We start from the raw sequence: 57,671 nt of genomic DNA, 5'->3' as shown, positions 1-57,671 counted from the left end.
TCAACTTTGTTAGAACAAAAGAACTAAACAGGCTCTAAAGCTTGGCGTTGAGATAAGCACAGCGATGCTTGAGGACTTGAGAGACATTCGATTCATTCCATTGTGCGCCAGAGATTTTTAATCGGCGATCTATCTGTTTGATAGTAGACTCGACGGCACCAGAACCAATAGAACAAATACCCTCGGTTTGATAATAATCATAATTGACAATTCGATGGCGATGAGTTTCCAAATACTGACAGAAATTTTGAGCTTTTTTAGATTGAAGTGGAGATATGAGAGCGAGAGTTTCATCAACTTTTCCTAGCCAAAGAAAAGTTTCCGCAGCTTTGAGTCGCTTGAGAGAACCACCTACTTTATGTAGATTTTCAACAAGATGAAACCAATCTAAAATCTCCCGTCTTTCCCCTGGACAATTAAATTGTCGAATTATCTTCCAAATTCCCGGATGTCCATCACCTAAACAGGTTAATGGATCTGCCAAATGTTGTTGATTTACCCAATCGATTAAAGATTCATTTTCACCCAATCTAGCTACTTTTATTCCTTGGTTAATGCAAATAGCTTTATAGTCTTTCCAGAGGCATGATTCTCCTTTTTGTTCAGTCCTAAGCCTTACCTTTCCACCGTCCACGCTAATTTCTTCTATTTCTTTTTCGTCTCCTATTTCGGGAAACTCATAACGCTGAACGATTCTTTGTTGTGTACTAGCAGAAATCGACATCCCAGTATATTTATAAATATCTTGTGCTGCATTTTCATAGGATACATTTGCACTTGCTCTCAAGCAACATTGCTCTAAATAAGGACTTATTTTTTGATTGTTTTCTAGTTTTAACTTTCGTGCTTGTTTTTCACTGACTGGCAATTCTCCAAGAATGCTTTTTATTATTCTTACTCTTCCCGATGAAGTTCCTGTTGCTTCTTTGAGAAAAAAACCCCTAATTCTGGCGTAATATATTCTAAAGTCTGCGCTCTAATTGTTTTTTCAATTCCTGCTAAACTCTCTAATTCTTCAGTTTTTGCTTCTTGATATAGAATTCCTGCTATGGCTTTGAGATGCTCCTGGAGTTTTTTCTGATTAGCTGGTTCCATGATTGAGTGGGGGATTGATTTCTTCCTTTATTTTCGCTGATTTTTACCCCTACCTGCTAGTTCATCTGTTCTAACAAACTTGAGATGCTCCCGATGATTGTCATCTCGCTTTACGTAAGTGATGACTGTCATGCTGAGGTACGAAGCATCTCGAAGATTCTTCACTTCGTTCAGAATGACAAAGTAATTATTGCCATTATGACAAAGTATTTACAGTTCTTAACCTAATCTGCATCCTTGTCAAGAATTGCCGTAACCTGATAATGAGAGTAAATGCAATCATTTGTAAATTGATTAAGGCAGGTTACAATTCATGGCTTATTCCTGGTTTAAAGCATTTCACATTATTGGGTTTGTTGTTTGGTTTGCTGGCTTATTCTACCTAGTGCGTCTTTTTATCTACCACGTTGAAGCGAACCAAGAACCAGAACCCGCAAAGACGATACTGAAAAACCAGTATCAAATTATGGAAAAGCGTCTCTACCACATTATCACCGTCCCAGGAATGATAGTAACGGTAGCAATGGCTATTGGTATCCTATCCACCAACCCAGATTTATTAAAAGAAACTTGGTTACATTTCAAATTAGGGTTTGTGGGTATTTTACTTGTCTATCATCACTACTGTGGTAGGTTAATGAAACAATTAGCCGCAGATGAATGTAAGTGGAGTGGACAACAATTGCGGGCTTTAAATGAAGCACCTACACTATTACTAGTTGTGATTGTCATGTTGGCTATATTCAAGAATAACCTACCCACAGATATCACTGCTTGGCTGATTTTTGGTTTAGTGATTTTCATGGCTGTGAGTATTCAAATGTACGCCAAAATCCGCAGACGTAATAAAGAGAAGATGATAGCAGAAATGAATCAGGTCAATCAAGTTCCCCAAACACAAAGTTAGTAGGAAATAGGGGCAATAGGAGACTTTATTTTGTCAGATGGGTAGAGCAACAGCAAAACCCATCAAATGCTTCTCTTTAAATAAGCTCTCATGGTCTATGTTTTGGGTCATGTTGTTCATGTATGAATCAGGATTTACAGGATACTTATTAGTTAGGAATAAGTGTAACTACTTACTACTTAGTAAATCTTTCTCTTGCCTTTTCATGAATTTTTCAGCCAGCGCTAACTACCATCTTGGGGAATAATTTCTGTTAGCACTCGCCCTTTAGAATTGCCACCTTTAACAACAATATTTTCTGTTTGCAGATTCCCAATGGCTGTTTCACCCGTGAAATTTAATTGGGGGTCAACTTGACGATAAACTATATTTCCCTGGGCTTCTAGTAGTTTTCTGTCTAAATACCAAGTAAGTTTATTTGATTTTAAAGACTGACGACGTTGCCCTACTGCATTGACATTGCCTGTTAAATAAACTGTTTTTTGTGAGATTTTCATCTCCCCTTGATTTCCAGTGACAGTTACATTTTCAGTCTTGTGAAAAACACGCACAGGGGAATTTGTTTTCACAATCTCTTGGTTAATGTTCCAGGTCATAGAGTTACTAGTTATCTGCATAGATGGGTCTAGTAACTCTAATTGGGCTTTTGGTTGAATAGTAGCAACTTTTGTTTTTAAATTAATTTCTGCTGCATTTCCCTGACCACGATCAGTTATTTTATTATCTTTATAACGGTCAATTTGAATAGGGCGATCACCAATTAATTTCTCTTCTTTGACTTGCCAAATTAAATGCTCTGTTCGCATTTGCAATTGTGGATCATTAGAAGTTGCAACTACTTTCCCAGAAAATTCTACCCGTTGTTCACGAGTTTTTACTCTTGCTTCCTGGGCTGTAGCTTTTAATTGTTTATGATTACCATTTAACTGATTACGAACAATCAATAAATCTTCTTGGGGTCGCCATTCTAATTCATTACCTTGCAAGACTACACCATTGACAGGATCTGTAGCTAGAATTTTACCTCTGAGCAACAGTTGTTTACCATCTTGCTGAATGTCGGCTTTTTCTGCTTTAATTGTGTAAACTACTTTGCCATCTTGGTAAAGTTCGCCATCAGGATTTTCAGCCTCACCAATTTCCTTTTCTTTGGTATATTTTGCTCTAATAGCTTTAACTTTCCAGATAGGTCTGCCTACTTCATCAAATTGTTCTAATGCTACACCAAAGAAAGTCAACTTACTATCTCTATCTTGGTTAGATGCATCTCCTGTATCTGGTTTAGTAGGAGATGGAGTCCCACAGGAAAATAAACCAATGACCAAAAATAAGGTCAAAGGCAGGTAAGACCAATTTTGTGGCAATTTAAAATTTTCCCATAATTTTTCCCATGACCATGAATAGAAGTGGGGGGAGTTGGTTTTACTTCCCCCCTGAAGTTTTGAATTTCTGCTTCCATTCGTCCTGCCTTTTTGATGTTGCATTATTCAGGAATTTCTAGATGTCCTTCACTATCTCGATGCTCATCCAAAAAACCCATACTAGATAAAGGTCGATATGGATAGCTTTGACGGGGTGTTTTTTGGATATCTTCTTTGATGGCTTCTAAATCAATATAGCGATCGCTCACATTAATTAAGCTATCACTAGTCATCGACCGCAAACTCACCACCTCTACCCGGACACCCCGATAGCTGACCGAATTTACAGCATAAGCCAAATCGCCGTCACCGCTAACTAAAACTGCGGTATCATAGGAATCAACAAGCGCCATCATATCAACAGCTATTTCTACGTCCAGGTTAGCTTTTTTTGAGCCATCTGGCAGTTGTACCAAATCCTTAGCAATGACTCGGTAACCATTGCGACGCATCCAGAGCAGAAACCCCTGTTGTTTCTCATTTGTCCGGTCTACACCAGTATAGAAAAAAGCCCGTAACAGCCTTGATCCACCAGTTAACCGACATAAAAGCTTAGTGTAATCAATTTCAATTCCTAATTGTAAAGCCGCATAAAATAAATTTGAGCCATCTATAAATATGGCGACACGACCACGATTTTCTAAAACTTGTTCTGGTGTAAATATTGAGTCGTTTTCCAAATTATTCAACATTGTTCTCATACCTCAGTTTTTATCCCTGTTATTTTTGATAGAAATCACTAATACCATTTTGGATTTTGGTGAAGCAGCGCGATCTTGGGAGTTTCCCCCATGTAGCTTGCTTGGCTGTAGGGGTGCTGCTGTGACACTTCGTGGAGATACGCTAACACCGTTAGGCGTGCCACCCGAAGGGATTGGGAATCGCTTTGTGCATCTAGGTTATGTACATCCCATCTGTCGCCATTTTTTTCTTTCTTGGTATAACTTTTACATACTTCTTAGATTGGCTGATGATAATTTTCCGGGGCTAAATTAAGTTAAGCCCCTATTCAGTCTTTAAAGTCAATCAAAAATTGCAAGTACTAATCGTTTTTTAGTGGTTCTATACGTTTAAAAATTGGTTGGGGTGTACCCAACTGTTGTTTATCTGAAAGTAGACCCCATTGAGCATGGGTAGAAAAAGGAGCAGCAATTGAACTTTCTGGTTGATCGTTAAAGTTTATGCCCCATCCTAGTTGCTGGTAAATATCACTGCTGATATTAGGAATAATTGGAGATAGGAGATAAGCTGCTAGTCTCACAGATTCGAGAACCGTGTACAGCACTGCTTCCACTTCTTCCTGTTTTCCTTGCTTATATAATGACCAAGGAGCTTGTTCATCAATAAACTTGTTGCTGGCTTGTACCAGTGAAAGAACAGCTAGACAAGCTTCACTGAAAGCTGGTGTCTCATAGGCTTGTTTCACCTGCTCCCCTAGACGTAAACCAATCGCTTTTAAAGGATTCTCAGCCGGAATAACTTCTGGAGCAATTGAAGGTACTTTACCAGCGCAGTATTTTTTCACCATGTTCAAGGTGCGATTTAACAAATTACCTAAATCATTTGCCAAATCTGCATTCAGAACATTAATGAACCTAATTTCATTAAAATCTCCATCCTTGCCAAATTCGATTTCCTTAAGGAAGTAATAACGAACGGCATCACTACCATAACTTTGGACTAATGCGATAGGATCAAGGGTATTGCCCAGAGTTTTCCCCATTTTTTGACCATCTTTAGTCAAAAATCCATGGCCAAATACTCGCTCTGGTAAGGGTAAATTAGCTGACATCAGCATTGCTGGCCAGTAAACTGCATGAAAGCGCAATATATCTTTACCTATCAGGTGGAGATTAATTGGCCACCATGTTTTTAAAGCATTGGCTAAAGTTGGTTCTGCATCGGGTTCTAACAATGCGGTGACATAACCAAGTAGCGCGTCAAACCAGACATAAAGAGTATGTTTAGAATCCACGGGTACGGGAAAACCCCAATCTAAGTTCACCCGCGAAATCGAAAAGTCTTGCAAACCTTGACTAACAAAGCTAAGAACTTCATTCCGCCGACTTGCTGGCTGGATAAAATCTGGTCTAGACTGATAAAATTCCTCCAGCTTGGTTTGATACTTGGATAAACGGAAAAAGTAGTTCTGCTCGTCTCGCCACTCTACTGCCTTGGTAGTATGTATGGGGCAACGTTTGCCATCTAGCAGTTCTCGTTCTTCTTTAAATTCTTCACAGGATACGCAGTACCAACCTTTTTGTTGTCCTTGGTAAATATCGCCATTTTCCCAAACTCGCTGAAAGAATTCTTTGACAATTGCTTGATGATTCGCAGCAGTAGTGCGACTAAAGCGATCATATTGAATATTCAGAACCTGCCACAAGTTGAGGAAACTGGGTACTATTTGATCACAAAATTCCTGTGGTGCTTTTCCTAAAGTTTCAGCTGAACGCTGAATTTTTTGCCCATGTTCATCTGTACCCGTAATTAGCAGTACTTGATGTCCCAACAAGCGTTGAAACCTGGCTACTACATCCGCAGCTATTGTTGTATAAGCACTGCCAATATGAGGAACATCGTTTACATAGTATAAAGGTGTTGTCAGTACAAAGGTATTTTTTGTTTTATTCACTAGATTCATGTAAATTAAAAAAACAAATTATTAACAAGAAAAAATTCATGAGTTCCAGGAGTGGCACTTCTGCATTCTGAATTACTTCTTCATACAGTTTTCTTAGTTAATCCCGCAAAACCAAGCAATTATATAACATTGCCACTATTTTTGCCAGCAGCAATTTAATATTAGCAAATTTCTCGACTCCAGAATTTTTTTGTAGTATCTAGAAAATCGGCTAATTTATCGCAAATTTGAGGATAGTAGTTGCTAATAATCATGGTGAAAGCTGTTGGTTCCATTAATTGTTACAAATAGATGTTATAGAAAATACACTAACCTCAATTCAAAAAATATAGCTACCTCTGTTATTTAGACATTTCTAACTTATAGTGCAGCGTGGCGTTAGCCATAGACAGACTAGGCTATGGTAAAGAAATGTAAAAATTACATCAAGAAAAACTAATATTTTTTCAGAAAAAAGATATTAATTAGCTATAAGTCTAACTAGAGGATTAGATATTTTTCATGACTTTTTAGCATTATTTTCAATGCTTATGCTTCACGATTACAGTGTATTTTGGCAGGAATTTTCTCATTTGGTATGGCGGGCTAATTTAGCGTAATTTGGCTGTTTTTCTAGTAGGGATCTTTCCCTAAAAAAGGTAATTATTGGTAATTTTTTCATCAGGATATTAAGTGTATTATACCCTTCAGGTTTTAAGGATGAATGGCTAAAGCTACGGTCAGCTATTTCCAATTACCAATTATCTATCTTGAGTGAATTTGTGAAGGGTCGATGAAGTGCTTTCACTTATTTCTATATAATTCATTGAAACTTTACTTAATTCTGTAATCAGGGTTTCAGAGTTGGCTATTTTTTGTCTAGAAAAGTTGATTTTTGTGATTTGAGGTGGCTATGCTGGAGGCAAAAGGCAGAAATTATTGAATGAAAGGATTTTGGATTGTATTTGTTCATGTCCAATCTAAACTTTTTTTCCTCCTCATCTCCCCATCTCCCCATCAGCGCAAGTGAAAGTGTAGAGTTAAACAAGGTCAATAAATAAAGATATACACCTTGGTAAAATGGCAGACGTTGAACTTAAACCTTGTTTCCTGACTCCCAAACGCATACAACCAGAATACCCGCTGTTTGTCTATTTACCAGGAATGGATGGAAGTGGTCAACTGTTGCGATCGCAAACTGCCGGTTTAGAAATTGGCTTTGATGTCCGTTGTTTGGCGATCCCCAGACAAGACCTCACCACGTGGGAGGTGCTAACGAAGAACGTTTTAGACTTGATTCACGCGGAATTGGAAAAAAGCTGCCACCGTCCAGTTTACTTATGTGGGGAGTCTTTTGGCGGTTGTTTGGCCATGAAAGTCGCTATCCAATCACCACATTTATTTAAACGCATTATTTTAATTAATCCAGCTTCAGCGTTTCAACTGCGTCCTTGGCTGAACTCATTATCGCAACTAACTGACTTCGTTCCATCATGGTTTTATGATGTTGGTGCATTGGGATTATTACCATTTCTAGCATCGTTATCCCGTATGTCTAGTAGCGATCGCCATGAACTACTCAGAACTATGCGTTCTCTCCCCGCAGAAACGGTAAATTGGCGTTTGTCGTTATTGCGGGAGTTTCAAGTGGAAGAGGAAAGATTGCAAAAACTGAAGCAACAGGTTTTACTTATTGCTGGAGGGAGCGATCGCTTGTTACCTTCTGTGAGTGAGGTAGAACGGTTAGATAATATTTTATCCAATCCCAAGAAAGTGATGCTCCCTGATAGTGGACACGCCTGTTTGTTAGAGGAAAATGTCAATCTGTATGAAATTCTTAAAGATAATGAATTTGTAGAAACTGTAAAACACAGTCATGTTACTAAAATTTAAGATATTGAGTCGGCTCAACGCTAGTTGGTTAAGGGATAAAGGGGAAGATAAAATCCCTAACTTTTCCCCAAACCAACTAAAAAGTTTTATTCTGATTCTGGCAAATTAGAGTTAATTAGCTGTTGAAACTCTTCCAAAGAATTAACGCTAATTGTTGATACAAGGAGTTGCTCTGACAAAGATATATCATCAACTTGATTAATTTTTTCAACTAGATTTTCCGGAATATTACCAAACCGGACTTGCAAAAGTTTGATAATATCTTGTTTTCGAGTTCTTTCTATTGCTCGTCTTTCAATATTAGTTAATAAGGGCATTTTTCGTTCCTCCTGATAATTAGCTAATCTTTCTTCAAAACTTGATTGTAGTTCTTCAGATAAAGCCATCATTAAATCAATGACTTTATACAAATCAGCAATTTCTTTACGGTTATAGCCTCTTTCATAAAGTAACCGGGCTAAATTCCATTTCCACTGCTCTCTGGCTGATAAATTGCTCGTAGTGGCTTTGGTCTTTAAATGTGCCATTACTACTATAGCAAAAACATTATTATTTTGCTCCAGGTCTTCCCACTGATAATCTAGGAGTTTCACAATAGAAAAGTTAAAAAGCAGTTGACCAAATAATTACTAATTCGTAATTCGTAATTCGTAATTAAAGAGGGTACAAGCCCCCACTAAATCCAAGATTTAGTGGTCTACGATCAGTGGTAGGTTCAAGCCTCCACTGATTGCAATTACGAATTACGAATTATCAATTACGAATTATTTTGACTTTGTACTTCTACATGAATTAAGATCCAAAGTTCTTGATTATCTAATAACCACACTTGGAATAATTTATCAGCGTGGCGATTTTCTGTTTCCGCAGATGCGGTAATCTGTTCTAATTCTTTATCTAGAGAAATGGGTTTTTTCGTCCAATCAATTTGTTGATGAAGTTCTGGATAAAAGAAAGTTATAAATGACTCAAAATAGTCTCCTATTGCTTCTTTTCATGTTTCATCATAGTTGGCTGTGATTTCGGTCATGGTGCAAAAAAGTTGTAAATATTTTATACCCAGGTAATACTAAAGATATTCCTGCATTACTGTGAATCTTACCTGGATATCTATAAGGTTGATCATCAGGAATAGCACCACCGATGCGAATATGTATTCCTGGTAGCCATAAGTATAATCCAGGAATCAATAAGTCCATACTGTAAGCAATTTCTCTCATCGCTTCATTTTCACCAAGAGAATTATTGCTGGAAAAGCTCAACTTGGCGTTTGTGATGTTCAACATTATGTTTTCAATCTCCAATAGAGATTTTGCCAATAGTGAGGATCGGTTAGTTTCAATCCCTAATAGAGATTATCTTAACAGGAGTCCCCACACCCTGGAAATTTTGAGCAATACTGGTACAAGTAAGGAAAGTTTACAGAACATTACAAAAATGACGATTCAACCTACAAATACAGCTTTATTAGATTGGACAGGTGATACTTTAGCGATCGCTTTATTTGAAGATGCAGTAGAGTTAACAGGTGATTTGGCGACTCTAGATGAGAAATGCGGCGGAATTTTAAAAGAACTCATTGCTGAAGAAGAATTTACTGGTAAACTCAATAGCACCATTGTGATGCGGGCTGGTGCTGGTCATCCAGTGCGGAAGGTGATTTTAGTCGGTTTAGGTAAACCAGAGGCGCTGAAACTAGAAACTTTACGCCGTGTTGCAGCTACAGTGGCGCGAACTGCTAAAAAGCAAAAAACCAAAACTCTGGGGATGAGTTTACCTGTGTGGAATAATGATGCAGCTGCTACGGCTCAAGCAATTGCTGAAGGTACGCAACTAGCACTTTACCAAGATACGCGCTTTAAATCAGAGCCGGAAGATAAAACTCCCCAAATCGAAACTATTGATTTACTGGGATTAGGGGGACAAGAAGCAGCTATTACCCGTGCAGATCAAATTGTTTCTGGGGTAATTTTGGCTAGACAGTTAGTAGCAGCCCCAGCTAATGCGGTGACACCAATTACTATGGCAGAAACTGCGATCGCGATCGCTAAAGATTACGGTTTAGAAATCCAAATCCTGGAAAAAGAAGAATGTGAAAAACTAGGTATGGGTGCATTTTTAGGAGTCGCCCAAGCTTCTGATTTACCACCAAAATTTATTCACCTCACCTACAAACCAGCGGGAACACCAAAACGCAAATTAGCAATTATCGGTAAAGGTGTAACCTTTGATTCTGGCGGACTTAACATTAAAGGTGCAGGTAGCGGCATCGAAACCATGAAAATGGATATGGGTGGTGCAGCAGCTACTCTTGGTGCAGCTAAAGCCATTGGTCAGTTAAAACCAGATGTGGAAGTTCACTTTATTTCTGCCGTTACGGAAAACATGATTAGCGGTCGCGCTATGCGCCCAGGAGACATCTTAACTGCTTCTAACGGCAAAACAATCGAAGTCAACAACACCGATGCAGAAGGGCGTTTAACCCTCGCTGATGCCTTGGTTTATGCTGATAAATTGGGAGTAGATGCGATCGTTGATTTAGCCACTCTCACCGGTGCTTGTGTAGTTGCGTTGGGTGACGATATCGCCGGTTTATTTACACCTGATGACGCTGTAGCTTCCCAACTGCAAACAGCCTCTGAAGCTGGCGGTGAAAAAATTTGGCGGATGCCAATGGAAGACAAATATTTTGACGGGTTGAAATCTGGTATTGCCGATATGAAAAACACAGGCCCCCGTTATGGTGGTTCTATTACTGCGGCTTTATTTCTCAAACAGTTTGTTAAGGATACCCCTTGGGCGCATTTAGATATTGCTGGGCCAGTGTGGGCAGATAAGGAAAATGGCTACAACGGTGCAGGTGCAACCGGTTTTGGTGTGAGAACTTTGGTTAGTTGGGTGTTGAGTTAGTTTAATTTCACCAAAACAGGGCGGGGTTTCCCCGTCCCTACGGTTTGTCCTTGGGAACTAGATAAAAGTGCGATCGCATGACTGTTCGCATCGCTCACTTATATTTATTTATGAAAATCGCCCTTTTGATATCATAGATTTACCAATAATTGAACAGCTACGGTTATTAGCTACCGCACAGTTATAAGTATTGTGAGAAAAGTTTTTAGATTTTTCAGAAATATCCGATTTGGTCACTTGGTTAGAAGCACAAACTCCAAGAATTTGATAGGCTTTTGGAAGTAACCATTTTTTATTACTATTTAGATAAATCGACGAGTTTTCCAGGGTACAGCCTACCAAAAATTAATGTTTGCTCTGTAACTCCTGTGGAGACGTTATACCTAATCTTTTTAAAACCAGAAATAATGTCTATCTTCATGAAAAAAATGTGGTGAAGAAATAAGCGTTTGTAATAATTGATGCCATACAGTAGTCAGATTACTGAATAGTTGTGCAAAATCCCCTAATTTAATTAACTGCTTTATGCCTATTAATAAAACGAGTTTTCATAGATGGATGTTTATATACTTCGCTTAGTTGCAGAAAAATATAGTTCCCTATGCCTTTTTTGGGAATTTTGAATTTTTAAGTATTGCAATCTGATAAAATTTGTAAGGTTTCTTTGAGCTAGGAGCAATGGGATCGACTGGTGTAAGGATCGCAATTGACGCTATGGGAGGGGATCACGCACCCAACGAAATCGTCGCTGGCGCACTGCGGGCGCGGGAAGAATTGGGTGTGAAAATCTTGTTGGTAGGTGATCCCCAACAAATTGAAGCTGCTATGCCGCCAAAAACAAATATGGTGGATTTAGAGATTGTTTCTGCTGAGGAAGCGATCGCTATGGATGAGGAACCTTTAAATGCAGTTAGACGCAAACGCAAGGCTTCCATCAATGTAGCAATGGATTTAGTCAAAAAACAGCAAGCAGATGCTGTATTCTCTGCCGGTCACTCTGGGGCAGCAATGGCATCAGCTTTGCTCCGCTTAGGAAGACTGCCAGGAATTGACCGTCCAGCTATTGGCACAGTATTTCCGACAATCAAAGCAGGTAAGCCAGTATTGATACTTGATGTCGGCGCTAATGTAGACTGTCGTCCTAAATTTTTAGAGCAGTTTGCGGTGATGGGGTCGATTTATAGTCAGTATGTTTTGGGGACAGAAGAACCCAAAATAGGTTTATTGAATATCGGCGAAGAAGACACCAAGGGCAATGAAGTCGTTCTCCGCGCCCACCAAATGTTAAAGGAAAATACCCAAATTAATTTTACTGGTAATGCTGAAGGGCGTGATATTTTATCCGGTGAGTTTGATGTAATTGTCTGCGATGGCTTTGTCGGTAATGTAGTATTAAAATTTGCCGAAGCAGTGGGAGGAGTAATTCTACAAATTCTGCGCGAAGAATTACCCCAAGGACTACACGGTCAAATTGGGACGGCAATTTTAAAACCCAACCTCAAGCGTGTTAAACAGCGCATGGATCACGCTGAACATGGTGGTGCTTTACTTTTAGGCGTAGACGGAATTTGTTTTATCGGTCACGGTAGTTCTCAAGCGCCTTCAATTTTTAGTGCTATTCGCATGGCTAAAGAAGCTGTAGATAATCAGGTACTGCAAAGACTTCAGTCCCAATATCAAATCCTACAGAGTGAAAGCGATTAGCTGAAGAGTTATTTGTCATTAGTCATTTGTCATTTATGCTGGTAAAAACTACAACTGATTTATGACAACTGACAATTGACAAAAATACTGATAGCTGGGGAGATTAGGAGTGCCAATGTTTAACGGTATAGCAATTACAGGCAGTGGCTCGGCAGTACCAGCAACTACCTTAGATAATAAATTACTAACTCAACTGGTAGAAACATCAGATGAGTGGATTACTACAAGAACAGGAATTAGTCAACGGCGGTTAGCTTTGCCACCAGAGTCATTAAGTGTACTTGCTACCACTGCTGGTAGGCAGGCTATTGCAGCCGCAGGGATTAAAGCAGAGGATATTGATTTAATTTTACTGGCAACCTCTACCCCTGATGATTTATTTGGTAGTGCTTGCCGAATTCAAGCTGAATTAGGTGCAATTAAAGCAGTTGCTTTTGATTTAACAGCAGCTTGTTCCGGCTTTGTATTTGGACTAGTCACAGCAGCCCAATATATCAGAACAGGTGTCTATCAGAATGTACTCCTGATTGGGGGCGATATCCTCTCTCGTTGGGTAGATTGGCAAGACCGACGCACTTGTATATTGTTCGGTGATGGTGCAGGGGCAGTAGTGTTGCAAGCTAATAAGAGCGATCGCTTATTAGGATTTTCTTTGAAAAGTGATGGCACTCAAAATCATTACCTCAACCTTGCTTATGAAGGTTCTACTCAAGAATTGAGTCCAGGTATCAATGTCACCAAAGGAACTTACCAACCCATCAGCATGAACGGCAAAGAAGTTTACCGCTTTGCAGTCCAAAAAGTGCCAGAAGTTATAGACAAAGCCTTATTTGCAGCTAATCTCACCGTTGATCATATAGATTGGCTCGTATTACATCAAGCAAATCAGCGGATTATTAATGCCGTAGCTGAACGTTTAAATATTCCAGCACATAAATTAATAAGTAACGTCGCCAACTATGGCAACACCTCAGCAGCTTCTATTCCCCTAGCATTAGATGAAGCAGTGCGAGAAGGAAAAATTAAACCCAATGATATCATTGCTACCTCAGGCTTTGGAGCAGGTCTAAGCTGGGGTGCTGCAATTTTTCAATGGGGAAGATAGGGATTAGGAAGAGGCAGGGGGCAGGTCAGTACAGAGTGATGAGTAACGAGTAATGAGTAGGAACGAGAATCAACCACTCGGTACTCGGTACTCAGCAATTACCAATTACCAATTACCAATTACCGTTTATCAATGACTAAAACTGCATGGGTGTTTCCCGGACAAGGTTCGCAAACCTTGGGTATGGGAATGGATCTACTAGAAATACCATCTGCTCAAGAAAAATTTGCCCAAGCTGAGGAAATTTTGGGCTGGTCTGTTATAGATATTTGTAAAAATGACGAAGCAAAACTATCACGCACACTTTATACCCAACCTATTCTTTACGTAATAGAAAGTATTCTCGCTGATTTATTAAGAGAAAAGGGACAAAAACCGGATGTTGTTGCTGGTCATAGTTTGGGAGAATACATAGCTCTTTATGTTGCTTGTGTTTTTGATTGGTCTACTGGTTTGCACTTAGTGAAACGTCGAGCAGAAATTATGGATAGTTCCGCCGGTGGCATGATGGCAGCACTAATGAACTTTGACCGAGAACAATTAGAAAAAGTCATTAACGATACACCAGATGTAGTTTTAGCAAATGATAACAGTCCGGCTCAAGTCGTCATTTCTGGGACTCCAGATGGTGTCCAAGCTGTTATGTCGCAAGTCAAAGCCAAACGTGCCATTCCCTTAAAAGTTTCAGGTGCATTTCATTCACATTTAATGAAAGCTGCTTCCACAGAATTCCAAGAAATTCTCGACTCAGTAATTTTTCAGTCAGCCGTTGTCCCAATTTTGTCTAATGTCGAACCGGTTCCCGCTGTGGATGCTGATATAATAAAACAGCGCCTCTCCCAACAAATGACAGGTTCAGTCAGGTGGCGAGAAATTTCTCTGCAATTACCAGAAAATGGGATTGAGCGAGTTGTAGAAATTGGTCCTGGTAATGTTTTAACAGGTTTAATTAAACGCACTACGGCTGGCTTAGTTTTAGAAAATGTTCGTAATGCTGGGGAGTTGCCTGAATAGGTAATGGGAGCAAATTAATTCAAAATTAAAGAAGTCATTTTATAGATAACTTTGGCAATGTAAACAGGTTATGTTGCTTTTTTTTGCTGTTTAAAGATTTACTTTATGAATTGTTTTTTAATTTATCTCCAGTGATTTGTTAAGGGTTTCGGTAAGATAACGCCAAAAAGATCAACCTGACACTTACTTCCTTAAAATTTCTCAAAAAATGGCGTAATAACCCTTCAAATAAAACTAATAACATTCATGAATACTGTTGATCAAAAAATTTGGATGACGCAAGCAGACTATGCAAAAAAGCTGCGTCCTTTACTTCCAGCAGAGGCATTTTTACCTGATACAAATAAAGTCTGGATTTTGTTAATTAATTTAGCAATTTTGATGCTGGGTTGGGGGATTGCAAATCACCTTGATGACTGGAATTGGTATTTGCTCTGGCTCTATTTGCCACTAGCATTAGTGATGGGTAATAGTGTCATTGTTCTCCTTTTTAGCACTCACGATTTGCTACACAGCCGCACGATTAAAAATCCCTGGTTGAGACGCGTGATTAGTCTATTGGGATTAACAATGTTATGGATGCCTCCTACTTTATGGAAGGCAGTACACAATCGAGAGCATCACAATAAGACCAATTCTTTGCAAGATCCAGATCGCAATTATTTAGACAACCAACCCAAAACTTGGGGTAAATGGATTCAGAATGCTTTTGTACCATCGGCTGAGGTGAATCCTATCTTATTGGTAATAGGAATGGGTCATGCTTGGGGAGTTCACGCGTTTCGTAACTTGACTTCAGTGTTGTTGTTTAACAATGGTAAAGCCCAATATCCTGTGGTGGCTTTTACGGTTAGCGGGAAAGAACGACGGGCAATCGCTCTAGAATTATTAATTATTGTGGGAATCCATGCGAGCATCTTAACTTACCTGGAATTCCATCCCATCAAACTTCTTTTGGGCTACTTTTTACCCATTTGGATAGGCTATGCAGGTCTGATATTTTATATCTATACGAATCATCTGTTGTGTCAAATGACAAGTATCAATGATGTGCTGATCAATAGTCTCTCTATTAGAGTTCCCAAACTATTTGATCTATTACATTTCAACTTTTCTTATCATACTGAACATCACATTTTTCCCGGCATAAATTCCGATTATGCGCCAATGGTGCAAGCATTATTGCAAACACATTACCCTGAGCGTTTCAATTTGTTGAATGCTGGCAAAGCGTGGCAATTGATGCTACAAACACCCCGACATTACAAAGATGATAATACTTTTACAGACTGGTCTGGAAACAAGTCCGTAGATTGTCTAATCTCAGGTACAAATTCTCTAAGCGATGATAGTTTTGCTAAATAATGCCGTTGACTGATGAAAAGCGATCGCGATCGCTTATCCTAGACCTTAGTCTCATTTGAATTATCCTCCGTGACCAGAGAACGCGAACCTTTTATCAGTCTGGCACTTTACTACGCTTTTAAGTGGTCAGTAGTAAGTCCCTTGCTGCATACTTACTTTCAGATCAAGATTTATGGCGTGGAAAACGTCCCCCAAACTGGGCCGTTGCTAGTAGCCAGCAATCATGCTAGTTACTTTGACCCACCAATTGTTTCTAATTGTGTACGTCGTCCCGTAGCGTACATGGCTAAGGAAGAATTGTTCAAAGTGCCAGTTTTAGCACAAGCAATTAAATTGTACGGTGCTTATCCCGTTAGTCGAGGTAGTGCTGACCGTGCTGCTATTCGTGCTGCTCTAGAATGTCTTGATAATGGCTGGGCTGTAGGTGTTTTTTTAGAAGGCACTCGCACTCCAGATGGTCGCATTACTGACCCTAAACGAGGTGCAGCACTACTAGCAGGAAAAGCAAAAGTACCTTTTTTACCCGTGAGTTTATGGGGTACTGACAAGATTTTACAACCAGGTTCATCCCTTCCCCGTTCAGTTCCCATTACTGTCAGAATTGGTAAACTAATTGATGCTCCTAGTTCTACTACTAAACAAGAATTAGAAGCGATGACACAAAAATGTGCGACTGTAATTAATGAAATGCACGATTTAGGGCGATAATAGCAATTTTAGATTTTGGATCATGAATTGTAATAGTGCAGACAATATTTATCCACTAAGGAATATGCTTTAAGGATGTAGCGAACAATTCTGCAATTGTATATATTTGAACTTCAGCACTATAGTTAGAAGAGTTGAGAAAACAATTGCCACAGATAAAGCTTGCAAAATCTGATTCTGTGAGTGTTTGACAATCTCAAATATCAAATCCAAAATCTAAAATTGATATGAGTGGCTTTGAAGCCAAGAATTTATGGCAGAGACTAAATAATTTAGTCTTAGTTCGCTTTTTACTTTTAGTTGCTTCTGGTTGGGCTATTGTCCAACTTTTGGATTATTTTCAAGCAGTGATTGTGGTTTTTTCATTCGCTGCAATTTTGGCTTTTTTACTCAACTATCCTGTATACTTTCTCCGGCGTTTTTTACCTCATGCTGTAGCTGTTATTGTAGTTTTTTTACTCGGCATTATGATACTGGGGGTACTAATTATTACTGTAGGTTTAACAGTTTTATCCCAAGGACAACAATTAATTGATAGTATTTCAAATTTTTTAACTTCCTTAGTTCCTTTGATAGAAAGAATAGAAGAATTTCTACAAACTCGTAATTTACAAATAGATTTAAGTGTAATTGAAACTCAACTTCGTAATCAAGCTGTATCAACACTGGTTACAACTCTAGCTATTTTACAAGGTATACTAACTAATTTTATTACTTTTATCTTTATTGCTGTTATCGCTTTTTTCATGTTACTTGATGGACAAAAACTATGGAATTTTATCATTAAAATAGTTCCACCAAATCGCCGTCAAAGATTTACCGATATCATCAGACGCAGTTTTTTAGGTTTTTTTCGCGGTCAGTTATTATTAACTTTGTTTTTGACAAGTTCAACCTTTATAGTTTTCTTATGTTTTAACGTCCCCTTTGCTTTACTGCTATCTTTAATAGTAGGCATTTTAGATATGATTCCAGGCATAGGTGCAACATTAGGAGTGGCGACAATTACCTTAATTGTTTTAGCGCAAAATCCTTGGTTAGCGTTAAAAGTATTGATAGCTTGTGTGATTCTCCAGCAAATTCAAGATAACTTAATTGCTCCAAGAGTTATGCAAGGAACAATGAATTTAAACCCTGTAGTAGTGTTTTTCTCTTTATTAGTTGGTGCTAGGGTGGCAGGTTTGCTTGGTATTTTTATTTCTATTCCTATTGCGGGAATAATTGTAGCTTTATTGGAAATTGAAGAAATGCAATCAGAAAATTAGCTACTGGCAATTAATGAGAATTTCTCATAATTTATTTATGACTTCTGTCCTTCGGAGCAAAATTATTTTGCTCGGTTTGATAAATCATGTAAAATCAAGATTATAAGTACAAAGTCGGGAATTATGTCGGATTTAAGAGCAGAATTAAAACAAAACCTCGATGAAGCAGAATGGGATTGGCTAATTCCCCATGTACAAAGGGATGCAGTGATTGTGGTGACAGATGGGTTAGACTTATTAGATGTAGCAGTTGCGATCGCAGGCGATAACATTCCCTCAGTGCAACAGTGGATTGATCAGCAATTGATTGCCAAACCCTCTGTAGATCAGGTAGGAGAGTGGAATGGCAATCGTAGCAAGCGATTTCATGCCCTGATCATTGAACCTTACGTCCTAGTACAAGAAATGGCTACTGCTTAAAAATTCCTAATTTATCAATTAATTTCTGTATCTTGTTGGTTGAGGGTTGGTGTGATAGCTGAGTTATTACCACGTACCATTTGACTGACTTGGCCAATTAAATCCCCTAATTTACCTTCATCTAACAAGGTATTAATCAATGATAGACCACTAGTTGATAGTAGCAACTTGTTAATATCTTGACTACCGCTAGTACCATTTGCACCAGGGAATGAGTAAATACGAGTATCTCCTAACACGCCTGGTTGTGGTGCTAACGCGGAGACGATTTCTGGTAGTTTATCCGCTAATTCTGGCCAGATAGTAGTCAGCATCTTAGCACTCAGGTTAGCGTTACTTATAGTGTTTTCAGCCGCAATTTTGGCTTGAATACCCTCCGCTTCAGCTAAGGCTTTATCACGGTTAGCATCTGCGAGAGTGCGAATTGCTTCCGCTTCCAATTCTGCTGCTTCTTGAGCAATCTCAGCTTGACGACGACGACGGAAAGCGTCAATTTCTACAACGTTGCGATCGCTAATACTACGTTCTTGAGCTTCCCGTTCTGCGGCTATAAGAGACAAGCGTTTGGTACGTTCAGCTTTTTCGACTTCACTGGCTGTTTTAACAGATTCCTCTGCTTTAGCTTGTTCTGCTTGTGCAACAAAGCTTTCACGTTTTTTGTTAGCGATCGCAATTGCTAGATCTTCTTGAGCTATTCTTGCTAATCTCTCTGACTCAACTATCTGTACTTGTGCTTGTAACTTACCAGATTCTACACTTTGTTGACGGATAATCTCTGCTAGTTCCGCTTCTTGTTGTTGCAATGCTTGCGCTACTTTGAGTTGTTTATTCCGTTCTTCTAAAGTAATATCAGCTTCAATTTGGCTTTGTTGTAGAGATAATTTTTTGCGGATTTCTTCTTCCTCAACTGACTTTGCCTGTAAAATTTTACTACGTTGTACAGTTGCAGCTTCTCTATCTTTAGACTCTTGAATTTCCCTTTCTCGCTGTGCTTTCAGTGCTTCTACTTGCAGCTTTTGAGATAGTTTAGCACTTTCTTGTTCTTGGGCAATTTGCAATGATCTTTTTTGAGCATCCAATTCTTTTTGCTCAATTGTCACCTGTGCTGATAACTCAACTTCGCGCTTTTGTTGAACTGAACGTTGAATAATTTCTGTTCGCAAACGCACACCCTGAGCATCAAAGAAATTATCAGGATCATAAGTGACACTTTCTAATATTTCCGAAATGGCAATGTTATTTAGAGTTAATCCGACTTTCTTCAAATCTGTCCCCACTAAATTTAATACTTCCTGAGCAAACCCCAATTTATCAGAATCAATTTCTGCCAAATCCTTGGTTTTAGCTGCGGCTCTAATTGCATCATCTGCTCTTTTTTCTAAAGCATTTTTGATGTCTTCAGGATTAATTTTAGTACCATTTTGAGATAATCTCGCAGCCGCTGTTAAAACATCATCTTCGGAGGCATTAATACATACATAAAAAGTAACTCTGATATCTGCTCGCAGATAGTCTTTGGTACGCACAGCCATTTTTCCAGTCCGTTCTACATCAATAGAAATTTCCCGCAAAGGTACTCTTGTTAATTGATGAAACCCTGGTAAAACAATACAACCACCATAGAGAATAACTGCTTTCTTTTTAGTAAATAATCCCCCAGTTCTGACAAAGGCTTCGTTGTTGGGTGTGACTACATAAACTCTCGTATAAGCAAATAAACTCAATAACAGGAGTAAAACTAAAGTAACAATGACACCAGGAAATACTAACCCTCCATTAATTTGTGCTAAACTCGGTTGAGTTGTCAGGGGGAAGGTAGAATTAATTAAGGTTGTATTTTGTTGCTTTGATTGCAACTGAACTGATGGCATTTCTGGTACATCAACAGTTGGTAAAGCCTGGATAAATGTTAACCAAAAAAGCATATATTTTTCCTTTGACTAAAGTTAATTTTTACAGCTTGAGCTATCTAACCAACGTTCTTCATCTACAGTATCTTTGGCAATAACTAGATAAATTTGCTGTTTAAGTTCAATTACTATTACTTTTTCTCCCCTTTGCGGTGCAATAGTTGCCCAATCTGGAATAACAGCATTAATTGTCAAAAAATTTCCTTTTGCATCCAGTACGTCTACCTGTCCAATTTTACCTAAGTTTTCTGTAGGAATATAAACAGAAGAAACAGTTCCAATACAACCAATTAAGCGATCGCTACTGGCATCTTCGCTAAATTCTGCAAAAATTTGACTAATTGGTTCAGCTATTAACCTTCCTAAAAATAAACTAATAATTAGGGAAATTAACAAAATTATTATGCTGATAAAAGGAATTTGTTGATTTTGTAAAATGCCACCAAGCCCAACATTTAACATCCATCCAAGCAAACCCCACAAACTTAAATCTGTTGCCAACAATAACAATAATGGAGCTTTACCAATACCTGCCCATCCTAGAAAGTCTCCAAAGCTCACATCACTGTCTGTTTCCACATCTAAATCTGCATCAGCATCTAATTCTGATTCTCCCCCTCCTAGAAAAATCATGAACAGAAAAAGCAGTATTCCTGTAATCAGGAAAATCCAATAGGGTAAGTTAGCTGGACTAAACAGCATATTGTTTCCTGCAAGATATGTGGCAGGTATTTTTATATTGTTGTTTGAATACATCCTATGCTCTTTTGTAGCTAGATGTCAATATTAAATATTCGATTTTTGGGAATTAATTTAGATCATTAACAACGCATTTTTATTAGTATTAAGAATATTAACGAATTAGATAATTTAAATTTTAATACATTTTAGATGGGGTTTAATACTGCTTCTTTGCTTTCCCGTCGCAACAAAATATTATTGGGTTTCACATCTCTGTGTAAAAGTTTTCGTTCATGAACACATTCTAAAGCAGAAGTGTTGAATCTCGCAACACAACTTTACAATCTTTGTGTTTAACCCAGGCCAAATTGTCTGTTTATTGAGAATAGAGTCATTAACTTCTCAAATTTGGTATCACCAATACCAATGCACAACTTGGGCAATATACTCAAAATCTTAACATTCAACACTTCTGATTCTAAAGCTTGTCCGATTTGGTCAATGTAGCGCAAAGCCTCGGTTTCTGACAAGTAACCATTTTCAGCAGTGTAGCTTTCAACATAGGCTGCTAAATCATCGCCGTCAATATGTTCCATGACAATAGCCCAAAGTCCATCTTCGGGAAAATTGTCGTAAACTTGAACTATATGGGGATGATAGCATTTTGATAAATCTAAGGCTTCTTTTCTAAACTTCTTTTGTCTTTCCGCAAAATCTGGTTTTTCTCGTTGTTCGCGGTTGAGGGTTTTGATAACAACTAATCTATTTTCTTCTGTATCTTCTGCAAGATAGGTTTCACCAAAGCCACCGCCACCGATAACTTTTTTAATGATATACTGTCCGTTCTGTAGTGGGGTGTTGGGTGTCCAGGCTTGTATATTGTCTGAATCAGGATTTACAGGATTAAAGGATGAACAGGATTTAAGATATATAGGACTCCTATTTGTATGTATTTAGATATCCTCAATTTGTCTCTGCGCCTCTGCGTGAGAAAAAAATCCTATTCTCTCTTCACAAATTCCAAATACCCTTTACTCAATTCCCCCACAGCCAAATCATAAAACTGCTTACCATGTTCTGGAGTTGCTAAAGCCGGATTTGAACCCATGCGGCCGTCTGGGTAACTTTCTCGAAAATTAGCTGCACCATAAATTCTGTGTCCACTTGCAACTTCTGACGACAGGGGTGCTTGTTTGATTGCTTCTGGATAGACGTACTGGGTAACAGCTACTTCACTGGGGGTAGCATGAGAACCTTCTTGATCACCATATAATTCTTTGGCAAGTTTATATACAGAACCGCACATAAACCAATTAGCAATTTGACATTGAACTTTTTGAGAATTAGGAATTTGTAAATCTTCTAAATGTGCATAAGTTTCGGAAAAAGCAGCTTTCAGAGTCGCAATATTTCCACCATGTCCATTAATAAAATAAAACTTGGTAAAACCTGCTTTTGCTAAACAAGTTATATAATCTCGTACTACCAAAATTAAAGTGCTAGGACGGAGGCTAATTGTACCGGGAAAAGCTGTATGATGTAATGCCATACCGACGTTGATTGTTGGTGCAACCATCCCTTGAGTTTCTTCTGCGACACCGTGGGATATTGCTTCTGCACAAATGGCATCAGTCCCAATTAAACCCGTTGGGCCATGTTGTTCTGTGGAACCAATGGGGACAATAATTCCCTGAGATTTTTGTAGATAAGTTTCTACTTCTGGCCAGGTGCTTAAATGTAATTGCATTTTTTATAAATCTCAAAATCTAGTTTAGGCTGGTAATTGGTAATTGGTTCCCAAGTCTCAGATCCTCGATGTCTTAAAGAAGTCCGCTATCTTACTGTCACCTGTTTCCTGTCCCCTCTTCCCTAAGGTTCATAGGTTAACGAAATATGGAACCCCTCTCCAAACATCTCCCCGTAAACGAGGAGAGGCTTAAAACTTAGTTTTTTAGCCAGGAAAAAGTACGGTTTATAACCGTTTTGAGTATAATACAACTACACTTTAGCAACGAAATGATTTTGCCACAGATAATATCTCATTTGTGACTGTATATTTAAGTATTATATGGTGTGTTTGCTATTTTAAAAGTGGGCAGGAGGAGAATCGAACTCCTATACCTTTCGGTGCCGCATTTTGAGTGCGGTGCGTCTACCAATTCCGCCACCCGCCCTTGGGTGTCACTTTTTTAAGTATAGCCTATTTTTTTATTTTGGCAACAGGTATTTAGATTTATTTAGGGATTGGGGAAGAATTATTAATTATGAATGACCAAAGTTGAATCAATATCTTGCAAATTAGCACAACCACTGAGTGCCATTGCGGTAGTTAACTCATCTTTGAGTAGGGAGATGATTTCAGCTACTCCTGTTTGTCCAGATACCGCTAATCCCCATAATATGGGACGACCGATGAGGACGGCTTTTGCGCCTAGTGCTAAGGCTTTGAGGATATCTGTACCGCGACGAATACCGCCATCTACCAAGACTTCTGCTCTACCGTCTACTGCTGCTACTATTTCTGGTAGGGCATTTAAGGAAGCGATCGCACCATCTAATTGTCTACCACCATGATTAGAAACCACAATCCCTTGAGCGCCATATTCTACAGATCGCACAGCATCATCACCCCGCAAAATCCCTTTCAATACCAACGGTAACGGACTCAGAGATTGCAACCATTCCAAATCTTTCCAAGTCAGTGCGGGGTTAATTTGTTGGGCAAAATAGGTCAATAATCCAGACTCTCCCTGTGCATGGGGAATATCTAAACCTGAGATATTGGTTAAATTAGCGGGATGTAAATCAGGGGGTAAAGTAAATTCATTGCGTCGATCTCGTTCCCGTTTTCCCAACACAGGAGCATCTACTGTTAAACACAGTGCTTGATAACCTGCTGCATAAGCTCTTTCTACCAAAGCACGAGTTAAACCCCTGTCCTTGTGAATATAAAGCTGAAACCATTGCAACCCATTAGCAACTTTTGCTACTTCTTCCAAACTCTTAGTAGCCAGCGTACTCAAAACCATGCCTACACCTGCTGAAGCCGCAGCTGAGGCTGTGGCAATTTCCCCTTCTAGATGAGCCAGACATTGAAAAGCCATTGGTGCAATGAGCAGGGGTAACTGCAAAGATTGTCCTAAAACTTTAGTTGTCAGGTTTATTTCACTGACATCAACTAGCATTTTCGGACGGAGTTTAACTCGTGTAAAAGCAGCACGATTATCTTTTAAAGTAACTTCATCCCACGCACCACTACTGTAATAATCAAAAGTCATCTGTGTAAGATGTTCTTTTGCTAAATTTTCATATTCAAATAAATTAATGGGTGAATTCATTTGCTGAGACTTTGCACTTTTTGTTAATTAATTTTTCGGCATTGCTGAATGAAGATATAAAACGTCTCACGCAAAGGCGCAATCGCGCTTCGCGATCTCGTTCGCGGTAGCGTTGCGTAGCAAAGAATAGGCGCAAAGAATCAAGGTTGCAAAGGTTAAATTTCCCAATTTCATATTTCAATTCAGCAACACCAATTTTTCTATCACACACGATTAGGTAAATTTGAATTTAAGAGATTATGGGGATTTAAGTCCCCCACTTCTAAAAGCAATAGAGTTTTGTGGCTAGACCTAAATCCCAATGACAACACTTAATTAGGAATTACTGGGCTGTCAATCCACCATCTATAGTAATAGATTGCCCCGTAATGAATGATGCACCTGGAGAACAAAGATAGATGACTGCACTTGCCACTTCTTCATCAGTACCTAGACGGCCAACAGGGTGCATAGATTGTAATTGTTGACGAAATTCTGTTTCTGATTCAGGAGTACCAACGAAACGATCAATCATGTCTGTTTGAATACCACCAGGGCTAACAGCATTGACTCTAATTCCAGACTTAGCATATTCTAATGCTGCGGAACGAGTCAAACCAATTACAGCGTGTTTACTGGCAACATAAATTGGCACTGCTGACATTCCCACTAATCCGGCAACTGAAGCAGTATTGACAATTACGCCACTACCCTGTTTAACCATTTCAGCTATTTCGTATTGCATGGATAGCCACACGCCTTTGACATTGATATCCATGATGCGATCGTATTCTTCTTCAGTAGCTTCAGGGAAAGATCCTGGAGTTTGTTCAATCCCGGCATTGTTGAAGGCAAAATCTAAATGACCATAAGTGAATATAGTTTTTTCTATCAAATTTTTGATGTCTGCCGAGACTGAGACATCGGTTTTGATAAAGATGCCTTCTCCTTGCGCTTTTTGAATTAATGCAACTGTTTCTTCCCCTTCTTTTTCGCGTCTGCCTGCCACTACTACTTTTGCGCCTTCCTTGGCAAATGCGATCGCAGTAGCCCTGCCAATTCCAGATGTACCACCAGTGATAACTGCAACTTTTTCAGCAAATAAAGCCATAGTTTTAAAGTTTGAGATTTCTAGAACTTACGCATTGACAGAAACCATCAGGTTTTTAGCCGAAATTTTCAGATATTTCAGACATCCTGGGTTTGATATTTCCACTATTAGTCAGCGATGACAATCTATCTGAGGGTAGATGCCCAAATTGTGAAAATATCAATTGTGTCATTACACATCATGGTTTATTTGTACAGTGCGTAAATTCTAATTTTACCAATTGCGCCAACCGCCCTTGGGTGCTGTTTCACTCTTGCCTTTAAAACCGTGATTTTGTAATAATTTCTGATACTCTAAACCACTACTCCAGCGGTCAATTTCTCTAGCTCGTAATACTGGTACTGGATGACTTAATTGAGCGGTGCGGGCTTCTTTGACCATGACACCAAGTTCGGTTTTACTAATATCATCATAAGCACGAGCTTGGGCAACAAAGGCATCGAGATTTAATTGGGGTGCTAAGGTAGGAGAACCGCCAGCTAACTTCATTAATACTGACATCACCACTTTGGGGTCTTGGGTAGCTAACAAAGCAGCGCGATCGCAAGTAAACTCAGCACAACGTACCCATTCTAATAATTGTGCCTGTAATGCTTGAGCCACAACAGCACCGACATTAGGCAAAATTGCTGCTGCTAAAATTAATAAATTTACAGGAGTTAAATAAACGCTGTGGTCACATTTGAGATGTCCTAACTCATGGGCAATCACAGCTTGTATTTCTGCTGGTGTGAGCATATCAATTAAAGAAGTGTGCAGCACCACAAACGGCTGCTTACCCCGCATTGCAAAAGTATAAGCATTAGGTGCAGGATGTTGACGGACATACAACTGAGGTGGCTCAATATCTAAAATATTGCAAGCATCTAACAATAACTTGTGTAAAGAGGGCAGTTGTTTTTCACCAACCAAAATACTTGATGCAATATTTTCTACATAAAAAACCTGTTCTGCCATTGGTCCGAGCCAATTTCGCACCATCATGTCTATACCTGGAATTTGCTTGAGAGTTTGAGTTGCTTCCAAGTCTAGAGGATGGCGGAATGAGTCAGCTTTTAAACCAATTAGGGGCGTTTTAACTAATGACATAATTATGGTAATCAATAAAAAATACAACTCCCACAGCTAGTATAACGATTGAACAACATAATAGGGGACAAAGATTAGTTAACACCGGGATTACCTTGAAAACTCACCTCTTGAAGATTAGTAAGTTTTGATAGGGGAGTTACATCTGTGATTTTGTTATAGTCAAGTTTCAGCCGAGTCAGGTTAGTCAGGTTTAATAAAGGACTAATATCTGTGATTTCGTTGTCTTCAAGCACAAGCTCAGTTAAATTTTTCAGTTTTGCTAAAGGGCTGACATCTTTGATTTTATTCAAACGCAGTACCAGCAAATTCAAATTATTCAGTTTTGTTAAAGGGCTAATATCTGTAATTTGGTTGTAAGTAAGAATCAGCCGATTTAAATTTTTTAGGTTTCCTAAAGGGCTAATATCTTTAATTTTATTATCTTCTAAAAACAGAAAATTTAAGTTTATCAGTCTTGCCAAAGAATTTATATCCTCAATTTGATTACCTTCTAAATTCAGCCTTTTTAAATTTGTGAGATTTGCCAAAGGACTTATATCTTTAACTTGATTGTAATTTAGCTCTAACCGAGAAAGTTTTGTTAGTCTCGCCAGAGAACTAATATCTTTAATTTGGTTATCTTCCAAAAAAATCCCAGTCAAATTAATCAGACCCTGGAGAGAACTAATATCTGTAATTGAATTTTTACTGAGAATGAGCCAATTAAGATTAGTAAGTTTTGCTAGAAGTCTAATATCAACAACTTCATTACTATCTATAGCTAAATATTCCAGATTTGTTAGTTTAACTATGGCGTTAATATCTTTAATTTGGTTTCTACCCATAGTCAGAGACTTGAGGTTTCTAAGTTCTGCCAAGGGACTAATATCAATAATTTTGTTATTGCCGATATTCAGCGACTTGAGCTTTTTTAATCCTGCCAAGGGGCTGATGTCAACAATTTCATTACTATTAAGATTTAGAGATTCTAAATTTGTTAATCCCGCTAAAGGACTTAAATCAACAAGTTGCTGATTTCTCAGGTCAAGCTGAGTTAGATTTAACAACTTTTTAGCAGCAATTTCACAATCATTAGTTGCTGCTTTTGCTAATAATAATTCTACTGTAATTCTGCCATCTGCTGATAAAGTAGCTTGTTGATGACACAACTCACTAAAAGAACTCCCTCGCTGAGGTTCAGCAGCTTGAATAACTCCCCATCCACTGCATACCCACACACTCATCAGAGCAACTGCACTACTTAATTTCATAGTTGATATACTCATCTTTTATATAGATTGTTTTCAAAATTTACATAGTAGCTTAGATCACCTGTTATCGTACTTATTATAGAACTATTAACTATGGATTTAGTTGATTTTTTAACATTCATTCATTAATTTATTCTCATGCGTAATCTAGTCAGTCTCAGTTTTGTGACTCTGCTGTTTTCGGCAACTACTGCTGTTGTAACACATACCGGTAATTTTTCTCTTGTAGTTGCCCAGGAACTTAACAAACAAGATGAAAAAGCTCAAGCTGATAGGCTGTTTAGAGAAGCTTTTTATCTCTTTATTAATGGCAATAGATATAGAAATAATCATCAGAGAATTATCACCAGTTTTGAACAGGCTTTATTGGGTTATCAAAAAATAGGTAATAAAGCAGGTGTTGGTAAAACTCTTGATTATATAGCCTTGATTTACTATAACAAAAAAGACTATCAACAAGCATTAAATTATTATCAACAAGTTTTACAAATTCAAAGAGAATTAGGGGATGGTGATGGTGAAAAACAAACCCTCACTAAAATCATGAATATCTATAGTGAACAAAGTCGCCAACTTTATCAACAAGGTGAATATGAAACAGCTTTAAATAAATTCCAAGAAGTTCTAAGTTTGAATAAAAAACTAGAGCAGAAAATTGAGGAGGGTTTTACTCTCAACCAAATCGGCATGATTTACCACACCTTGGGAAAATATGAATCTGCTTTAGAATATTATCAGCAATCTTTATCAGTTCTCAAACAAGTGTCATCATACCCGGTAGAAAAAACTCCTTGGGTATGGATAGTTTTTTTCAACATGGGTGATATTTATCAATCTTTAGGAGAATATGACCGAGCTTTAAATACTTATCAACAAGCCTTGAACTTAGCCCAAAAACACAGAATTGGATCAGAAGTGAGAAATATTAATGCTATTGGCGATATTCATTACCGATTAAAAAAATACGATTTAGCATTGAATTTTTATGAGCAAGCTTTATCAAAGCTCAAAGGAATTAATAACAAAAAAGATAAAAAATTCCTGGAAGCATGGACTTTTTATAATATTGGGATTGTTTACTTGGATCAAGGTAAGTATGAATTATCTTTAAAATTTTTGCAGCAAGGTTTAACTATTGTCAAATCTTTAGGTGATAAACTTTCCCAAGGTGTAATGTTAGATGGTATTGGTAAAGTTTATTTTCAACAAAAGAAATATGAATTAGCCTGGAATTTTTATCAGCAATCTTTGGTATTTGTTCAGGAAGTTGGCAACAAAGAAGGTGAAGGAAAAACTCTAAATAATATTGGTTATTTATTAGAGAAACAAAACAAACCAGAATTAGCTATTGTTTTTTTTAAACAAGCTGTGAATGTTAGAGAAGCAATTCGGGGTAATATTCGAGGGCTTCCCCAAGAACAACAGCAATCATACACTGAAACTATTGCTGAAGATTATCGCCATTTAGCTGATTTATTATTGCAACAAAACCGAATTCTGGAAGCGCAACGGGTACTAGATTTACTTAAAGTTCAGGAATTAGAAGACTATCTTAGTAATGTGAGAGGAAGTGATAATACTGCTCAAGGTGTTGCAGAACGTCCCCAAGAACAGCAAATTAGAAAAGGTATTTCGGGACAGATAGATAAAGCGATCGCACTAGGCAAAGAACTTGCCCAACTGGAAACCGTTTCTATTTCCCAGAGAACAGAACCCCAAAAACAGCGTATTGTTCAGCTAAGAAAAAGTGAACAGGAGATTAGCAAACAATTTGAGACATTCCTGGAAAGCCCACAAGTACGAGAGTGGATAGCGCAACTTCAGCAAACTACGCAAGGGCAAGCTTTTGATTTGAATGCTTATGCTACGACTTTGCAAGATAACCTGAAGAAACTTCAGCAAGATGCTGTAATTATTTATCCTTTCATGTTGAGCGATCGCTTGGAACTGGTTTTAATTTCTCCCTATGCACCACCACTACGTCGCACTGTTCCTGTCAAACGCGAAGAACTTAACCGAGTTATTGCTGAATTTCGTTCGACTTTAACAACGCCTGTCCGTAATCCTAAAATTCCTGCTCAAAAGCTCTATAATTGGCTGATAAAGCCCCTGGAACATGACTTAGCTCAAGCAAAGACCAAAACCATCATTTACGCCCCTGACGGGCAACTGCGTTATATTCCTCTAGCTGCCCTCTATGACGGTAAGGAGTGGCTAGTTCAACGCTTTCGCATCAATAATATTACTGCTGTGAGTTTGACTGACCTCAACACCAAACCGCAAAATCAGTTAAATGTGTTAGCGGCTGCTTTTACCAAAGGTAACTATAGCGTTAAGGCAGGAGATCAGGAGTTTAACTTCTCCGGGTTGCCTTTTGCCGGTCGTGAGGTAGAAACTCTTGCTCAAACCGTGCCTAACACAACAAAACTATTAGACCAGCAATTCAATAAAGATATTGTGTTGCAGATGAATGATTACTCTATCGTCCATCTAGCAACTCATGCGGTATTTACCCCTGGACAGCCAGAAGAATCATTTATTTTGTTTGGTAATGGCGATCGCATTACCCTACGAGATATCAAAAATTGGCGGTTGCCGAATGTTGATTTAGTCGTGCTTTCAGCTTGTGCAACCGGATTAGGTGATCTATTGGGAGATGGTAGAGAGATTCTCGGTTTTGGCTACCAGATGCAACAAACAGGTGCAAGAAGTGCGATCGCCTCTTTATGGTCTGTGGATGATGGCGGCACACAAGCGTTGATGAATACTTTTTATACAATTCTCCAACAGGGGAATATTACTAAAGCCGAAGCCCTGCGTCAAGCTCAAATATCTCTGATTACTGGCAACTATGCAATTACAGGTCAGCAAAGACGTATTTCTATCAAACAGCCCATAAATAGTAATTCACCGTCACAGTTGAAGGAGCAACTAAGCCATCCTTTTTACTGGTCTCCGTTTATTCTGATTGGGAATGGGTTGTGAAGCGGGAGAATTTCAATTTTACCCAAACATCCGAGACATATCACAAAAACTTAACTTACAAATTAGGGATATGCCCTCTAAGGAGGATATTGTTATTAGACCTCTTGCAGAATTCATTTTATGTTATACTTGAAGGTTACCTTAATTTTCGCTAAAAGTTAGAATTACACGCCTATCTTTGAATTCGTGATCGCAACAACACCCAAACATACATAAAACCTAAAACCCTTTATTGTACCACAGAAACAATTGTGCAAGAGGTCTATTGTTTAGATTCTGATTAATTAAACAAAAATGGTTTCACAAATTGAATCATTCTTTCTAACTCAGGTTTATTGTGTATGAGAAGATTATGTCCCCATAATTCATTTTTGTTTTCAGAGCAATCTGTAGCAAGAGCTTCTCCAATAGCCTCAAAACTCTTTTTAATATCTCTCCTTAAAATCTCTGGTTCAGATACCACTCCAAGAACAAATACTCTATCAATTAGATCCTTGGGAATATGACTATTTACATAATCCAATCGCTCTTGATAATTCAATGGATTTTTATCTTGATCGAAATCAATCAGCAAAACAATCATGCTCTGCGGAAATTTTTTCATGTAAAGGACAAGTTCTTTCGTGAATTGGTTCACAACAGCTTGCCAACCACCAGCAGGTCGCTCGACACTAATCACATCGTAATTAATGTTTGGAGCCTGAATAAATCCGTTTGTAATTTCTTCATTAGCACGGTCTTCTGGCAACACAATCAAGTGCGGTTGATACCTATTTATACTCATAGCTCTATATCGCCGCGAATCAAGCTATTTAATAGATCGCCACTGAGCGGTATATCACTAAGTAGTCCGACCCTAGTTGGCTCCAAGTGGCTTTTTCGATCAAGCACAAGAGTATTATCATTTGAAAACTTTCGGATTGCTTCCTCATTATGAGAAGTTACTAAAATTTGCCCACTATTCTTAAATGAGCGTCGCAGTGATGTTATAAAATGCCCTACTTCTGATATAGAAAGATAGTTATCAGGCTCATCCCAAAAGCAAAAAAGTGGTCCATAGAATTTATTAGCAGCTAAAACAACAGCGCAAAGAAAAAAGCATTTTTCACCATCAGATAAATCTTGAAAGTTCACACTCAGATTTGCATTATTTTCTTCAAACCGAACAATCATGCTTTTGAAATCTTTGCCGATAAGTTCATTCTGAACATCTGTAATGTCGGGCATAATTTCTCGGAGATATTTGTCAAACTGTGTGTATGACGCAGGGTAGCGACCAAGTAATCCAGAAAACCACTCTCCGAAGTTTGAAGCATCTCGTTTTGGCTCTAAAGTTTCGCCGTTGGAGTCTCCGGTCATTAAGCTGGGAATCGGTGCTAAAATGATCATGCGAGCCAGCCAAGTTTTGAAAATATGAAGTGGATCAGTTTCAGATTGCTCCTGAATTACTGGCAGGGCTACAAGATGCCAATCCACCAAAAACTGAGCTTCACGATTTTGTGCGCTAGTATAAAGAGTGACTTGAGCTTCTTTTCGAGAGTAGATTGGTTCTCCCGAAACTAGCAGTTGTTCTTCAGAAACTCGAAGTTCTTTAAATTTTTCTGGCAACTCTAAAGCCAAGACATACTTGTATAATTTATCTTTAAGTAATACTTCTATTTCAAAGCGAATCGGAACATCAGACCTGCCACGAGTAAAATCTTTAGAATGAACAAGTTGCCCAACTCTATTTATACCTCTACCAATAGATTGAATTACCTCTAATGCAGTAGCAATGGTTGATTTACCTGAACCATTTTTTCCAATTAAGAGAGCAGATGAGATCCCCTTTATATTCAGTTCAAAGTTTTCTAGACATCTGAAATTGTGTACATATAGTCTTTGGAGCATAAGAAAACTATTCCCAATATGGGGAAATAAAATAACTTTGTGATGGGATAAACCCATTGTATAACTATATTAATTAGCTTTTTTCAGTTGTAGTTTAGGTAGTGCGTAGTATTTTAAAAAATTCAATAAATTAATGGCGAAAATTACCAAATAGATATTTCATCAACAGGTAAAATCCGCCATCAACTAACCAAATACCAAATTCCCTAACTCTAGATAGAAACTGAAGCCGGAGGATTACTATTATTCGTATGTAACTCTGCATCTGCTGATGCTTCATTATTTACACGGATAATCTTTGCGCCTAGTTGCTGCAACTTCATATCCAGGCGATCATAACCACGATCTAGGTGATTTAATCCTTGAATAGTGGTTTGTCCTTCTGCGGCTAGTCCGGCTATAACCAAAGCTGCGGATGCTCGTAAATCCGTGCCTATTACTGGTGCGCCCGATAACATTGGCACGCCACGAACAAAAGCAGTATTACCTTTAACCCGAATATCTGCCCCCAAGCGATTTAACTCAGAAGCATGACGCAGACGATTTTCAAACACAGATTCATTAATGATGCTGTCACCTTCTGCCAAAGTTAGCAATGCCATAAAAGGCGCTTGCATATCTGTGGGAAAACCCGGATGGGGTAAAGTATCAATATCTGTGGCTCTCAATACTTCTGCTGGCAAAATTCTCAGACAATTTAATCCTTCTTCAATGATGGGTACACCAATTTTTTGTAACTTGGCAATCACTGGGATTAAATGTTCGGGAACCACTGGGGACAGGGTAAATTCTGATCGAGTGATTGCTCCTGCTAGTAAAAGAGTTCCTGCTTCAATGCGATCAGGAATAATTGAGTAGTCGGTAGAATGTAACTGAGGTACACCAACAATGGTAATTGTACTCGTACCTGCTCCTTGAATTTTCGCTCCCATTGAGTTGCAAAAATTTGCCAAATCAACCACTTCTGGTTCTCTAGCAGAATTTTCAATGACAGTTTCGCCGTCCGCTAAAGTAGCTGCCATCATCAAGGTTTCGGTTGCACCAACACTGGGAGTATCTAAATAGATTCTGGCTCCCTTCAATCTGCCATTGCTGCCAGGAACATAGGCATTGCAAATACCATGTTCAATTTGCACTTCTGCACCCATTGCTTGCAGTCCTCGGACGTGCAAATCAACTGGTCTAGCACCGATGGCACAACCCCCCGGTAGAGGCATCTGTGCTACTCCCAGTCGCGCTAAAAGGGGTCCAATGGCGAAAAAGCTGGCTCGCAGTTGAGTAACTAGTTCATAGGGCGCTTTGGATGTGCTAATTTCCCTAGCATCAACATCTAATATGTCGTCTTGTCTGCTTAAACCCAATCCCAAAGCTGATAAAACTTGCCCCATGCGCTCTACATCCGCTAATAAGGGGACATTGCGAATCCGACAATCTCCAGAACAAAGCAAAGCTCCCGCCATGATTACCAAGGCTGAATTTTTTGCTCCGCTAATTCTTACATGACCTCGCAAAGGATGCCCACCCCAAATTTGCAAAACTGGGGACTCTGCTTCAGGTGAAGACTTGGCATCTGGTAAGCTGCTAGAAGAATTAATAAGCCTACCTCCAAAAAATAAGTAATAATAAGGGTTTGAAGTTGGTTTCGATTCTACAGTAAAGAGTCGGTTTGTCTACATTTTGCTATTATGATTCATGGAAATGAATTTTATAACTCTTTTCTCTAGCATCTGTAAATATCTACTAGCAAGGTTTATAAGCTTTGATTACTTATCGACCATAGAAATACTAACTCCAAATTTACAACCAGAATAAATATTCAGTAAGCTCAAAAACTAATACACAGTAAGCGTTTGTTTCTGGTGCTTAAATTTATGTATGTAAGTTCAGCTTGACAAACTCCAATATTTAAGTAATAATAAGAAATTGTCAATAAGACATTGATGCCAGCGGAACTGGCGGAATTGGCAGACGCGCTAGATTCAGGTTCTAGTGCCGCAAGGCTTCCGGGTTCAAGTCCCGGGTTCCGCATATCAATAATTTGGGTTTTAGTTTTATCTGAAGTCCAAGATATCAAGATTTAACTAAATCTGGGGCTTAAGTAGCCTACTAAGAAACAGCAAGTTTTGTGGCTGGGTATGAATTTCAGTTACAAAACTAGAACTTACGCACGAATCACGGAATAACTAACCGCAGAGGCACAGAGGTCACGGAGAAAGGGGAGTTTGCGTAAGTCCTAAAAACTTAATTACGAATTATTTTAAAATTGTGCTGACAAGTTTACAAAATTCCTTAGTTAAACAAATCCGTAAGTTGCACTCTACCAAAGAGCGGCACAAACAAGAGTTATTTTTACTGGAAGGGACGCACCTGTTGGAAGAAGCTTGTGCGGTGAATTACCCGTTAGAGGTGGTGTGTTGTACTCCCCAATGGCAAATGGCACATCCTCAATTATGGGATGATGTCTGTGGTCGGTGCGATGCCTCCGGCGGGCGAAGCCATCGCTATGAAATTGTCAGTGAAGAAGTTTTATCGGCAATGGCAACAACAGTACAGCCAGATGGTGTAGTGGCATTAGCAAAACGCACCCAACAGCAAACCCAAGTCCCCTTTACTGGTGTAGTTCTAGCTGTAGAGACGCTGCAAGATCCTGGCAATTTGGGGACTATGATTCGCACTGCGGCTGCTGCTGGGGCATCGGGTTTATGGTTAAGTGATGATAGTGTTGATTTGGATAACCCCAAGGTTTTACGTGCATCTGCGGGGCAGTGGTTTCGCTTAAATATGGCGGTAAGTGAAGATTTAAGAACAACAGTCAAACAAAGTCAGCAAGCAGGAATGCAGGTAGTAGCCACCTTGCCCAATGCAAATTTAACTTATTGGGAAGTAGATTGGCGGAAACCGAGTTTGATTTTATTGGGAAATGAAGGTGCTGGGTTGTCACGAGATTTAGCTGCAATGGCAGACCAGCAAGTAAAAATTCCCCTCAGTCCTGGAGTAGAATCTTTAAATGTAGCGATCGCAGCGGCTTTAATGTTATATGAAGTCCAGCGACAAAAGATTTATGGGTGATTTATTGATTTAGGAATTACTTGCGTTTGTTTTTCTGGTCTAAATATTGTTCAATGTCAGCAACTGCATCCTCTAAAGCAGCTAAAGAAATTTCCTCAGAATTTTCACTGAATTCATCGTTAATAGACCTACCAGTATCCAGTTCTATAACCACTTGATGATGAGTAGAATTGACTTCTAAGATATCTTCTAACTGAGTGAGGGATTTTTGAAATTCTTGAGCAGAGGCGCACCGTTGATATTGCTGATATTGCTGAATAGGTTTCATAATCTTGATGTGAGAATGATTATTTTAGTAACTTAATCGTGGATTGTATATGCGAATCCATTCAATGTGAGCAATCTAAAATTATTCTGATAGCTATTGGAATCACAACTATTTAACTTAGTATATATTTTACACATTAACAGGCTTGATTGCCAAATCAGTGGTATTACTTAGAATTGAAAGTGCTATGACATATTCGTCAAACTTACGCATGAGTCACAGCATAACTAACCACATAGGAAACGGAGGAGTAGGAGTTTGGGAGAGTTTTTGCATAAGTCCTAATTCAACTGATCATATAATAATCTGGTGGGTGGAAATGAATCAATTCATGAAACAAGTTCTAATTAGCTTGGGTGCAGCTATCATTGTTGTGAGTTTAAGTGGATGCGATTCCTACGGAGCGCTGCGCTATCGCCTATTTCCCTCCTCTGGTGATATAGTTGAGCGAGTGAGTGATGGTGATACATTAGTATTAAAAGGCGCTGATGGCAAAAAATTCACAGTGCGCTTTGCTTGTGTTGATGCACCAGAAATACCTCATTCCCAAAAAGAAAAAAACAGTAAATTTACTAAAGATATTAATCAATTTGCTTGGGGTATCAAAGCACAAACACGGGTGGAGGAACTGGTTAAACAGTCGGGTAATCGCGTCAAGTTGAATATCACGGATAGCGATCGCTACGGAAGAAAAGTTGCAGAAGTGCGTTTAAAAGATGATACCTTTGTACAGCAAGTTTTATTACAGGAAGGATTAGCTAAAGCATATCGCCCTTATTTAAACAAGTGTCCTAGTAAAGATTTGGTGCAACAAGCTGAAATACAAGCGCAACAGCAACGCCTTGGAGTTTGGAATGATGCTAAATTTGTTGATCCTTGGGCGTATCGAAAGGCGAATAAATAACAACAAAAAGCTACAGTCTTAATTAGATAACTGCACAACAGGTAAAACCTATAAGTGAGACTATACATTTTAACGAATATTTTCTAAGGGATGGAGTCGCAACAAGTTTTGAACGATCCGAATATAAGTCATTTACCCATCCTGCAACTTTAGTTGATCACACTCGTTGCGAATCTCCATACAAGACTAACTCCAAGTCAATGATGAGATATCTATTTTCTGAATAATTCAGAATACTAGGATACAAAGAGAAAAATATTGACTCTTAGCACTACATTAATCAAAGCAATAATGTTTTTTTACATCGCTGGTAATTTCCCATGTACAAGACATACCAGCAGGAAACGTCACTAAATCTCCTTCCCCCATTTGCACTGGTTGTCCTCCATCAGGAGTCACAATTACATTACCTGCTAAAAAGTAGCAAGTTTCTTGACAATCATAAGTCCAGGGGAATTTAGAAGCTTCTTTTTGCCAAATTGCCCATTTAAAGACACCTAATTGTTTGAGATCATCTTGAGTCGGTTGATGCTGGATTTTAATTTTCATGCGGTGTTTGATCTAGTTATATTCAGCAGTAAGATTGGATATCTTCTCCACACTTATCTACTAAATAACACAATGCACGAAAACGCAAGCCCACTAATTGATCATATAGTGGATTTAGCTTACACATGGGGGGAATATGGGCAATTTTCCGACCAAATACCACGATGTCACGTTCAAAGGGACATTGAGCAGGAATCAATTTAGCAATAAATTTAGCTAATTTACGATTCTGAATCTCGATTTCATCCAACCATTGACGTATTGGTTGTAATAAATCTGATTTATTATTTGCTTTATGCTCTTCTCCCATAGGGCTAATTAAAGTATGGAGAATGATAGGTTGAGTATTTGTTGTGATCATAGTTCTAAATCCTGCTGTCTTGAGATTGATGAAAATCAGCCAATTTGGCTTATAATCATGCAAATTATTGTAGAGCAATACACCAATTTGGTAATCTTAGGTAAGATAATTGTGACTTACATATCTTACATAAAATAAGCAGAGAAACTCTTCAACTAATTGCTATTTAAGCTCAGGGTATGTTGGAGAACTGTCCCGTTAAATACAAAATAACAAAGAAATTATAAAAATGGTATTGCGTTAACTTATTGATTGCTGATGTCAAATATTGTATTCCCATATATCAATTGTAAATGCCTGGTTAGGAAAGCGCACAGTAGTACAAATTCTAACTGTACAGATAAAAATATAGTTTAAGTCGGACTATAGACGGGTTATGGGAATGTCAGCAATTATGACGTTCTATATGAGAGCAGATCATAATATAAAAAAAAGTCATATAAGATACATAAGTCAACCTAAAGATTATCTAGCTAGTAGCAACAAGTCATTTGATAAGTACAAACTAATCTACCTATAAAAGTAGGTTATAAAAATACAAAATATGCTATAATAAATCTCATATAAGTAAGGTAAATATTTAAGATAAAATTTCACCTTGCTACTATTGAAGAGGTTCGTCTTTTTCTTCTTACTTATAGACGAGAACTCTATAAATGTCGTTTTACCTATTGAGTTTGCGGCTCAAATAGCTATTATTCCTGCAAAAGTACCTACTCAGAAAAGGTTTTTTTGCAGATTTGATCTTGCTCATTAACACCAGCGAATATCATTTCCCAAATAACTTTAGGAACTTGACAATTTGCCTAGGTTTTTTGATACTCCCCAAGCAAAGGTGCGGAGAGTATTAGGTGAAATTAGACTGTGAGCAAACAAACTCTTAAAGTGTTAATAATTCTTTCCTCCTGGCTCCTGGCTCCTGCCCTCGGCCTTTTTTTGTAAAATATAATTAGATAATTCACAAAATCCTTCCCCTTCAGCCGCAGTAGTTACATAAGCAGGTTGATACTGCAACTGGTGTGCATATTTAATTACATTTGCTACACCTACAGAAATAGGAAAAGAACTTTGGTTAAATAAACTTTCATCATTAGGACTATCACCAACAGTAACAACTTGTGACAGTGAATATTCGGAGAAGTGTTCGCGTAGCACTTGTAACAATCCTCCAGCCTTATCTTGTTGTTGAGGTTTAATGTGACACTGGACATTGCTATAAGTAAATCCCCAACCCATTTGTTGACAAATATTGCTAAGAGACTGCAATTCATTTTCTGTTAAAGCAGCTACATCAAATGTCCAATCGGTGAGACGAAACTGATTGTCAGTAGATTCCCTAAGTTGGGGAAATTGACTTTGTAATTTTTCAAAAGTCCTAGCTAAATGCTGGCGATGTTGAGCTAAGTCGGGAATAGGTGTTAAAGATATTGGTGCGACGTTATTTGATGGGTAGAATATACCCCCATTTTCTGCTAAAGCACCTACCACAGGCATTAAACTACTGATTCCACTTACCCAACCTGCTGAACGACCTGTTACAATCAGTACCTGAATCCCGTTGGCGGCTAAATTTTCCAAAGCTTGCAACAATAGGGATGTAAATTTTCCCTCCTTCGTCAGAGTACCATCCATATCCGTGGCGACAAGGTGAATATCCCTAAATTCCGTAGATTCGCTAATGTGTCTGTACATAACAAAATCACAAATATGATGTAAAAAAATATTAACAATACAGTAATGTGATATTAAAGATTTGGGCATCCTAACCATTAGGAGTCAAATCTTTAGTTTGCTAACCATGCTTAGTACAATGTTTTTAGCCCAGTCTTCAAGTTCCAAGACTAAACCGGCGATCAAGGAAGTAGCAGCCAGTAATTTTCAGATGCCATCATCTTTATTACTGTTTGCCAGTGGAGGACTGATAATAGCACTAGTTGCGGTGATTGTGTATAGCAAAATATTAGCGGGTAAATATGAGAAAAAAGTTAAGTTTGAAAAGTTTCGCACGCGAGAACTAGAAAAAAAGTTGAAGTTGGCGCTGGAAACTATTCGGAAAATGGAAACAAACCCCGATTTGGTTCACTCACGGGATTTTAACCTCGATTATCTACGGATGCGGATGACAGAGGAGGTATTTCATTTTGGGGTTGTTAATCAAGTGAAACTCAAGGTGAAAGATAAAATTTCTCAGGCACTGCGCCCCAACCAATCTCAACAAGGTCAAGTTGGAATTGCCAGCAACGTTGGTAAGCAGGTAGATGAGATTTTTGATGTTGAATATGAAACTGGTATTGCGCCCAACATTGTCAACCGAGTACTGTTTCGGATTCAAATTCGCTTAATGAAGTTACCCACACAAGCAACTTCTGCTACTATTAGCCAAATTATGGACTGTATAGAAACTTACCTTAGTCCTAGAGAAGAAGATGATACATGGCAACCGACAATTCAAGGTCGGATTGTCTATATGCATTGGGATCAAAAGGCTAAACCTACGCCTCTACTGGTATTGGAACAATCAAATGAAGGGGTAAATGTTACTTTTCGGACTACACGCCAACAAAATCTTCCGGCACCGCCGCAGATGCCACATTCAAAAAAATAGGTTTGACAATGTGAAGGTTAGTTATGAGGCTCGGAAACTTCTCGCCCTGCCCTGTTGCTAATAGCTACATTTTGGGCATCACGAGTTAATAGACCGTCTTCCATTTCGACGATACGATCAGCTATGTCTAAGATGCGGTTATCATGGGTGACTAACAAAATAGCTGTTCCTTGATCTTTCGCAAGACGCTGCATGATTTCGACAACATCCCGTCCTGATTGTTTATCTAATGCGGCTGTGGGTTCATCTGCTAGAACTAATGGGGGGTGATTGACTAAGGCGCGTGCGATCGCAATTCTTTGTTTTTGCCCACCAGATAGATTGTCTGGATAGTAGTTCATCCGTTCTGATAAACCAACCGAACCTAGCATTGTTTCTGACTTTTTAATAGCTGTTGATTGAGAAATACCTTGATTTAATTCCACTGCCATTTGCACATTTTGCCTAGCAGTTAAGAAACCCAGCAAATTATGAGCCTGGAAAATATAACCAATGTTACGTCGCATATGTACAAGTTTACTTTGACTAGCACCAAGTAGTTCTTGACCTAACAATTTCATACTTCCTTCTTGTACAGACCGTAACCCACCAATCAGGCTCAGTAATGTAGTTTTTCCTGAACCTGAAGGCCCAGTCATAATTACAATTTCTCCGGCATATATTTCCAGGTTGATGTCGAATAGAATTTGTTTTCTGAGGACACCTCTACCATAGTAATGATTAATATTTTTAATGGAGATTACAGGTTCTGTGCTGTTCATAAGAAGATTAGGGGATAAAGCTGGCTTATACAATTTTAGATTTTAGATTTTAGATTCAGCTTTAAAGTTTTTATCTATCGCCCACATTTTTTTATGGTTAATAACTTTTTGGGTATATTGATCAATTAAGAACTTTTCAACTGGTATTATTCAACAGGATTTAGAATTATGATAACTGCCAAATATGGATTTAATAATCTTAATTTAAAAAATATCGGCAGGGTCGGCTGAACTTAACTTTCTCATAGCAATTACACCAGATATAAAACACATTAAGATAGTTAATATTAGTACCATGATAGCACGGTGATAACTCATAAAAACTGGTAAGAGCGTAGCATCTCTGGCGACTTGATACATAAACAAAGCGCAAGCAAATCCAGGCATATATCCTAAAACTGCTAACATAAAAGCTTCTTGAAGAATAACAGTTAATAAATAATTTTGTGTATAGCCTATTGCTTTCAGGGTAGCATATTCAGACAAGTGATCTGTTACTTCTGTATACAAAATTTGATAAACAATTACGGTGCCGACAATAAAACCCATAATTGTTCCTAAGGTAAAAATAAACCCAATAGCAGTACTACTTGCCCAGTAATTTCTTTCAAATGCAATAAACTCATCTTTGGTTAAAACATTAACATCTGTAGGTAAATAAGTCCGCAAATATTGAGCAACTTGGGTTGTATCCGCACCTGGTTTTAGTCTAATTAAGCCAATATCAATTAATCCCCGTTGTCGGGTACTAAATAACCTCATAAAGTTGACATCGCTTGTAATTAAATTGCCATCTGCGCCAAAAGATGCACCTAAAGTAAATAATCCTGCTACTTTAATTCGTCTTCTTCTTACTTCTGCCGTTACAACTTTTCCCTGATCAATATCAGCAGCGATAGGTCCATACTCTAGTCTAGAAGAACGGTCAAATATAACTACATCAGGCAATTTCAGGGTATTTAAATTTTCCTCAACCCCTGGTAAATCAAAAACGTTAAATTCTGGATTGATACCAAAAACTAAAATACTCCGAGGGCGGCCTGTAATGGGATTCTTCCAGCTGGTATAATCTAAATATATAGGATGTACTGACTGTACTGCTGGTAAATCTAAAGCTTTATATAATCGCCGTTGGGAAAAAGGTTTCATTGCTAATACAGCGTTGGATTGATTGTTAATTAAAACAATGTCACCTTTTAAACTGCCATGCATTCTGACGTTACTGTAATATAGTGCATCTCGGAAACCAAGTTGCATAAACATCAAAATATCAGCAAAGGCAATACCTGATAGTGCCACAGCGAGGCGAGTTTTTTCTCTGGTCAGTTGTAGCCAAGATAGAGGTATTTTCTGAATCATTTTCTATGTTTACTTACAGTTACGCCAATTTTTTATTGTTGAGTTGATATTTTTGATGGGGAATGATCATGATTTTTCCAAATTCTTCCTATGCATTGAATAATTACATATTGCTAAGGATGAAAGATAGCGAGCCGAGCTTCATAATCTCGGCTGATAGATAAATGTAATTACTGCCCATCTGTAACTCCATTAGTATTAATTTCAACAATGACTTTGGCGTTAGTTAAACCAGAAACTCGCTGACTATCTGCTGGAGAGAGGGCAATTTTCACTTCTACTACTCTGGCATCAATATCTGCTGCTGGATCTGTATTCAGGACATCTTTTTTGCCAATTTTTCTGCCAATTTGAGTGATGCTTCCCTTTAATTCTTTTTCAAATGCGCCGTTATCACTAGTAATAGTCGCTATTTGACCAACACGAATTTTACCAATACTGTCTTCAGCTATTTCTGCAACCACAAACATTTGATCAGTTTGTCCAATTTCTGCAATGCCATTTGCACTCATGACTTCGCCTGATTTGGTGTGAACTTTTAATATCTCACCTTGAGTTGGTGCTTTGACATAGCTTAACTGGAGTTCTGCTTGGGCTTTTTTGACAAATGCGATCGCATTACTAACTTGGGCTTGGGCTATTTGGATATCAATAGGACGAACATCTAAGAACCTGCTCAATCTAGCCCGTTCTTCGTCGATTTGCTTTTGTAAGGTGGCTAAAGTTTTGTTGCGGGTAGCTGTGGCTTCAATCAGTTGTTGCTGCAAAGTAGCGATCGTTTGAATTTGGGTAGCTCTAGCTTGAGTGATTTGCTGCTGCAATGTTCCTAGTGCTTGTCTCAAACTGGCTTGGGTTTCACGCAGTTGCTGATTAGCTGTAGCCGCACGCAAACGCCTTGTATCTCTTTCTTGCTGAGAAATAGCTCCTTCTTTGTACAAGAACTCATAGCGTCCGGCATCAACTTGAGCGTCACGCTGTTCGGCTTGTATTTTGGCAATGCTTGCTCTTAAACCATCTCGTTGCCCTCTGAGTTCAGCTTCTAGACGTTTAATGCCAGCTTGTTGAGCATTTTTCTCTCCACTTAACTCAGCGGCAATGCGGGCAATGGTGGCTTGTTGAGCATTGCTTTCACCAGATAATTGTGCTTGTAAACGAGCAATAATTGCTGTTTGGGCTTGAATATCTCTTGGTGAAACAGCTTTGATTTGCGCTAAATTAGCACGCGATTCTTGTAGTTTAGCTTTTGCTTCTTCGACTGCTGCCATGTTGGTATCACGGCTGTCTAGAATTGCGATAACTTGACCTTGTTGTACTCGTTGTCCTTCTCTCACCAAAAGTTGTTGCACTCTTGCTGATAGTCCTGAGTTGGGGGCAGCTATTCTAATGACTTCTCCTCGTGGTTCTAATCTTCCTACCGCACTAATTGTTTTGATCGATGGTGCTACTGATACGGAGGATGTGAGTTTTCTTAGCTGCTCAATTTTGGCTGTAGCTAGGAACCCTGCTGCGATCGCTACTGGCAGGGCTACAGCAACCTTCAACCAAATTTTAGATTTTTCTAGTCCCTGTTCTTTTAACTCTGGCTTATCAGTCACCCTTGACATGGTATATTGCCCGTTTATCTGATTTGTACTAATGGAAGTAAAAAAGCAAATTAGCCACAGTTGAATTAGTCAAAAAGAGTCATAAGTAAACTGCCAGCTATTGGAAAATAAGGCTGGTTTTAGATTAGTTATTTACTTATAAATCCATTGCCTGATTAGCACCCAAGGCTTAGAATTTTCTGCAATGGCGCTCTTTATTGAAGGCAGGAGTTAGGGGGCAGGAAGCAGGAGGGAAAGCTAACGTAAGCTGCGACCATTTAAGACCCCCCACAAGAGTTCAGTGGCTTCAAATCAGGAGGGGTCTAATCCCATGCATGATTTGCTCCTTCTGCCTCCTTCAATGACTGGCTATTTAATAGTTTCTGAGTATGAGATGTGATTGCACTAAAGATTAAGGGAATTCAAACTATTGAATTCACCAACTCCAGCACCCAGATACTATTTATTTGAGCAGGTTATTTTGAAAGGCAACCCGGTATAAATTTGGTAGGTATAATAATGCAGACATCTTCTCGGCGTAGGCTATTGCCAAGATTGTCTACAACCAATAGAATAGGTTAACAAATTCAGTTATCTCGGTTTACTGATAACTGTTTGTTGATTCCATAGTTGAAACTAAGGGAATGTGTCAAAAAAATCTAAAATCGGCTTTTTCTCAATCTAAAATTGGCACTATCAATTACCAATTGAAACATATCTGTCAAATAGAGCATTCCTAACATCACAGTTTCCTTATCTTGATTATTAATCTGTGAGCATGGTTGGTTGCTGACATCGAATAAGACAACAAATATCTTGGCTTATCTACTGCGAAGATTTGATGCGCTACTTTCCCTGCTGTTGTTTTTTGACTCCATTCAACTCTGGTTAAATGAATTCTACATTTATCAGTTGGGGGAAAACGTAACAGAGCTTACAGATAGATAGATGAGAAGCTGAAGAGTTGGAGTTTGGGGGGTGCAGAGTTTTGACGCTTGAGCTTTAATTATTGTGGTAGGTCGAATAATACAGTAGTCATGTAGTTTTCTGCCCAATCTATGCCAAATGCCTTTTCTAGCACACGTCTGGTTTTATCGTTTTGCTGTTGTTTGGTACAGTAGTTGTGTTGTCCAGCCAGAATTGGGGCTACTTTTTCTGGTGGAACGGGGTTAGATGCGATCGCATTTTGGCAATGGATTTCTAAAAATTCTTGTACGCGAGAGAGAAACAATGTTTCTTCTTCTGGGGAACCGGGACGAATAAAAATACAAAAATCAGAAAATATAGCTCCCCATTCCGGTAATTCACGGGGTTGGGAAAAGTCGATTACTGGTAGTTCAGTCAGTGCAGAATTATAAGCTACTGGTAAGATGCGTTCTAAGTTTACAGGAGAAAGGTCTGCGATCGCGGCACTAATTTGACCTCTACCCCCAACTAAGTCACAACCAAACATAGGGATATCGTATTCTGGACGGGGAAACATTACGCAATGCAAGATATCTAGCATATTCCCCACTTTTGCTAGTTCCAAGTGCATTTTGCGGAACTGTGGGCTTTGATAACAGCGATTTTCGATAATCAGTTTTTCGCCTTCTAGTCTACCTTCTACATATCCCAATTCCGCAGGCAAATTGTAGGGTGATAAGTCTAAGTATTTATGCCAAACTGCTTCAATTGTGTCAGCTAGTTGACAAATTAAGCGATGCTGTTGTTGACGTAGGGAGGGTGTAGAAGTAGAAGACATATTATTTTAACCATGTAATTCAGTATCTAGTTTACAATGTCAGGAGTAACAAATGCATAAGTCCTGATTGTTATATTACCCACTTAAGAAAAGCATCGTTAGCCTAAAACACAACAACTTTGAAGAATTATGAAAGCAATTAAAGTAATGGCAACTGTTGATGAACAAGGAAGTTTGTCCTTAGATCAACCATTAAGTATTATTCAAAATAGCCGTGTAGAAGTAATTGTTCTTATTCCAGAAGCAATAGAAATTGGTGAAGATTATGAACCGATGGAATCCAAAGAAGAAATTCTTCAAGATTTTCGTCAGGCTTGGCACGAAGCAATGACTGGAAAAACAATTCCTGTTTCTCAACTTTGGGAAGAAATTGAAAATGTCTGAACTGCCATTTATTCAAGTCGAAGTAGCGCCAAGATTCCAGCGCAATCTACGCAAACTAGCAAAGAAATATCCCAGTATTCGCAACGATATTCAACCAGTTATCAAACAACTTCAACAAGGGGAAATACTTGGGGATTGCATTCCTAAAATCAATTACGAAGTTTTCAAGTTGCGGGTTAGAAATAGCGACGTTCAAAAAGGCAAAAGCGGTGGTTATCGCCTCATTTACTATGTCAAAACTGCAACGGCTATTATTTTGCTAACCATTTATGCAAAATCTGAACAAATTGATATTGCCGCAGATGATATCCAAGGCATTATTTCCGCATATGAATCTGAAGGATAAACCTATGAAAGTTTTTATTTCAGTAAACAAAATATAGGAAAGTTGTTGAACTAATTTTCTCTATCGCCAAAAATCTGTTGCTTCATACCCCAATTCGGCTATCATCTGCCGCAATAAAGGTAAACTTAGCCCAATTACATTACTGTGACAACCCTCGATTTTTTCCACGAACAAACTACCAAATCCTTCAATAGCAAAGGCTCCAGCACATTTAAGGGGTTCACCTGTAGCTACATAAGCTTGAATTGCGCGATCGCTCACTTGAGCAAAATACACCCTCGTCACTTGACACTTGACAACACTTCGGTTTTGGGATGTGTCTATCAAAACATGACCAGTATACAAATCACCAAAATTACCTTGCATTAAATGCCAACGAGCGATCGCTTCCTCAGCATCTGCTGGTTTGCCATAAATCTCTCCATCCATAGCTAAAACCGAATCACAGCCCATAATCAATGCTGATGCAAACTGCGAAACTACAGTTTCTGCCTTACACTGAGCCAGAGTTTGTACCAATTGGGCAGGATCACTAAGTTGAATTTGTGACTCATCAAAATCACTAGGACAAACTCTTGGTTCAATTCCCACAGTTTGCAGCAAGCGACGACGTGCTGGAGAAGCAGAAGCAAGTATAAATTCAGGAATGGTCATAGTCAAAAAAATGGAGAGAATTGCTAATTAGGTAATGGGTAATAGTTAATAGTTAATTATTCACTAGAAAACTCTGTACCCAATCCCCAGTTCCCAGTTATCCAAATTAATTAATACACCGTAAAAGAATTGACAATTTCATCAATCATGCGTTGCAGTTTTTTCCAGCGCTTTTCCGGGACTGAAGCATTAAAGGTAAAAAGCTTACCACGGCTCACAGCGACACTAGAAATATTGTGTCTTTGTTGCCCATCAGGGAGTTGCACATCATACTCTAATAGGTAATATATTTTACCATCAGATTCTTTTTGAACCGCGTTGGTTAATTCGGCTGTACGTCCAGAATCTACAGGAGCAAGAGCAGCCTTACCTAACTTATATCCCACTTCTGTCGGAGTCCCCAATTCTGCCAAAGTTTTTCCTGCGGGAACAGGACTAATCACCACAGATACATTTTCTGATACCTCAATTAAATCATGGAAAACCACATCAGGCCCGTTGGCAACTTTAACTTGCAACCACCCATTAGGATATAAAAACTGATAACCATCAGCACTATCTACAAAGCTTTTGAATCCAGCAGCAGCCGCTACATCAGAGTTGCTGAAACTGAAGCTAAACACTAATAACAAAATTAAAGCAATTTTCTTCCACATTTATCAAAATTCCTTTAGACCCAAAGCAATATAAGGCAAGCGTTAATTGCACCGTCCTATTCTCCCATTAATGGGTACGCTTTGGGATATGGAGAGGATCTTCATAGCGATGCCTGTGGAGGACGTAGCCATCGTCATCCCTCAATTGAACCTTTTTGAACTGGATAGTTATTTTCGCCACACTACGCTAGTCAGATTGAACCGAAGATCATAGACATTCAACGTGATACATTCTCTGTAAGCATTCAATAGTGCCTTCTATTTCTATTTAATTGATTTTTCAGGAGTTGAGGAAATGACCGTAGCAGCAGATCCAGTGAAATTGATGAAGCAAGAAGTTGGTAAAGCCGCAGCCGCCCTGGTAAAATCAGGTTCTATTGTGGGGTTGGGTACAGGTTCAACTACAGCATACACAATTCAGTTTTTAGGCGATCGCCTCCAGTCTGGTGAAATCAAAGATATCGTCGGTATCCCCACCTCATTTCAGTCGGAAGTGCTGGCAAAACAGTACGGTGTTCCCCTCACCACCTTAGATGCTATTGACCACATTGATATTGCCATTGATGGTGCAGATGAGGTCGATCCCTACAAAAATTTGATCAAAGGTGGTGGTGCAGCACATACCCGCGAAAAAGTTGTAGATTATCTGGCAGAGCAATTCATAGTTGTGGTCGATAGTGGCAAATTAGTAGACCGCTTGGGTTCTAGTTTTGCCGTACCAGTAGAAGTAATACCAATGGCCATCACCCCTGTACTTAATGCCATTAAGAAACTCGGTGGTAAGCCTGAATTGCGTATGGGTGTCAAAAAAGCAGGCCCAGTCATCACCGATCAAGGTAACATGGTCGTAGATGTCAGATTTGACTCGATTCCAGATCCAGCGAATTTAGAAATCACACTCAATAACATTCCTGGTGTTTTGGAAAATGGCATCTTCGTTAATTGTGTTGATTTAGTTCTGATTGGTGAAGTTATAGATGGTAAACCTGTTGTTCGGCAAATGTAGTTAGCAATTACAGGTAAAAAAATCTAAAATAAAAGGGTGTGTTAACCACAATAGCAAAAACGTCAGTTAGCTATATCGTGAAGTAATGCACCCTAAAATTTTATGAATAATTGAATTAGGATATACTTATAAATATTCAATATTCATAATCCAAAATCTAAAATTACGTGATGCTATATAAAAGATTCGGACGCACAGAATTACAAATGCCCGTATTTTCCTGTGGGGGAATGCGATATCAATTCAAATGGCAAGATGTTGCACCAGATGAGATTCCAGCAGATCAACAAGAAAACTTAGAAGCAACAATTCATCGTGCCTTAGAACTAGGAATCAATCACATTGAAACTGCCCGTGGTTATGGTACTTCAGAAATGCAATTGGGAAAAATACTGCCTAAATTTCCCCGTGAAAAGTTAATTGTACAAACTAAAGTTTCCCCTGTAGCAGATGCCAAAAAATTCCGAGAAACATTTGAAAAATCTCTGGCATATCTTCAATTAGATTATGTCGATTTGTTGGGTTTACATGGTATTAATCATGCTGAATCTTTTGATTATAGCCTGAATTCTGGTGGTTGTTTAGAAGTAGCCAAGCAGTTACAAGCAGAAGGAAAAGTCAGATTTATTGGTTTTTCTACTCACGGACCAACAGATATAATTACAAAAGCGATTAATACCAATCAATTTGATTATGTCAATTTGCATTGGTACTACATCAATCAATGGAATTGGTCTGCAATTGAAGCTGCAAATCGCCTAGATATGGGAGTGTTTATTATTAGTCCATCTAATAAAGGAGGCTTGTTATATCAACCATCAGAAAAGTTAGTTAATCTGTGTTATCCATTGAGTCCAATGGTGTTTAATGATTTATTTTGTTTGAGTCATCCCCAAGTGCATACTTTGAGTATAGGGGCAGCAAAACCAACTGATTTTGATGAACATTTAAAAACTTTAGAATTATTAGATAATGCAGATAAAATTTTACCGCCAATTTTAGCCCGGTTAGAATCAGAAGCTATAAAAACCTTGGGAGAAGATTGGATAAAAAATTGGGAAACTAATTTACCAAGTTGGGAAGAAACACCAGGACAAATAAATATACGGGTGATTTTGTGGTTATTGAATTTAGCTTTAACCTATGACATGATTGAGTATGGCAAAATGCGCTATAACCTCTTAGGTAATGGCAGTTCCTGGTTTCCTGGTAATAAAGCAGATAAGTTAGAAGATTTAGATTTCCGAGAATGTTTATCCAAGAATCCCCAGGCTGATAAAATCCCGCAGATGTTAGCTAAAGCCCAGGAAATATTAGGGGGTGCAGAGGTGAAGCGGTTATCTCAAAGTTGAAGACTAGAAACTTCGTATATTTGATGATATACTAGGTTTTCACATATCAATAGTTAGTTGATACAATTAGCTAACACACATGAAATCTGTATTTTTGCAAATACCAAAACAAATAGAATTACCTCTACAGTTAGTAACTGCCCAAAAACAATTCACCTTTATCGATCTCTTTGCTGGTATTGGTGGATTTAGAATAGCTTTAGATAAATTAGGTGGTCAATGCTTAGGCTATGCTGAGATAGATAAACAAGCTATTAAAGTTTATCAGCAAAATTTCATCAGTTACTTCAATCAAAATGAAATTGAGTTAGGAGATATTACAAAAATTAGTGAACTTCCACCTAATGTTGACATAATTGTGGGTGGTGTTCCCTGTCAACCTTGGTCTGTTGCTGGTTGTTTAAGGGGATTTGAAGACAAGAGAGGAAAATTATGGTTTGATGTAATTCGACTGGTGAATAAAAATCAACCAAGAGGTTTTATATTTGAAAATGTGAGTGGATTAGCAAATCCTAAAAATCGAGATAATTTGGAACTAATTCTCAATGAATTGACAAATATAGGATATTGCATTAGATGGAAAGTTATTAATGCTTACGATTTTGGCTTACCGCAAAATAGAGAGAGAGTTTTTATTGTTGGGATTAGACGGGATATAGAAAGATGTCAAGAGTATAAATTCCCTAATCCTTTGAATATTCACCCAAAAGTTTTAGATATCTTAGATGATTTTAAAAATGTCAAAGTTATTGAGAAAGTTAAATTAGATGCAAATACTTTATTTAAAGGTGTAATTCCACCATCAAGAACTCGATTTCAAAAGGATGATGAGTTAAATGATTTTTTTATTTTCTCTGATTTAAGAAATGGGCATACAACAATTCACTCATGGGATATTATCGACACTACTAATAGAGAGAAACTAATTTGTTTGACTCTTCTGAAATATAGAAGAAGCAAAAAATATGGAGATAAAGATGGTAATCCTTTATCTTTTGAGAATTTTCGAGAAATCATCACTGATATAGAGATAACTGAATTAAATAAATTGGTTGAAAAAGGAATATTTCGGTTAATTGCTGATAATAAGTACGAATTTGTAAATTCTAAAAATATGACAGGTATTAATAATATTTATAGAATTATTTTACCTACGGCTGATATTTTCCCGACTTTAACTGCTACTGGTGCTAAAGACTATATCGCAACTGTATCTATTCATGCTAATCATCCACAGGAATATAAAAATCTGTTCTTAGAAAAAATTTACCAACCGCAGAACTATATCCCAATTACTGCAAAGCACGCTTGTAAATTACAAGGATTTCCTCCAAATTTTGAATACCATACAAGAGATGAAATAGCTAAAAAGCAGTTTGGTAATGCTGTTCCTGTACCTGTAGTTGAGTATGTAGCTAAAGAATTACTGAAGATTATTGATATCTAACTAATTTGGGTAAAAAATATCATTAAATTCTGCTGAAAAGTTTTCTTGTCCTAATTCTACAAAAAGTGATTGTAACTCCTCAAATGTATTTTCCTTACCAGAACAGAAATCCCAAAATTCATTTTCAACCCATATATCTTGGGTAATATCTAGAGGAGAACTCGATAGCATACTTTTTTGCTTTTCATACCAAGATTTTTTAAAAGGATTAAAAGGAATAGCAATACGCGCTTCTAAGTTAGCGTCAGGGTTGTTAGCGAATCTGTAAGCGTACCATTCTAGAATTTGTCTGTTAAATCCTTTAAACCCACCCTGATTTGGTTGTGTGGTTTTAATATCAAAAATATATTCAATACAATTTTTAGAAAAGTGAATATCTACTCCTGTTCCTGAAGGAGGAGATGTATATTTGATTATTTCTTCAGGATTAATTTTTAAAGCAGCTTGTCTCAGTCGCTGTATACATTCTTGAGTATCAAGAATATTCCCATTGTGTTTATTTTCACGCTGAGAAATTAGGTTGTTTAGTTCAATATCTAATTCTTTAGGAAATGGTTGAGGACGTAATATTTTTTCGGTAACGATTTCAAATCCATTTAATTCTGCTAAAGTTTTAGCGATAGGTTCCCAACAAGTTGTTCCTAAACTTGTTTCTAGTCCACCAATCAGAGAACGTATTCGTCTTTCTTTGGGAAAAATATCGTCTAATACTTGGTAATTTTCTATTTTCTTACCTTTAAAAAAATTTCTAATTGATTTTTTCAGATTTTCCTTAATGATTTGTTTAATATAGTCATCCATCTTTCATTATTCTCAAGAATTACACCCATTTACATAACTAGAAAAAAAGGTGAATAGATAATTGCTAATTTATCACACATTACCTATCACCTATGACCTATGACCTATCACCCATTACCTTTGGCACAACTAACACTTTATCAACACGGTTGCCATCCATATCCATGACTTCAAAACGCATACCATCCCATTCAAAATGATCTGCGGCTGCGGGAATACGCCCTAAATGGGTGATGACAAAACCACCTAATGTTTGATAATTTCCTCTTTCCTCTGTGCCTAATTCTTCTAAACCGAATAGGTCTAAAAATTCTTCTATACCTAACATTCCATCTACAAGCCAAGAACCATCTTCTCGTTGTACAGCTTGGGGTTCTTCCTGTCCAGGTTCTGCGGGGACATCACCGACAATTTCACTCATGATGTCATTCAGGGTAACTAATCCTTGAATTACGCCGTATTCATCGACTACTAAGGCCATGTGAGTGACAGTTTGCTTGAATAACTCCAATACTTTTAAACCACGAGTACTTTCAGGTACAAATACAGGCTGACGTAATCCCAAGGTTAGGTCTAAAGGTTCGTCGCGTAAACTCCTGGCTAATAAGTCGGTGACGGGAATAATACCTAGGACGTTATCTAATCCTTCTTGACAAACTGGATACCGAGAATAGGCACTTTCGACCATTTTATGGCGATTTTCTTCAGGAGAGTCGTCTAAGTCTAACCAAACAATATCAGGACGGGGTGTCATTAAGTAAGTGACTGGACGATCGCCTAAACGGAACACCCTTTCCACCATATCCTGTTCTGCTTCTTCAAATGTTCCCGCTTCTGTACCTTGTTCTATTAAAATTTTAATTTCTTCTTCAGTCACTTGAGGCTCATTTGAAGGTGTAATTCCTAACAATCGCAGCACGGCATCTGTAGAGGCACTTAATAAATACACTACTGGAGCGGCTAATGTAGCTAAAGCGCGCATGGGAATGGCAACACTGGAAGCGACTCCTTCTGGGTTGTTTAAAGCCAAACGCTTCGGTACCAGTTCACCAACAATTAACGAAAGATAGGTGATTACCAAAACCACTACTCCAAAGGCAATGGGTTGGCTATAATCGGCTAAAAATGGTACTAGCTGGACATATTTCTCCAGCCTTTGAGCAATGGTAGCACCACCAAAGACACCGTTGAGGATATTAATGAGTGTAATTCCAACCTGAACAATGGATAAAAAATGATTGGGAGACTCTGCTAGTTGTAATGCAGCCTGTGCATTCAGGCTTCCTTGATTGGCTAGTTGCTGTAATCTGACTTTCCGGGCTGAGACTATGGCCATCTCAGACATGGAAAATACACCGTTGGCGAAGATTAGCACCAAAATCGTTAAAATTTCAAAAGAGAGGGAAGACATTTTTAAAATTACCGCTATAGAGAAAAAAGATAGCTTAACCCTTAGTATCCAGTATTTAAGGTGATTTTATAAATGCTTTGACTATACAGAAAGTAGTAGTTATGTTTCTTCTGCCTATTAGTAGTTAAGGCTTATCATCAAAGTGCTATTCACACTTTATAAAATGGTTAAAAAGAACTACATCTAGATTTTCTTATCCCCTACGACTTCTAAATTAAGCATAAAACTTATGGCCTTTTCTTCTATCGTGCGTGCTTTGGCGCGATCGCCTCTTACCGCAGAACTGACTCTCAAACTCGATAAACAACAGGAGTTGCGGTTAAATGGTATTTCCCGTTTACCCAAGACTTTGATCGCTTCAGCTTTAGCCAACTATGAGGGTAAGGATTTATGTGTGGTGTGTGCCACTTTGGAGGAAGCTGGACGAGTTTACGCCCAAATGGAAGCAATGGGATGGAAAACTGTCCATTTTTACCCCACTTCTGAGGCTTCTCCCTATGAACCCTTTGATCCTGAAACTGAGTTAAGTTGGGGACAAATGCAGGTTTTAGCTGATTTGGTGGGTGGTAGGGGCGGGGAAACCCCGCCCGTAGCGAGTAAGTTACCTCAGAAAAATACAGCCATAATTGTTACTGTAGGTGCGTTACAGCCACATTTACCGCCACCGGATGCATTTAAATCTTTTTGTGTCACTTTAAAAAAAGGGATGGAATTTGATTTAGATGCTTTTAGCGAAAAAATCACGATTTTGGGATATGAACGGGTTCCTTTGGTGGAAATGGAAGGACAATGGAGTCGGCGCGGGGATATTGTCGATATTTTTCCCGTGTCCTCTGAGTTGCCAGTGCGCTTGGAATGGTTCGGAGATGAAATTGAACAAATTCGGGAATTTGACCCGACTACTCAGCGTTCTGCCCTGGATAAGATTAACGAAATAACTCTTACCCCAACTAGTTTTACACCAATTATTTTAAACGCTCTTAAAGATAATGAGGAATTCCAATCACTACATCCTGAATTAAATCCTGACTCGTTACTCAGTACTCAGGACTTAGGACTCTTAGAAGGTAGTCGGCGTTTTTTGGGTTTAGCTTTTGCAAAACCTGCATCTCTGCTAGATTATTTAGCCGAAAATGCCCTTGTGGCAATTGATGAGCCAGAACAATGTTATGCTCATAGCGATCGCTGGGTGGAGAATGCACAGGAACAGTGGGAAGAGGTAGGGGGTAGGGGAGAAAGTTACCAATTACCTAAAATTCATCGGTCGTTGGATGAGTGTTTAGTGGAAATTGGCAAATTTAAAAAGTTATATTTATCGGAATTGTCTGAAGAAAATACTGGTCTAAATTTAGCGAGTAGACCTTTACCTGTCACACCTCACCAATTTGCCAAGTTAGCTGAGACAATTAGACAAGAACGCGATCGCAAGTTTGCTGTGTGGGTACTTTCGGCTCAACCTTCCCGTTCTGTCTCTTTACTCCAAGAACACGACTGTCCAGCCCAGTTTATTCCTAATCCCCGCGACTATCAAGCGATCGATAAGCTGCAAATAAATCATACTCCTATCGCTCTCAAATATTCCGGTTTAGCAGAATTAGAAGGTTGTATTTTACCTTCTTTTCGGATGGTTATCGTCACCGACCGCGAATTTTACGGACAACATTCTTTAGCTAATTTTGGCTATATCCGCAAACGTCGCAAAGCTGCTTCTAAGCAAGTTGACCCTAACAAACTCCGTCCAGGGGATTATGTCGTTCATCGTAGTCATGGTATTGGTAAATTTGTCAAATTGGAAAGTTTGACAATTAACCACGAAACCCGTGATTATTTAGTGGTGCAGTATGCAGATGGTTTGCTGAGGGTTGCTGCTGACCAAGTTGGTTCTCTGTCTCGGTTTAGAACTAATGGAGATAAAGCCCCCGAATTACATAAAATGACGGGTAAAGCTTGGGAAAATACGAAAAATAAAGTCCGCAAAGCGATTAAAAAACTAGCGGTAGACTTGTTAAAGTTATATGCAGCGCGATCGCAACAAGAAGGTTTTTCCTATCCCGCAGATATGCCTTGGCAGGAAGAAATGGAAGATTCTTTCCCTTACCAACCTACCACCGATCAACTAAAAGCGGTGCAAGATGTGAAACGGGATATGGAAAGCGAAAGACCGATGGATCGGTTAGTATGTGGTGATGTCGGATTTGGGAAAACAGAAGTTGCAATTCGGGCGATTTTTAAAGCTGTCACCGCAGGTAAACAAGTTGCACTGTTAGCACCAACCACGATTTTAACTCAACAACATTATCACACCATCAAAGAACGTTTTGCACCTTATCCTGTCAATGTGGGTTTACTTAATCGTTTTCGCAGTGCGGAAGAAAAACGCAATATTCAAAAGCGTCTGGCTACTGGGGAATTAGATATAGTTGTGGGGACACATCAGCTATTAGGTAAAGGAGTGCAGTTTCGAGATTTAGGACTTTTGGTAATTGACGAAGAACAAAGATTTGGTGTGAACCAAAAAGAAAAAATCAAAAGTCTCAAAACTCAAGTTGATGTTTTAACTCTTTCTGCGACTCCCATTCCCAGAACCTTATATATGTCTTTGTCTGGAATTCGGGAAATGAGTTTAATTACCACACCACCTCCAACCAGAAGACCAATTCAAACCCATTTAGCACCTTTAAAACCCGAAATTGTCAGAAGTGCAATTCGTCAAGAATTAGATCGGGGTGGACAGGTATTTTATGTAGTCCCCCGTGTAGAAGGCATTGAAGAGACAACAGCAAACCTGCGAGAGATGATTCCAGGGGGAAGATTTGCGATCGCACATGGTCAAATGGATGAAAGCGAGTTAGAATCAACCATGCTCACTTTCGGCAATAATGACGCTGATATCCTCGTTTGTACAACAATTATTGAATCTGGTTTAGATATTCCGCGAGTCAACACCATTTTAATAGAAGATGCTCACCGTTTCGGTTTAGCTCAATTATATCAATTACGCGGACGTGTCGGACGTGCAGGAATCCAAGCTCATGCATGGTTATTTTATCCTAAACAGCGAGAATTATCCGATGCCGCCAGACAAAGATTAAGAGCAATTCAAGAATTTACTCAACTCGGTTCTGGATATCAACTAGCAATGCGAGATATGGAAATTCGCGGTGTAGGTAACTTGCTAGGTGCAGAACAATCTGGTCAATTAGATGCAATTGGTTTTGACTTGTACATGGAAATGCTAGAAGAAGCAATTCGAGAAATTAGAGGACAAGAAATACCCAAAGTTGATGATACCCAAATTGACCTCAATCTCACAGCCTTTATTCCTTCAACTTACATCACCGATATTGACCAAAAAATGAGCGCATATCGTGCTGTAGCAACTGCAAAATCCAAAGAAGAATTAACATCAATAGCAGCCGAATGGACTGATAGATATGGGACTATACCTGTTTCTGCAAATCAACTTTTGCGAGTAATGGAATTAAAACAAATCGCCAAAAATTTAGGATTTAGCCGCATTAAACCAGAGAATAAACAGCATATTGTTTTAGAAACTCCAATGGAAGAACCAGCTTGGAATTTGTTAGCAGAAAACCTAAAAGAAAGTATGCGTTCTCGTTTTATTTATTCTCCAGGTAAAGTGACAGCCAGAGGTTTAGGTGTGTTTAAAGCCGAACAACAATTGCAGACTTTAATTGACACTTTAGGCAAAATGCAAGGTGCAATTCCTGAAACAGCTTTAGTT

General features: G+C 38.5%; 49 protein-coding genes, 2 tRNA genes and 1 pseudogene. 22 read left to right on the top strand and 30 right to left on the bottom strand.

Annotated elements, in window-relative coordinates; genetic code table 11:
- Window positions 1-34 precede the first annotated feature (34 nt).
- Window positions 35-1,095, bottom strand: a protein-coding gene (locus ACSQ6I_RS19945) for an ISKra4 family transposase (RefSeq protein WP_438892032.1) whose coding sequence is annotated in 2 segments (ribosomal slippage) — window positions 35-939 and window positions 939-1,095 — 1,062 coding nt in all. Because the reading frame shifts where the segments join, the coding sequence is not laid out codon by codon here.
- A 313-nt stretch (window positions 1,096-1,408) separates the two neighbouring features.
- Between ACSQ6I_RS19945 and hemJ the strand changes: the two genes are divergently transcribed.
- The gene (gene hemJ, locus ACSQ6I_RS19940; protein WP_438892031.1) at window positions 1,409-2,002 is read left to right on the top strand and encodes a protoporphyrinogen oxidase HemJ; all 594 of its coding nucleotides are present in this window, start codon (window positions 1,409-1,411) and stop codon (window positions 2,000-2,002) included.
- 224 nt (window positions 2,003-2,226) lie between these two features.
- On the opposite strand, the gene lptC is transcribed toward hemJ, so the two are convergent.
- Both lptC and ACSQ6I_RS19930 read right to left on the bottom strand, forming a co-directional pair.
- On the bottom strand, window positions 2,227-3,486 hold the full coding sequence (gene lptC / locus ACSQ6I_RS19935) for an LPS export ABC transporter periplasmic protein LptC (RefSeq protein WP_438892030.1): 1,260 nt from the start codon (window positions 3,484-3,486) through the stop codon (window positions 2,227-2,229).
- Window positions 3,486-4,115, bottom strand: a complete 630-nt coding sequence (locus tag ACSQ6I_RS19930; RefSeq protein ID WP_015217118.1) for a LabA-like NYN domain-containing protein — start codon at window positions 4,113-4,115, stop codon at window positions 3,486-3,488. The genes lptC and ACSQ6I_RS19930 overlap by 1 nt, the downstream gene beginning before the upstream one ends.
- Before the next feature lie 34 nt (window positions 4,116-4,149).
- Between ACSQ6I_RS19930 and ACSQ6I_RS19925 the strand changes: the two genes are divergently transcribed.
- The gene (locus tag ACSQ6I_RS19925; RefSeq protein WP_438892029.1) at window positions 4,150-4,419 is read left to right on the top strand and encodes a hypothetical protein; all 270 of its coding nucleotides are present in this window, start codon (window positions 4,150-4,152) and stop codon (window positions 4,417-4,419) included.
- Between the two features lie 46 nt (window positions 4,420-4,465).
- Here ACSQ6I_RS19925 and metG read toward each other — a convergent pair whose 3' ends face one another.
- Window positions 4,466-6,067 (bottom strand): methionine--tRNA ligase, encoded by a 1,602-nt coding sequence (metG, locus tag ACSQ6I_RS19920; RefSeq protein ID WP_438892028.1) that lies wholly within the window; start codon window positions 6,065-6,067, stop codon window positions 4,466-4,468.
- 1,059 nt (window positions 6,068-7,126) lie between these two features.
- Here metG and ACSQ6I_RS19915 point away from each other — a divergent pair.
- On the top strand, window positions 7,127-7,939 hold the full coding sequence (locus ACSQ6I_RS19915; RefSeq protein ID WP_438892027.1) for an alpha/beta fold hydrolase: 813 nt from the start codon (window positions 7,127-7,129) through the stop codon (window positions 7,937-7,939).
- Between the two features lie 86 nt (window positions 7,940-8,025).
- Here the strand turns inward: ACSQ6I_RS19915 and ACSQ6I_RS19910 are convergent.
- Both ACSQ6I_RS19910 and ACSQ6I_RS19905 read right to left on the bottom strand, forming a co-directional pair.
- A pseudogene (locus tag ACSQ6I_RS19910) lies at window positions 8,026-8,924 on the bottom strand (hypothetical protein).
- A 19-nt stretch (window positions 8,925-8,943) separates the two neighbouring features.
- The gene (locus ACSQ6I_RS19905) at window positions 8,944-9,225 is read right to left on the bottom strand and encodes a hypothetical protein (RefSeq protein WP_438892026.1); all 282 of its coding nucleotides are present in this window, start codon (window positions 9,223-9,225) and stop codon (window positions 8,944-8,946) included.
- A 151-nt stretch (window positions 9,226-9,376) separates the two neighbouring features.
- Between ACSQ6I_RS19905 and ACSQ6I_RS19900 the strand changes: the two genes are divergently transcribed.
- The 8 genes from ACSQ6I_RS19900 to ACSQ6I_RS19865 all read left to right on the top strand — a co-directional run bounded on the left by ACSQ6I_RS19900 (window position 9,377) and on the right by ACSQ6I_RS19865 (window position 18,430).
- Window positions 9,377-10,849, top strand: a complete 1,473-nt coding sequence (locus ACSQ6I_RS19900) for a leucyl aminopeptidase (RefSeq protein WP_438892025.1) — start codon at window positions 9,377-9,379, stop codon at window positions 10,847-10,849.
- Window positions 10,850-11,527: 678 nt separating this feature from the next.
- Entirely contained in the window at window positions 11,528-12,553 is a 1,026-nt protein-coding gene (gene plsX, locus ACSQ6I_RS19895) for a phosphate acyltransferase PlsX (RefSeq protein ID WP_438892024.1), read from the top strand.
- A 115-nt stretch (window positions 12,554-12,668) separates the two neighbouring features.
- Window positions 12,669-13,658: a beta-ketoacyl-ACP synthase III gene (locus ACSQ6I_RS19890; RefSeq protein WP_438892023.1), complete on the top strand. Its 990-nt coding sequence runs from the start codon at window positions 12,669-12,671 to the stop codon at window positions 13,656-13,658.
- 132 nt (window positions 13,659-13,790) lie between these two features.
- Entirely contained in the window at window positions 13,791-14,672 is an 882-nt protein-coding gene (gene fabD, locus ACSQ6I_RS19885) for an ACP S-malonyltransferase (protein WP_438892022.1), read from the top strand.
- A 246-nt stretch (window positions 14,673-14,918) separates the two neighbouring features.
- On the top strand, window positions 14,919-16,037 hold the full coding sequence (locus ACSQ6I_RS19880) for a fatty acid desaturase family protein (protein WP_438892021.1): 1,119 nt from the start codon (window positions 14,919-14,921) through the stop codon (window positions 16,035-16,037).
- Window positions 16,038-16,106: 69 nt separating this feature from the next.
- Window positions 16,107-16,745, top strand: coding sequence for a lysophospholipid acyltransferase family protein (locus ACSQ6I_RS19875; RefSeq protein ID WP_438892020.1), 639 nt, complete (start codon window positions 16,107-16,109; stop codon window positions 16,743-16,745).
- Window positions 16,746-16,972: 227 nt separating this feature from the next.
- Window positions 16,973-18,010, top strand: coding sequence for an AI-2E family transporter (locus tag ACSQ6I_RS19870; protein WP_438892019.1), 1,038 nt, complete (start codon window positions 16,973-16,975; stop codon window positions 18,008-18,010).
- Window positions 18,011-18,133: 123 nt separating this feature from the next.
- Window positions 18,134-18,430 (top strand): DUF2288 domain-containing protein, encoded by a 297-nt coding sequence (locus ACSQ6I_RS19865; RefSeq protein WP_438892018.1) that lies wholly within the window; start codon window positions 18,134-18,136, stop codon window positions 18,428-18,430.
- Between the two features lie 14 nt (window positions 18,431-18,444).
- Here the strand turns inward: ACSQ6I_RS19865 and ACSQ6I_RS19860 are convergent, their stop codons facing one another.
- From ACSQ6I_RS19860 to ACSQ6I_RS19820, 9 genes are all read right to left on the bottom strand, one after another.
- Window positions 18,445-20,355 (bottom strand): flotillin family protein, encoded by a 1,911-nt coding sequence (locus tag ACSQ6I_RS19860; protein WP_438892017.1) that lies wholly within the window; start codon window positions 20,353-20,355, stop codon window positions 18,445-18,447.
- Between the two features lie 21 nt (window positions 20,356-20,376).
- Window positions 20,377-21,042, bottom strand: a complete 666-nt coding sequence (locus tag ACSQ6I_RS19855) for a DUF1449 domain-containing protein (RefSeq protein ID WP_438892016.1) — start codon at window positions 21,040-21,042, stop codon at window positions 20,377-20,379.
- Between the two features lie 332 nt (window positions 21,043-21,374).
- Entirely contained in the window at window positions 21,375-21,851 is a 477-nt protein-coding gene (locus ACSQ6I_RS19850; protein ID WP_438892069.1) for a serine/threonine protein kinase, read from the bottom strand.
- A gap of 170 nt (window positions 21,852-22,021) precedes the next feature.
- On the bottom strand, window positions 22,022-22,768 hold the full coding sequence (locus tag ACSQ6I_RS19845; RefSeq protein WP_438892015.1) for a creatininase family protein: 747 nt from the start codon (window positions 22,766-22,768) through the stop codon (window positions 22,022-22,024).
- A 345-nt stretch (window positions 22,769-23,113) separates the two neighbouring features.
- A tRNA-Leu gene (locus ACSQ6I_RS19840) sits at window positions 23,114-23,195 on the bottom strand.
- Between the two features lie 84 nt (window positions 23,196-23,279).
- On the bottom strand, window positions 23,280-24,359 hold the full coding sequence (locus tag ACSQ6I_RS19835) for an alpha-hydroxy acid oxidase (RefSeq protein WP_438892014.1): 1,080 nt from the start codon (window positions 24,357-24,359) through the stop codon (window positions 23,280-23,282).
- A gap of 322 nt (window positions 24,360-24,681) precedes the next feature.
- Window positions 24,682-25,449, bottom strand: coding sequence for an SDR family oxidoreductase (locus tag ACSQ6I_RS19830; RefSeq protein WP_438892013.1), 768 nt, complete (start codon window positions 25,447-25,449; stop codon window positions 24,682-24,684).
- A gap of 213 nt (window positions 25,450-25,662) precedes the next feature.
- The gene (locus ACSQ6I_RS19825) at window positions 25,663-26,538 is read right to left on the bottom strand and encodes a M48 family metallopeptidase (protein WP_438892012.1); all 876 of its coding nucleotides are present in this window, start codon (window positions 26,536-26,538) and stop codon (window positions 25,663-25,665) included.
- Window positions 26,539-26,612: 74 nt separating this feature from the next.
- A complete protein-coding gene (locus ACSQ6I_RS19820; RefSeq protein WP_438892011.1) occupies window positions 26,613-27,791 on the bottom strand; it encodes a leucine-rich repeat domain-containing protein in 1,179 nt (392 codons plus the stop codon).
- 138 nt (window positions 27,792-27,929) lie between these two features.
- Between ACSQ6I_RS19820 and ACSQ6I_RS19815 the strand changes: the two genes are divergently transcribed.
- On the top strand, window positions 27,930-30,776 hold the full coding sequence (locus ACSQ6I_RS19815; protein WP_438892010.1) for a CHAT domain-containing protein: 2,847 nt from the start codon (window positions 27,930-27,932) through the stop codon (window positions 30,774-30,776).
- Window positions 30,777-31,056: 280 nt separating this feature from the next.
- On the opposite strand, the gene ACSQ6I_RS19810 is transcribed toward ACSQ6I_RS19815, so the two are convergent.
- The 3 genes from ACSQ6I_RS19810 to murA all read right to left on the bottom strand — a co-directional run bounded on the left by ACSQ6I_RS19810 (window position 31,057) and on the right by murA (window position 34,261).
- A complete protein-coding gene (locus ACSQ6I_RS19810) occupies window positions 31,057-31,560 on the bottom strand; it encodes a hypothetical protein (RefSeq protein ID WP_438892009.1) in 504 nt (167 codons plus the stop codon).
- A complete protein-coding gene (locus ACSQ6I_RS19805; RefSeq protein ID WP_438892008.1) occupies window positions 31,557-32,666 on the bottom strand; it encodes an AAA family ATPase in 1,110 nt (369 codons plus the stop codon). Before ACSQ6I_RS19805 ends, ACSQ6I_RS19810 begins: the two co-directional genes overlap by 4 nt.
- Before the next feature lie 212 nt (window positions 32,667-32,878).
- The gene (gene murA / locus ACSQ6I_RS19800) at window positions 32,879-34,261 is read right to left on the bottom strand and encodes a UDP-N-acetylglucosamine 1-carboxyvinyltransferase (RefSeq protein WP_438892068.1); all 1,383 of its coding nucleotides are present in this window, start codon (window positions 34,259-34,261) and stop codon (window positions 32,879-32,881) included.
- A 351-nt stretch (window positions 34,262-34,612) separates the two neighbouring features.
- On the opposite strand from murA, the gene ACSQ6I_RS19795 reads away from it, so the two are divergent.
- Together ACSQ6I_RS19795 and ACSQ6I_RS19790 are read left to right on the top strand one after the other, a co-directional pair.
- Window positions 34,613-34,694, top strand: a tRNA-Leu gene (locus ACSQ6I_RS19795).
- Window positions 34,695-34,931: 237 nt separating this feature from the next.
- Window positions 34,932-35,735, top strand: coding sequence for a TrmH family RNA methyltransferase (locus tag ACSQ6I_RS19790; RefSeq protein WP_438892007.1), 804 nt, complete (start codon window positions 34,932-34,934; stop codon window positions 35,733-35,735).
- 16 nt (window positions 35,736-35,751) lie between these two features.
- Here ACSQ6I_RS19790 and ACSQ6I_RS19785 read toward each other — a convergent pair whose 3' ends face one another.
- Complete coding sequence (locus ACSQ6I_RS19785) at window positions 35,752-36,003, bottom strand: hypothetical protein (RefSeq protein ID WP_438892006.1); 252 nt, start codon at window positions 36,001-36,003, stop codon at window positions 35,752-35,754.
- Between the two features lie 319 nt (window positions 36,004-36,322).
- On the opposite strand from ACSQ6I_RS19785, the gene ACSQ6I_RS19780 reads away from it, so the two are divergent.
- The gene (locus ACSQ6I_RS19780; protein ID WP_438892005.1) at window positions 36,323-36,907 is read left to right on the top strand and encodes a thermonuclease family protein; all 585 of its coding nucleotides are present in this window, start codon (window positions 36,323-36,325) and stop codon (window positions 36,905-36,907) included.
- Window positions 36,908-37,183: 276 nt separating this feature from the next.
- Here the strand turns inward: ACSQ6I_RS19780 and ACSQ6I_RS19775 are convergent, their stop codons facing one another.
- From ACSQ6I_RS19775 to ACSQ6I_RS19765, 3 genes are all read right to left on the bottom strand, one after another.
- A complete protein-coding gene (locus ACSQ6I_RS19775) occupies window positions 37,184-37,456 on the bottom strand; it encodes a cupin domain-containing protein (RefSeq protein ID WP_438892004.1) in 273 nt (90 codons plus the stop codon).
- Window positions 37,457-37,478: 22 nt separating this feature from the next.
- On the bottom strand, window positions 37,479-37,817 hold the full coding sequence (locus ACSQ6I_RS19770) for a Mo-dependent nitrogenase C-terminal domain-containing protein (protein ID WP_438892003.1): 339 nt from the start codon (window positions 37,815-37,817) through the stop codon (window positions 37,479-37,481).
- A gap of 888 nt (window positions 37,818-38,705) precedes the next feature.
- Complete coding sequence (locus tag ACSQ6I_RS19765; RefSeq protein WP_438892002.1) at window positions 38,706-39,509, bottom strand: HAD family hydrolase; 804 nt, start codon at window positions 39,507-39,509, stop codon at window positions 38,706-38,708.
- Between the two features lie 106 nt (window positions 39,510-39,615).
- Between ACSQ6I_RS19765 and ACSQ6I_RS19760 the strand changes: the two genes are divergently transcribed.
- Entirely contained in the window at window positions 39,616-40,422 is an 807-nt protein-coding gene (locus ACSQ6I_RS19760) for a hypothetical protein (protein ID WP_438892001.1), read from the top strand.
- Window positions 40,423-40,439: 17 nt separating this feature from the next.
- Here ACSQ6I_RS19760 and ACSQ6I_RS19755 read toward each other — a convergent pair whose 3' ends face one another.
- From ACSQ6I_RS19755 to ACSQ6I_RS19740, 4 genes are all read right to left on the bottom strand, one after another.
- Window positions 40,440-41,183 (bottom strand): DevA family ABC transporter ATP-binding protein, encoded by a 744-nt coding sequence (locus ACSQ6I_RS19755; protein ID WP_438892000.1) that lies wholly within the window; start codon window positions 41,181-41,183, stop codon window positions 40,440-40,442.
- A gap of 204 nt (window positions 41,184-41,387) precedes the next feature.
- Entirely contained in the window at window positions 41,388-42,542 is a 1,155-nt protein-coding gene (gene devC / locus ACSQ6I_RS19750; RefSeq protein WP_438891999.1) for an ABC transporter permease DevC, read from the bottom strand.
- Window positions 42,543-42,712: 170 nt separating this feature from the next.
- Window positions 42,713-44,146, bottom strand: coding sequence for an HlyD family efflux transporter periplasmic adaptor subunit (locus ACSQ6I_RS19745; protein ID WP_438891998.1), 1,434 nt, complete (start codon window positions 44,144-44,146; stop codon window positions 42,713-42,715).
- Between the two features lie 985 nt (window positions 44,147-45,131).
- On the bottom strand, window positions 45,132-45,869 hold the full coding sequence (locus ACSQ6I_RS19740) for a phycocyanobilin:ferredoxin oxidoreductase (RefSeq protein WP_438891997.1): 738 nt from the start codon (window positions 45,867-45,869) through the stop codon (window positions 45,132-45,134).
- Between the two features lie 129 nt (window positions 45,870-45,998).
- Between ACSQ6I_RS19740 and ACSQ6I_RS19735 the strand changes: the two genes are divergently transcribed.
- Together ACSQ6I_RS19735 and ACSQ6I_RS19730 are read left to right on the top strand one after the other, a co-directional pair.
- Window positions 45,999-46,253 (top strand): type II toxin-antitoxin system RelN family antitoxin, encoded by a 255-nt coding sequence (locus ACSQ6I_RS19735; protein WP_438891996.1) that lies wholly within the window; start codon window positions 45,999-46,001, stop codon window positions 46,251-46,253.
- A complete protein-coding gene (locus ACSQ6I_RS19730; RefSeq protein ID WP_438891995.1) occupies window positions 46,246-46,599 on the top strand; it encodes a type II toxin-antitoxin system RelE/ParE family toxin in 354 nt (117 codons plus the stop codon). The genes ACSQ6I_RS19735 and ACSQ6I_RS19730 overlap by 8 nt, the downstream gene beginning before the upstream one ends.
- A 60-nt stretch (window positions 46,600-46,659) precedes the next feature.
- Here ACSQ6I_RS19730 and ACSQ6I_RS19725 read toward each other — a convergent pair whose 3' ends face one another.
- A complete protein-coding gene (locus ACSQ6I_RS19725; protein WP_438891994.1) occupies window positions 46,660-47,253 on the bottom strand; it encodes a nucleoside triphosphate pyrophosphatase in 594 nt (197 codons plus the stop codon).
- A gap of 110 nt (window positions 47,254-47,363) precedes the next feature.
- Window positions 47,364-47,909, bottom strand: a complete 546-nt coding sequence (psbP, locus tag ACSQ6I_RS19720; RefSeq protein WP_438891993.1) for a photosystem II reaction center PsbP — start codon at window positions 47,907-47,909, stop codon at window positions 47,364-47,366.
- Window positions 47,910-48,204: 295 nt separating this feature from the next.
- On the opposite strand from psbP, the gene rpiA reads away from it, so the two are divergent.
- From rpiA to ACSQ6I_RS19705, 3 genes are all read left to right on the top strand, one after another.
- Window positions 48,205-48,915, top strand: a complete 711-nt coding sequence (rpiA, locus tag ACSQ6I_RS19715) for a ribose-5-phosphate isomerase RpiA (RefSeq protein ID WP_015216463.1) — start codon at window positions 48,205-48,207, stop codon at window positions 48,913-48,915.
- 170 nt (window positions 48,916-49,085) lie between these two features.
- Window positions 49,086-50,267, top strand: a complete 1,182-nt coding sequence (locus ACSQ6I_RS19710) for an aldo/keto reductase (protein ID WP_438891992.1) — start codon at window positions 49,086-49,088, stop codon at window positions 50,265-50,267.
- Between the two features lie 79 nt (window positions 50,268-50,346).
- Window positions 50,347-51,714 carry a DNA cytosine methyltransferase gene (locus tag ACSQ6I_RS19705; RefSeq protein WP_438891991.1) on the top strand — a complete coding sequence of 456 codons (1,368 nt, stop codon included), beginning with the start codon at window positions 50,347-50,349 and terminating at the stop codon, window positions 51,712-51,714.
- Here ACSQ6I_RS19705 and ACSQ6I_RS19700 read toward each other — a convergent pair whose 3' ends face one another.
- Window positions 51,715-52,515 carry a TdeIII family type II restriction endonuclease gene (locus ACSQ6I_RS19700; RefSeq protein ID WP_438891990.1) on the bottom strand — a complete coding sequence of 267 codons (801 nt, stop codon included), beginning with the start codon at window positions 52,513-52,515 and terminating at the stop codon, window positions 51,715-51,717.
- A gap of 97 nt (window positions 52,516-52,612) precedes the next feature.
- Window positions 52,613-53,926, bottom strand: coding sequence for a hemolysin family protein (locus tag ACSQ6I_RS19695; protein ID WP_438891989.1), 1,314 nt, complete (start codon window positions 53,924-53,926; stop codon window positions 52,613-52,615).
- A gap of 229 nt (window positions 53,927-54,155) precedes the next feature.
- Between ACSQ6I_RS19695 and mfd the strand changes: the two genes are divergently transcribed.
- Window positions 54,156-57,671, top strand: a 3,516-nt coding sequence (mfd, locus tag ACSQ6I_RS19690; RefSeq protein WP_438891988.1) for a transcription-repair coupling factor, incomplete at its 3' end; no start/stop codon positions are given.

Source organism: Anabaena sp. WFMT, assembly GCF_051781005.1.
In the GTDB taxonomy this organism is placed as follows: domain Bacteria; phylum Cyanobacteriota; class Cyanobacteriia; order Cyanobacteriales; family Nostocaceae; genus Anabaena.
Note: the sequence above shows the minus strand (reverse complement) of the source record. Positions and strands in the feature narration are given on the sequence as shown.

Coding starts and splice junctions, on each gene's coding strand:
- ACSQ6I_RS19740 (WP_438891997.1), bottom strand. CDS start 45,869: ATGTCTTCTACTTCTACACCCTCCCTACGTCAACAACAGCATCGCTTA.
- ACSQ6I_RS19855 (WP_438892016.1), bottom strand. CDS start 21,042: ATGCTGTTTAGTCCAGCTAACTTACCCTATTGGATTTTCCTGATTACA.
- ACSQ6I_RS19755 (WP_438892000.1), bottom strand. CDS start 41,183: ATGAACAGCACAGAACCTGTAATCTCCATTAAAAATATTAATCATTAC.
- fabD (WP_438892022.1), top strand. CDS start 13,791: ATGACTAAAACTGCATGGGTGTTTCCCGGACAAGGTTCGCAAACCTTG.
- ACSQ6I_RS19845 (WP_438892015.1), bottom strand. CDS start 22,768: ATGCAATTACATTTAAGCACCTGGCCAGAAGTAGAAACTTATCTACAA.
- ACSQ6I_RS19905 (WP_438892026.1), bottom strand. CDS start 9,225: ATGTTGAACATCACAAACGCCAAGTTGAGCTTTTCCAGCAATAATTCT.
- psbP (WP_438891993.1), bottom strand. CDS start 47,909: ATGTGGAAGAAAATTGCTTTAATTTTGTTATTAGTGTTTAGCTTCAGT.
- ACSQ6I_RS19805 (WP_438892008.1), bottom strand. CDS start 32,666: ATGCTCCAAAGACTATATGTACACAATTTCAGATGTCTAGAAAACTTT.
- ACSQ6I_RS19860 (WP_438892017.1), bottom strand. CDS start 20,355: ATGCTTTTTTGGTTAACATTTATCCAGGCTTTACCAACTGTTGATGTA.
- ACSQ6I_RS19815 (WP_438892010.1), top strand. CDS start 27,930: ATGCGTAATCTAGTCAGTCTCAGTTTTGTGACTCTGCTGTTTTCGGCA.
- ACSQ6I_RS19830 (WP_438892013.1), bottom strand. CDS start 25,449: ATGGCTTTATTTGCTGAAAAAGTTGCAGTTATCACTGGTGGTACATCT.
- ACSQ6I_RS19820 (WP_438892011.1), bottom strand. CDS start 27,791: ATGAAATTAAGTAGTGCAGTTGCTCTGATGAGTGTGTGGGTATGCAGT.
- ACSQ6I_RS19735 (WP_438891996.1), top strand. CDS start 45,999: ATGAAAGCAATTAAAGTAATGGCAACTGTTGATGAACAAGGAAGTTTG.
- ACSQ6I_RS19870 (WP_438892019.1), top strand. CDS start 16,973: ATGAGTGGCTTTGAAGCCAAGAATTTATGGCAGAGACTAAATAATTTA.
- ACSQ6I_RS19770 (WP_438892003.1), bottom strand. CDS start 37,817: ATGATCACAACAAATACTCAACCTATCATTCTCCATACTTTAATTAGC.
- ACSQ6I_RS19865 (WP_438892018.1), top strand. CDS start 18,134: ATGTCGGATTTAAGAGCAGAATTAAAACAAAACCTCGATGAAGCAGAA.
- hemJ (WP_438892031.1), top strand. CDS start 1,409: ATGGCTTATTCCTGGTTTAAAGCATTTCACATTATTGGGTTTGTTGTT.
- ACSQ6I_RS19765 (WP_438892002.1), bottom strand. CDS start 39,509: ATGTACAGACACATTAGCGAATCTACGGAATTTAGGGATATTCACCTT.
- rpiA (WP_015216463.1), top strand. CDS start 48,205: ATGACCGTAGCAGCAGATCCAGTGAAATTGATGAAGCAAGAAGTTGGT.
- ACSQ6I_RS19780 (WP_438892005.1), top strand. CDS start 36,323: ATGAATCAATTCATGAAACAAGTTCTAATTAGCTTGGGTGCAGCTATC.
- metG (WP_438892028.1), bottom strand. CDS start 6,067: ATGAATCTAGTGAATAAAACAAAAAATACCTTTGTACTGACAACACCT.
- ACSQ6I_RS19835 (WP_438892014.1), bottom strand. CDS start 24,359: ATGAATTCACCCATTAATTTATTTGAATATGAAAATTTAGCAAAAGAA.
- ACSQ6I_RS19705 (WP_438891991.1), top strand. CDS start 50,347: ATGAAATCTGTATTTTTGCAAATACCAAAACAAATAGAATTACCTCTA.
- ACSQ6I_RS19730 (WP_438891995.1), top strand. CDS start 46,246: ATGTCTGAACTGCCATTTATTCAAGTCGAAGTAGCGCCAAGATTCCAG.
- ACSQ6I_RS19760 (WP_438892001.1), top strand. CDS start 39,616: ATGCTTAGTACAATGTTTTTAGCCCAGTCTTCAAGTTCCAAGACTAAA.
- ACSQ6I_RS19880 (WP_438892021.1), top strand. CDS start 14,919: ATGAATACTGTTGATCAAAAAATTTGGATGACGCAAGCAGACTATGCA.
- lptC (WP_438892030.1), bottom strand. CDS start 3,486: ATGCAACATCAAAAAGGCAGGACGAATGGAAGCAGAAATTCAAAACTT.
- ACSQ6I_RS19700 (WP_438891990.1), bottom strand. CDS start 52,515: ATGGATGACTATATTAAACAAATCATTAAGGAAAATCTGAAAAAATCA.
- ACSQ6I_RS19825 (WP_438892012.1), bottom strand. CDS start 26,538: ATGTCATTAGTTAAAACGCCCCTAATTGGTTTAAAAGCTGACTCATTC.
- ACSQ6I_RS19745 (WP_438891998.1), bottom strand. CDS start 44,146: ATGTCAAGGGTGACTGATAAGCCAGAGTTAAAAGAACAGGGACTAGAA.
- ACSQ6I_RS19775 (WP_438892004.1), bottom strand. CDS start 37,456: ATGAAAATTAAAATCCAGCATCAACCGACTCAAGATGATCTCAAACAA.
- ACSQ6I_RS19930 (WP_015217118.1), bottom strand. CDS start 4,115: ATGTTGAATAATTTGGAAAACGACTCAATATTTACACCAGAACAAGTT.
- ACSQ6I_RS19710 (WP_438891992.1), top strand. CDS start 49,086: ATGCTATATAAAAGATTCGGACGCACAGAATTACAAATGCCCGTATTT.
- ACSQ6I_RS19900 (WP_438892025.1), top strand. CDS start 9,377: ATGACGATTCAACCTACAAATACAGCTTTATTAGATTGGACAGGTGAT.
- devC (WP_438891999.1), bottom strand. CDS start 42,542: ATGATTCAGAAAATACCTCTATCTTGGCTACAACTGACCAGAGAAAAA.
- ACSQ6I_RS19810 (WP_438892009.1), bottom strand. CDS start 31,560: ATGAGTATAAATAGGTATCAACCGCACTTGATTGTGTTGCCAGAAGAC.
- ACSQ6I_RS19785 (WP_438892006.1), bottom strand. CDS start 36,003: ATGAAACCTATTCAGCAATATCAGCAATATCAACGGTGCGCCTCTGCT.
- ACSQ6I_RS19915 (WP_438892027.1), top strand. CDS start 7,127: ATGGCAGACGTTGAACTTAAACCTTGTTTCCTGACTCCCAAACGCATA.
- plsX (WP_438892024.1), top strand. CDS start 11,528: ATGGGATCGACTGGTGTAAGGATCGCAATTGACGCTATGGGAGGGGAT.
- ACSQ6I_RS19890 (WP_438892023.1), top strand. CDS start 12,669: ATGTTTAACGGTATAGCAATTACAGGCAGTGGCTCGGCAGTACCAGCA.
- ACSQ6I_RS19695 (WP_438891989.1), bottom strand. CDS start 53,926: ATGTCTTCCCTCTCTTTTGAAATTTTAACGATTTTGGTGCTAATCTTC.
- ACSQ6I_RS19725 (WP_438891994.1), bottom strand. CDS start 47,253: ATGACCATTCCTGAATTTATACTTGCTTCTGCTTCTCCAGCACGTCGT.